This is a genomic window from Moraxella sp. VT-16-12, from assembly GCF_002224245.2.
Classification (GTDB): domain Bacteria; phylum Pseudomonadota; class Gammaproteobacteria; order Pseudomonadales; family Moraxellaceae; genus Moraxella.
Genome location: NZ_NKHK02000001.1, coordinates 346,029 through 395,153, shown reverse-complemented (window position 1 = coordinate 395,153; position 49,125 = coordinate 346,029). Strand labels below are relative to the sequence as shown.

Here is a 49,125-nt window from a genome sequence, read left to right as displayed (position 1 = left end):
TTTTTGGGCAGCTACTTCTTGTTTGAAGTGTTCTTTATCTCAGCTTGGGTGAAGGAGTTGGCGTTGGTGTGGGAGCCAAGTTGGGCGACGTGGTTGATTGAATGGGTCAGAGCCAATACCGATTTTGTGTCTGATGAAGGAGTTAATCATCAGTTATTTTCAGTTCGCATCAAACCCAAAGATGTGGCGTTATATCAGCTTTATACAAGTGAAAGAGAGTTTCTTGCTTCTGACTTTGGCGGAGCAACCGCTCTTTTTCAGGTATTTAGAAGTTTTGGTTTTCCTTTGATATTGGGTGCATTAGCAATCATTATGTGGCGACTTTTGGATTGGTTGGGCTTTGCTCGCATTGACCCTAGAAATATTTATTCTGTGGGTTCTTTTATTTTTTCTGGTTTTACGACATTAGTAGTAACATTATTGTTTTTATCAATCATTCTTTATTTCTTTTTCTTAGATATGAGTGCAATGCTGTTGTTTAATAAACAACATTGGATAGATGGTTTTTTTTGGAATTTTGCATTTGTATTTGCAGTTTTAGCTATAAAATCTATTTACGGTTGGTTTTTATTTTTTAGAAATTTATTTTTACACTAAATGAGGAGACGATGATGTCTAATACTGTTGAGCAACAAGGTGGCTTTTTTAGCTATCTTTGGAATACTATGGTAGCTTCTGTGGCTTCAAGAACGGTTGGCACAGGGGTGAATGATGGTCAAGTAACCACTGATGAAATTGCCGCCATATTTGCCAGCAACCTTTCTAAAATCACAACCACAGTTGTTGGTGAAGCAATGCTAAAAAATGCTCTTAAAAATGGCATTGGTCTTGAAAATTTCGCCAAACAATTGCCAAGCAACTATGCAGAATTGACCTATTTAGCAATGGATAAACATTCACAAACCAGTGCATTAAAAGTGCTAAGTGAATTAAATCCTATTACGGAAGATGGGAAAAAATTCATATTACAACTAAATGATATGCTTAACAACCAACTCGACCAAACTAATCAAAAAATTCAAAGTTTTGGTTTATCAGTCCATACAAGCCCAGAAGATATTCTCAATAAAATAGTTGGCAATACCAACTTCTCTAACGAAGTTTTTGATATTTTAGGTAAAGTATTTAATTTATCTGAAGCTGTTAGAATGGCTGTGCAGAAAGTAGATACAAGTGATACAGAAAGCATAAGTAATTATACAATGAACTGGATAACCTATTTTTCTCAACTACCTGTGCACAAAAGCATTACAGAAACCTATCCAAGATTAGCAAATGGTATTGCAGATGTGATTGATGGCAATGCCAAAAGCTGGTTTGATAAAATACCTGCTCTTAGTGGAAAAAACTTGGCAGCTGTTGCGGCTCGTGGTGTTATTTTGGGCATCGTTACTGATATGACTTATAAGATAAATTATGCTGGGGCTGAATTATTATTTAGTAGAGGCTTTGATAAATTATTTGGCAAAGAACTCTACGAAATGGACTGGTTTATTAACTTTGGCGATAGTGCCTACTCCACCATATTCCAACACCTTACAGGCGACAACCTAAACGCCGTCATCGCCTTTAACACCATGATTTTAGGCAATTTTATCAATCAATCAGGCAAATCGGTTGTTTATGATGATACCGCTGTGTTATTTAGTAGTAAAGAATATCAAGAGATGAGCTTTGAAAAAGCCTTAGATAATTATAAAACTTTATACAAAGCCATCACAGGTTCAGATAGTGCAGATGGTATAACAGACGCCCAAGCAATGATTAAACATATGCAAGAAAGCTATCCTATCTTTAAAGAACTTCGTGGTAAAACCATGATTATCGCACAAGATTTTAAGAGTGTTAAAGAGTATTATGACATTGCATTATCTGATGATAAAAATGCCATGGCTTATCGTTTTGCACTCAAACACCTATTACCGATGGTCATATTGGATGCAGATTATAGCCGGTACAATCAAAATGGTGAACTAAATCTCTATTCAAAAGACAATCCTAATGGCATAACACAAGAATATCTTGAAGCCAGAACTCAAATGCTAGGATATAAGCTACAATACACCAAGATGGACATTGATTATGATGAACGTTTACAAGTATCTGGCATTTTACCTTTACCTGTTGTTAAAGGCGACCATATTTACCAAGATTTAGACAGTCAATTAAAATTAGACATTGATGGCGTTAATCCAACAGATTTTGGTAGCCATCGTTATGTCTTTGGTGGTAGTGGCGATGATAAAGTTATTGGTGGCATATTGTCAGATAAATTGTTTGGTGGTATGGGTAATGATGTGCTAAATGGTATGTCAGGTGATGATTATTTAGAAGGCGGTATTGGTTTTGACACCTACCACATTACCGACCACGACACCATTTATGACAGTGATGGCGATGGCAGACTTATTTTTGGTGGCAAAAACCTACCAAGTGTTTTTATTGAGCAATCCACAGGTCTATGGCTTACCAAAGATGATAAAGATGACATCACTCATACCGCCACACAGTCAGGTGAAGACTTGATTATTGCCAGTAAAGACAACAAGCACACCGCCACCATCAAAAACTTCTTTGATGTTGCTACCAACAACCAAGGGGTTATCACCGCTTTATCCATCAATCTTGCTACCGAAGAAAACAAAGAACACGCCCAGAAAAACGCCACCACTTTTTTAGACATCAATTCAAACACATCAGCCGTTGTCTATGTGGGCAACCCAAAAACCAAATTGCACATCATGGGTAGTGATGACCATAGAGGAGATTTATACTTTGGTCATGGCTTTGCTCAAAAAATTACCCTTTATGCCAACGCAGGTAATGACACCATGTGGGGAGGTATACAAGGTGATGAGCTGTATGGAGGCGTAGGCAATGACATTATTTTCGGCACAAGCCCTGTTTATGACACCAACCCCACCAATGCTCCCACCAATGACCATGATACAATTGTAGGTGGAGAAGGTAGTGATTTGTTAAATGGAGGCGTGGGAGAAGATATCATCTACGCTGACGATAAAAACAGCCATAAAATAGTTGCTGATAGTAATGAAAAAGGCAACTGGGTATTAGGTGGCAGCGACAAAGACACCATTTATGGTGGTCAAGCTCGGGATTTATTACAAGGTGGCAAAGATGGCGATACTATTTATGGTGGTGGTGGCAATGACATCATCTTAGGAGATGCTCATATTCGTTTTGACCACAGGTCTAAGACCATTTATGGCACATCACCCAGTACAAACATCAATTATGGTTATGTTGGTGGCGGGATTCATCCATTAGTACCAGGCGTTATCAGCCCCAGTATTACCACCACACGAGGCAGTCATCTATCCACAGAATACGCCTTTAAAGATGGCAAATACACCACATCAAACCTAAATAGCATTAACATCAGAGACCCACGCACTTTTGAGTGGGACATGAACATTGACACTCAAACAGGGCATTACCAAATCACGCCCCACAAAGATATGTCTTTTGCAGAAGAGATTGTGGCAATAAATTCCGATAGTGCTACTGACATCATCTTTGGTGGTACAGGTAATGACCTTATCATTGGTCAATATGGTAACGACATACTTCACGGTGATGATGGCGATGATATTATTTGGGGTGATGACAATAAAGGCTCAAATATTATCGGCAATGACACTCTAAATGGTGGCAGTGGTAACGATTGGCTTATCGGTGGTGGAGGTAATGACATTTTGCGTGCAGGCACAGGCAAAGACACCCTAGATGGCGGAACAGGCTTTGATATTTATGACTTTAAACTGTCTGATTTATTATCTACCAATGATGTCAAAACCATCACAGACAGCGATGGCGAAGGTAATATTTGGATAGGTGGGGTGAATCTTGCCCAAAGCACTTGGACACAGGACACCCTTGCCAATCAGCTCTACCAAGACGGACAAGGCAACAGTCTCACCCAAGTATCCGACACCCAATACCTACTACAAAGCACTCACTTTGCAGGCACCATACATATCCATGCGAGCCCAAGTGCAGATGGCAAAGTGCTAGGTATGACTCTAAGTCAAGCTAACCAAGCTCCACAAATTTTAAATCAACAACAAGACCAAACCATTTTAGCGGGTCAAGCATTTAACATCAGCCTAAGCCAAGACCTATTTACCGACCCTGATGGCGATGCTTTAGAATATGTAGTTGTGCCAACCGTGGCTGTGGATAATTTTTACTTTGATAAAAATAAGCTAACTCTAACAGGTGTCGCCCCTGCCAGTGGCAAGCTAAGCTTTGATGTCATTGCTAGCGACCCCAAGGGACTTTCTGCCACGCAAGCCTTCACACTCACAGTCAATGAAGCTCCCATATTAACCAACCAAACCCCAAGCAAGATTAACCTTGCCCATGATGAAGACAAAGACATCTTATCCGCCAGCATGCTGTTTGATGACAATGATGGCGATGAGCTGCGTTACACCATCACCGCCCCTAATGGTATCGCCTTATCTGCCAATGGCACCATCCATGCCGATGCCAGCGTACTTGGCGTGGGCGAACACACCATCACTATTACTGCCACTGACCCCTATGGGCAAAGTGTCAATACACAAACCATCATCAGTGTAGCAGCCAAACCAACCCCCATAGAGCCTATCACTCCCATCTACCACGACCCCACCATCAAAGGCAAGACCATTCGTGGAGGCTGGGGTAGCGACCAACTAGAAGGCGATGAGCTTGCCAATGTGCTGATTGGTGGCTTTGGCAATGATACCCTATCAGGTGGCAAAGGCAATGATAGGCTAGAAGGCGGTTTTGGCAGAGATATCCTGATTGGTGGTCAAGATAATGACTACCTGATTGGCGGTTTTGGTAATGACACCTACATTTATACCAAAGGTGATGGCAAAGACCGTATCAAAGACATCGGTGGTAATGACACCCTTAAACTACACGGATTGACTTTGGCGGATTTGGGCTTTACCAAAAATCATGACAGCCTAGATATTTTTATCAAAGGCACAGATGATGGTATCAGCATTGATAATTACTTTAACTCAGGCAAAACGGGCAATGGTTTTATAGATGGCTTTATTACTGGCTCTAAAACCTTACAGAGTATTGCCAATAATATCGGCAAAATGGCAGGCACCAATATCATTGAAAATATCCATATTGACAATCAAGTGCTACATTATCAAGATGTGGTAAAGCTCATTGAAAACAACCAAGCAATCATTTAAAACATCAAAGCCACACACCCAATATCTTTTGATGTTGGGTGTATTTAGTATGCCTATACGACCCAAAAACATAAAAATCCAAGCCCAGCCACACCAAATCTACCAAACCACAAAATAATAGTTGTATAAAAGCCAAAATCTTGCCAAAATAGGCGTTTTGATGGTCAGATAATTTTTTGGATAATTTATGAGCACACAGCTACACCCTGCCTTTACCCTAAAACACACCCACTACATAGATGCCCTAGACATCAACGTTATCGTCAGCGAACATACCGCCACAGGAGCAATCCACTATCACCTAGCATCCGATCATGACGAAAACGCCCTAATGATAGGCTTTGCTACCCAGCCCATGACTTCTCGTGGTGAAGCCCACATCCTAGAACATGTGGTGCTGTGTGGTTCAGAAAAATACCCTGTCAGAGACCCCTTTTTTAGCATGATAAAACGGTCTTTGCAAACTTTTATGAATGCCATGACCGCCAGTGATTGGACGGTTTATCCCTTTGCCAGTCAAAACAAAAAGGATTTTTTTAATTTATTAAGTGTCTATTTGGACGCGGTATTTTTCCCTAACATTGATGAGCTAGATTTTGCCCAAGAAGGCATTCGCATTGAGCTTGATAAAGATGGCAAACCTGAATATCATGGCATTGTCTTTAACGAAATGAAAGGTAAAATGAGTGGTGAGATTGACCAACTATATTATGCCTTGATACCGCACTTATATCCAACCACTACCTATCATTACAACTCTGGGGGCGACCCAAAACACATCACCCAATTAACGCACGCTGATTTGGTTGAGTTTCATAAAACTCACTATCACCCCACCAATGCCATCATCATGAGCTTTGGCAATATTGCTGTGGCAGACATCCAAGCCAAAATCCACGATGATGCCCTAGCCCGCTTTGATAATAGCGACAAGCCTGCTCGTGGCAAAAAGTTTGCCTCCATGCATGAAGAGCGTCTTGGTCAGCCCATACAAGTCTATGACACTTATACCGCCGATGACAACGGCGAAAAAATGACCCATCATGTGCTGGCATGGCTACTGCCACCGATTACCGACCCAAGACAGCGACTTGCTTTACGCTTGGTGGAAGGCGTGCTGATAGAACACGCAGGCTCACCCCTGCGAGCCTATCTGGATAGTGCGACCTTTGGTACATCCACCAGTCCACTTTTGGGCTTAGATGACAGTCATTATGAAATGGCGTTTTATGCAGGCGTGCGTGGCTCGGAAATATCGCTTGCCAATGACGTGGAGCAAGGCATTTTAGCTTTGTTAAAATCGGTGGCAGACAACCCCATTGATGATGAGACCATCCAAACCATCTTGCACCAAATTGAGCTTGACCAACGCCACATCGGTGGTGATGGTATGCCCTACGGCTTGACATTACTACTAGAAGGGTTTAACACCGCCTTGCATGGGGGCGACCCAATGGATATTTGGCAAATTGATGAGCATTTGGCGTGGCTGAGAGAACAGGTTAAACAGCCCCATTGGCTACAAAATTTAATAAAAACCCATCTGATTGACAACCCCCACCGAGTACGGCTCACCCTAAGCCCTGATAAGGACAAAGCTCAACGCCTGATAGATGATGAAAAAGCAAGTCTTGACAAGCTGAATGACACCCTAACAGACACCGACAAAGCACGCATTCGCAAGCAGTCTGCCAAGCTTGCTGCTCATCAAGCCAGCATTGATGACATAGACATTTTGCCCAAAGTGGGACGTGATGACATACCTAGCCAGATTAAATTTAGTCATGCCATACGTCAGCCCATCATGATTGATGACACTAAGCGTACTTTGTATGAATACCACGCTGGCACCAATGGGCTGTATTATTATCAGCTCATCCTAGATTTAAATGATGATTTGGACATTTTGGATAATCCACTATTGCCGATTTATTTGGGTCTGTTGTCTGAGCTTGGCACGGATAAACATGATGCACGGGCTTTTCAGGCGGTACAAGCTGCCGTCTCATCAGGGGTAACCGCTCGCATTAGCCAGCGTACTGACCGTTTTGATAAAGACAAAATGACCAGCTACCTTGTGCTTGCCACGCGAGCCTTGCACCGCAAACCACAAGCCATACAGCTTATCAATGATGTGCTATATGACACCATTTTTAGTGAAACCGACCGCATGGGCGAGCTATTACAGCAAAAACAAGCATCTTGGCAATCACGCCTATCAGCAAACGGGCACGCTTACGCCATGCAAACTGCCAGTCGCACCATGAGCCGTCTGTCAAAACTAGAATACGCTTACTCAGGACTGCCTGCTTTGCGTGCGTTAAAAGCCTTTTTAAAGACAAGCGACACCAATCAAGGCCTTTGGGGCGTGTTATCATCACGACTTGCTGACCTTCATGCACGTATCGGACAACTGCCAAAAGATGTGATTTTGGTCTGTGAAGCAGACAAGGCAGATGAGCTAAAATCAACCATTACAGCAGCATTAAACACTCGCCCATCCACCAAACCGCTCACGCCCTTGTTAAGCACATCGCTGCCATTTGATGAGCTACATACCGCCAGCGACACAGACAAAGACATCGCTTGGTTGATTTCAACCAATGTCTATCACAACGCTGCCGCCTACCCTGCGGTTACATCAGGACATGAGGATGCACCTGCACTGATGCTTTTAGCACCATTTTTGCGTAACGGCTATCTGCATTCGGCAATCCGTGAAAAAGGTGGTGCTTATGGGGGCGGGGCAAGTTTTGACAGCAACACAAACAGTTTTCGCTTTTATAGTTACCGAGACCCCCATTGTCAAGCCACTTTTGAGCATTTTATCAAAAGCATTGATTGGCTTTTGGATAGCGAGCATGACCCCGAGCAATTAGAAGAAGCGGTGTTAGGCATCATTGGCGGTATGGACAAACCCGGCTCGCCAGCTGGTGAAGCGGTTAAATCTTGTTTTAGCGAGCTACATGGACGCACCAAAGCTGCCCAAGAAGAGTTGCGAGCCAAACTGCTGTCTGTCAGCATTGATGACTTAAAACGTGTTGCCAAAACTTACCTAAAAGACAAGCCCCACGTTAAAGCCAGCCTTGCTCCGCTGGAAAAAGAGCAACAAATGCACAAACTTGGATTTGACTGCCAAAAATTTTAATGCTCATAAAAAGCCCCTTAATCTGGGGCTTTGTTATGGATAAATCACACCACCACAAACACCTTTTGCACCAACACCATGTACAATAGCGTCCCCACCCCAATGGAGATGAACATGTTTTTAAACGCCCGATGTAACACCACCACCGCCACACCTGCCAAAATCTCTGACATGGCGTGATATTGCCCAAAAAAGTCTGCATTTTTATAACAATACACCACAAGCAGCCCAAACACCGCAGACGGCAAGGCTTTGCCAAGATACTGTACAAAATCAGGTATCGGCTTATGAGCAGGAAACGCCACAAATGCCACCCATCGGCATAACTGTAATGCCACAATGGCAGTTATAATGGTTAAAATTTGTTCATTAAAAGTCATACACTGTCCTGTGGTGCTTTGATTCGTCCCAATTTATCCTGCAAATGCTGACGGCGTATGGTCAGCCACACAAAAATCCCCACCATTGCTGGCACCAAAAAATGCGTTTTACCAAAAATCATCAGTGCCAATGCCGTCATACCTAGTCCGACCAAGGCACTTTCATGTGAACTTTGTCTTGACCATTGCTCCACAAAAATCACCAAAAACAAAGCCGTCATGGCAAATTCTGCCCCCGTCAAATCCACAGGTAATACCGCCCCAAGTAACGCCCCAAGTGCTGAACCTGCCACCCAATAAATGTGCAAAAACAGCGTAACTAACACCATAAACCACGCTTTATCTAGCCCATCAGTCTTGGCAGTATAATTAATGGCAAAACTTTCGTCCACCATGCCGGCAATCAGATAAACTCGCTTCCAACCTGTGATGTCTTTGAATTTATCCAGCATTGAGATGCCATAAAAAATCTGTCTGGCACTAATCATCACAATCAGCAAAAACACCGATGATGGATTAAACGCCATCACCAACAGTCCTGCCATGATAAACTCCACCGACCCTGCAAAAATAAATAATGCCATCAGCACAGGATACCACGCCCCAAACCCCAAAGAGTGCATATAAACGCCGTACGCCATGCCCAAAAACAAAAAGCCCGACAAAATCGGCAAACTTTCTTTAAAGGCGTGGCGACAGGTTTTTTTTAAACACATCAGATGCCATCACAAACCCATCAACCCATCTAAAAATAGCCCGATATTTTAAAGCAAAGCATATGAAAAATCACGTCAAACCCACAAAATCATGCTTTTTTATAAAAATTTTTAAAAAGTACTTGCAAACAACAAAAACTCGTGTATAATACGCACCACATTAGCGATAAGGGTCGTTAGCTCAGTTGGTAGAGCAGTTGACTTTTAATCAATTGGTCGCAGGTTCGAATCCTGCACGACCCACCATTATCCTAATTTGCTTAATATAAGCATCTGCCGTTTTGGTAAACGGGTCGTTAGCTCAGTTGGTAGAGCAGTTGACTTTTAATCAATTGGTCGCAGGTTCGAATCCTGCACGACCCACCACCATTCCCCAATAGCTCAGTCGGTAGAGCATCGGACTGTTAATCCGTGTGTCCCTGGTTCGAGCCCAGGTTGGGGAGCCATATTTAAAAAGCCTTTCTATTTCAGAAAGGCTTTTTTGTTGTCTTTAAAATTTTTTTTGGTATGTGGTTTTTTCTTTTTTGACAAGTTTTGTTATAATTAGCCAATTTAGGAGCTTATCATGACACAACCCAATCAAAATCCAACTGATGACCCACTCATCATCGCAAATCGCACTTTTTCATCACGTCTTTTGGTCGGCACAGGCAAATACAAAGACCTAACCGAGACCGCCGATGCCATTGGTGCAAGTGGCAGTCAAATCGTTACTGTTGCCATACGTCGCACCAATATTGGTCAAAATCAAAACGAGCCCAATCTTTTAGATGTCATTTCTCCTGAAAAATACACCATTTTACCAAACACCGCAGGCTGTTTTGATGCTGATAGTGCCATTCGCACCTGCCAATTAGCTCGTGAGCTATTAGATGGACATAACCTTGTCAAACTAGAAGTGCTTGGCGATGAAAAAACACTCTACCCCAACGTTACCGCCACTTTAAGATCCGCCCAAGTCTTGGTGGAAGATGGTTTTGATGTTATGGTTTATACTTCTGATGATCCCATTGTCGCCCAAGAGCTTGAAAGCATGGGCTGTGTGGCGATTATGCCTTTGGGGAGTTTGATTGGTTCAGGGCTTGGGCTACTCAACCGCCACACCCTAAGTCTTATCATTGAGCAGACCCGTGTTCCTGTGCTTGTGGATGCAGGTGTTGGTACTGCTTCTGATGCTGCCATCGCCATGGAGTTGGGCTGTGATGGAGTATTGATGAACTCCGCCATTGCTTATGCCAAAGACCCTGTACTGATGGCACACGCCATGAAAAATGCCGTCGTTGCAGGTCGTCAAGCCTTTTTGGCAGGTCGCATGCCCATGCGAAAAATGGCGGTAGCAAGTTCGCCACAAACAGGCTACTTTTTCCAATAAAGGCGACGTATGAAAACTTTGTCCGTCCTTGATTATTTATTTTTATTTTTGGAAAATAAAAAACAGCCCATGCACATCGCTGGGCTTTGCCTATTCGAATTACCGATAGGGGCAAGTGATGATTTTATCCCCAAGCTCATCAAAACGCTCACCAAACATCAACAAGCAGATTTCCCCTTTAACCACAAGCCACACCGATGGTTTTTTTGGCAACGTGATGAACAATTTAACCTAAGCCATCATTTTCACCACATCACACTCACCCCAAACAGCTCGCTTGATGATTTATTAAGCCATCTTTCAAAAAAACACAGTCAAATCATTCCCAAAGACAAGCCATTGTGGACACTTTATTTAATAGACAATATTTGCCCTGCTGATGGCTCAGACCGCCCAAGATTTGCCATTTGGATAAAAATACATCATTCTTTGGCTGATGGTGTGGCGGGCATGAGATTGATAAAAAAGTCTTTAAGTAGCGACCCAAATTGTAGGGAATTTTCGCCATTTTGGGCAACTTCTCCCAAAAACCGACAACAAATCAATGAGTTAATAGACACCACACAACCTGCCAAAACACTCATCAAACAGCAACTTGGTGCAATCTATCCTGTCATCAAAGCATTAACCTTGGGACTAAAAGAGCATTTTAACCCCTACTCGCCTTTTGTCAGCACCTTTGATGCTCCCAAATCCATTTTAAACCAGCGCATTACCAGCACTCGCCATTTATCGGTTGCAAGTTTTGATAAAAGCCGATTTTCTGATACCGCCAAAGCCCTATCCATCACCACCAATGACTTACTTTTGGCAGTATGTAGCGGAGCACTGCGTGCTTATCTGATGAGCCAAAACGCCCTACCTGCCAAGCCTTTAATCGCTTTTGTTCCCATCTCACTTCGCCGTGATGACAGCATTACTGGCAATCAGTTGTCTTTTTTGCTGACCAATCTTGGCACACATTTAGACACCGCCACCGCTCGGCTCTCTGCTATCAAAGACAGCATTGATGATGGCAAACAACGATTTGCACGACTTAGCCCAGCTCAGGTCATTTGTTATAGTGCCATTGCTTATGGCTGGGCAGGCATCAACCTTGCTACTGGTCTGCTGCCAACCAGACAAGCCTTTAATCTTATCATCTCAAATGTGCCATCTGATAGCACGCCTTTGTATTTGTATGGCGCGAAACTGGTAGGGATTTACCCTGCATCTGTCTTATTTGATGGGCAAGCAATGAACATCACTTTAACCAATCACCAAGACCAAATAGACTTTGGGATTACGGCGTGCAGTACAGCGTTGCCCAATATCGGACAGTTTTTGTCGTTGGTGGCAGATGAGCTTGGCGTATTTGAGCGTTTGGCAAAAACATCTTAATCAAACACCACCGTTTTGTTGTCATCTAAAATGATGCGGTCTTCTAGATGCCATTTGACCGCCCTTGCCAACACTTCACGCTCAATCTCACGCCCAAGCTCACGCAACTCTGACACATCAAAAGCATGACTAACACGCTTAACGCCCTGCTCAATGATAGGGCCTTCATCAAGCTCACCAGTTACATAATGAGCAGTCGCTCCGATGAGTTTAACCCCTTTATCAAAGGCTTGCTTATAAGGGTTCGCCCCCACAAACGCAGGCAAAAACGAATGATGAATGTTGATGATTTTGTTTGTCCATTGATTGACAAATTCAGGGCTTAAAATCTGCATATAACGAGCCAGCACCAGCAAATCATTGCCTTTCATTGCTTCATGGATTTTGGCATAGGCTTCATCTTTGTTGTCTTTGTGAACAGCGATACACTCAAATGGAATGCCAAAACTCTCCACATCGGCACGCAAATCTTCATGGTTGGATACCACTTTACTAATCTCACAGGGCAACGCCCCACGACTGTATCGCCACAAAAGTTCAAGCAACGCATGGTCTTCTTTGGAAACCAAAATCCCTACCTTTTTTAATTCAGCTTGACACACCAACTGCCATGTCATGTGATACTTTTGGGCGACATTTTGGGCAAAGGTATCTAGCAGGGTATGTTTTTTACTTGCCAAATCGTCCAAATGAAACTCCACCCGCATAAAATATTTACCGCCAAAAGCTTGGGTGGTGTGCTGGTCAAGTGAGACGATGTTTGCCCCATGATGATACAAAAAGCCAGAAACCGCCTGCACAATGCCTGATTGGTCTTGACAAGTAATCAGCAAACGTGCGATATTATTGTTTTTCATAAACACTCCCCATTTTACTTAAAAATCAACAAAAACAAAGGGCGAATCTTTTGCCCCCAAATGATGTCAGCCCAAAATCAAACTGTCATCAGCAACTTTTTCGCCACGAGTTTTTTCAAACATATCAAGCAAATCTTGTACCGTCATGCCACGACGTTCATCGCCTGACACATCAAGCACCACCTGCCCTTGATGAAGCATGACCGTGCGTGTGCCATGTGATAAAGCCTGTGCCATAGAGTGCGTTACCATCATGGTGGTCAGTTTGCCTGTATTAACAATCTCATCGGTCAGCTGCAAGACAAAATCAGCAGTCTTAGGGTCCAAGGCGGCCGTATGCTCATCAAGCAGTAGGATTTTAGATGGTTGCAAACTTGCCATCAAAAGGCTCACCGCTTGGCGTTGTCCACCTGATAACAATCCCATGCGGTCAGTTAGGCGGTTTTCTAAGCCCAATTTTAATACGGATAATTTTTCACGAAAAATCTCACGGTTTTTTGGGGTCAAAGCCGAGCCTAAGCCACGAATACCGCCCCGCTTATATGCCAACGCCATATTTTCTTCAATACTCAAAGCTTCACACGTGCCTGCCATTGGGTCTTGAAACACACGAGCCACCCAATGACTTCGCTTGTGGGTAGGCTTACGAGTTACGTCCGTGCCATTGATGACGATAGAACCACTGTCAGGACGCAACGCTCCGCTGACCGTGTTTAAAAAAGTGGATTTACCTGCACCATTTGTGCCGATGACAGTAACAAACTCACCATCATTAATGTGCAAAGACAGCCCACGCAAAGCTGGGTTTTCAATGGGCGTACCTGCATTAAAAGTCAAACGCAAATCGGTGGCGGTCATCATAATTTATTTTCCTTATTTGGCTGTAACAACTCTGTTGCACCTGATTTTTTTAGAGCGGATAATGCTTTTGAGCGAAATTTAGGCAACATCAATGCCCCAATCACCAGTATGACCGTTACCAAATTTAAATCCTGTGGACCAAATCCGATATTACGCAAGGTTTGGCTAGATAATGCCACTTGAATGAGCAATTTATAAATGGTCGCCCCAATGATGACCGATAGCGTAATCCAAAATATTTTTTTGGCAGTCAAAACCGTCTCACCAATGATGACTGCTGCCAAGCCCACCACAATCGTCCCAATACCAATAGAAATATCCGCACCACCTTGGGTTTGTACAAATAACGCCCCAGACAACGCAATCAATCCGTTACTAATTGCCATACCCAGTATAATCATCACAGGTGTATTAATGCCCTGTGCTTGTGCCATTTTTGGGTTTGAACCTGTTGCTCGCATGGCAAGTCCAGTTTGCGTACCAAAAAACCAATCTAATAGCAATTTTGCCGCCACAACCACCGCCCCAGCAATCAACACACGCACCCACACGCCATTATCGCCCGAAATAAAGGGGGTAAATACGGTCGGCTCACCAAGCAATGATAAGTTTGGTGCACCCATGATACGCAAGTTTACCGAATACAAGGCAGTCATCACCAAAATGCCTGCCAATAAGTGTAAAATCCCCATCTTGACATTGAGCCATGCCGTAACAATCCCTGCCACAGCTCCTGCCATCATGCCATAAACACACGCCAACCAAGGATTTACCCCAGCGACAATCGCCACACCTGCCACTGCTCCACCAAGCGGAAAACTGCCATCTGCGGTCAAATCAGGAAAATCTAAAATGCGAAAAGAAATCAGCACTCCAAGTGCCATGAGTGCATAGATAAAACCGCTCTCCAATGCCCCAAAAAATGCAATCCAAGACATAATGCCCCCTAATTGAAACAAAACACACGCCAAAAAGCGTGTATTTTTTAAAAACTTAGGGCATGAAAACATACCCTAAGATAACCGCAGTTTATTCTATGACTTTTTGTGCTTTATCTAAGATGGATTGTGGCACGGTTAAGCCTTGCTCGCTGGCATTTTTCTTATTTACAATCAAATCAAGCTCGCTAGCACTATATACAGGAATGTCGCCTGCTTTTTCACCTTTAAAGATACGAGCGGTAATCTTACCTGTCTCAACACCAAGCTGATGGTAATTCACACCAAGCACCACACTTGCTCCACGATCAATCACACCAGGGTCAGACGACACCAAAGGAATTTTGCCTTCTTTGGCAACTTTGGCAAGGGCTTCATACGCATTGACAACGTTGTTATCTGTTGATGTATAAATCATGTCCACTTTACCCACCAAACTCTGTGCCGCCATGGCAATATCGCTTGATTTTTGAGCAGGTGCTTCTACAATGGTTACGCCTTGTGTCTGAGCAACCGCTTTTAGGTTTTTTAATGTTACTGTGGAGTTTACTTCGCCGGGACTGTACACAAATCCGATATTTTTAACATTTGGCAAAAGCTCCTTGATAAGCACAACTTGTGGTTCAAGTGGCAAAACATCAGAAGCACCCGTTACGTTTGTGCCAGAGCCATCTAGTTTTGAGACAAGTTTGGCTTCCACAGGCTCAGTAACCGCAGAAAATACCACAGGAACAGTTGTGGTTGCTGATACGACTGCCTGAGCTGATGGGGTGGCAATGGCAATGATGGCATCAGGATTATCAGCAGCAAACTGCTTGGCGATTTGCCCTGCGGTTCCCATGTTGCCTTGGGCAGATTGGAAATTGACTGTTAAATTTTGTCCTTCTTTATAACCTTCTTGTGCCAAAGCTTCAATCGCCCCCTTACGAACAGCGTCCAAAGAAGGGTGCTCTACAATAGCAGTAATCGCCACCGTTTTTGCATCAGCAGTAGCAGCTGGTGTTTCGGTTTTTTGTTCGGTTGGGGCTTTATCACCACCACAACCAAAAAGTACAGCAGATAACAAACTCACACCAATAAGTTTAGCAAATGTAGGTTTTGAATGTAAAAAAGCAGTCATGAAATGTCCTTAATAAAAATGCACTAAAAATGCTTTGTCATTATGACATACTCGCTTAGCTAAAACAAGGTTTTTCACCGCCTGTGCCATCTTGGGGCATTAAAATAACTCAAACAAAAAACTCACACTGCCATCACAAAAATCCTTTTTATTGACGGTTTTAATACTAATTTTACTCATAAAATAAGCAATCACCACAGTCATAGGCATTTATTTAGATTAATATTTAATCAAATTATGATGTTTACATAAAATTTTTTAACTTTCATCAGAAAAGTCGTATTTATTATGTAAAAAAGCGTTATAATTTGCCAAAAGTGTGTTGAGCTTTTATAGTTGCCATTAAAAATACAAAATCCATCAAACAGAATTTGTGATTTTTAATATCAAGCACACTTTTGTTTTAAAGGACTTTTATCAATTAAACCGATTGCTATTAAGGCTCAACACACCATTATTTGTTTTTATGATAAACTTATATCAACTGCTTAACATACCGCCTACCGCCACAGATGAGCAGATTTTAGAAGCACTACATCACCAACCCTTAGAACCAAAACTTACCAAGGCAGTCCATGCGTGGTTATTAGACCCTGTTGTGCGAGAGCGTTATAATGCTCGTTTGTACACACAAGAGCCGGATTTTTTCGAGCAAATCACTCCACTGTGTCTGTATCGCCCTGACCACGCTTGCCTGCTTGGCGTGCTGTTTTTACCGATTGCCTGCTATTTGCACGCATTTAATTGGCAAGCCTTAGGCAATAAAGAAAAAGCCAAACAAAACCATTATGTCGCCATTGGATTTTTATTTTTTATTTTAATCACTTTGCTCATAAAAATATATCTGGGCATACAAATCCCCACCGCCTTTGGGCTAATTTGGGTATTTGTGTGGTATTATTTACTTGGTAAAGAGCAGGTTATCTTTATCAAAGATGAGCTTGACAGGCAATACCAACCAAAAAACATCTATCTGATGATTGCCATCACAATCGTGGCATTTATCCTTTGGCAAATTGGCAATTATATTGCCTAATTTAAAACAAATAAAAAACCACCAATTCAAGGTGGTTTTTTTATTACTTATCTAGCACGTTTTCCCATGTAGGGATAACAATTTGCATGAGTGGCTTTAACAGCTTGGCGTTACAAGCAAAAATAGACCCTGTGGTCATGGCATGATTTGACCCATGATGGTCGGTAACCACCGCACGAGCTTCGGTTGCAATCAACTCACCTGCACAAATGTCCCAAGGTTTGATACTCATCTCAAAATAGCCATCAAATCGCCCTGCTGCCACATAGCACAAATCAAGTGCTGCCGAACCTGTGCGGCGAACCTGTCCACCATGTTCACAAATGGCTTGTAAGGCGGCAAAATGCTGACGAGCAAAACTGGTGCGTGTCTCACCAATCATGCGTTCATAAGGATGTCCTGTGGTAAAAAATCCCCCAGCGATTGTCGTACGATTTGAAACTGACAGACGGCGTTGATTGAGTATTGCCCCATCACCACGACTGGCAGTAAACAGCTCACCCCTAACAGGGTCATAAACCACGCCATGCTGTGTTACACCCTTGTGCTGAATGCCAATAGACACACAAAAATGTGGCACACCATGCACAAAGTTTTGTGTGCCATCTAAGGGGTCAATGACAAAACACCAATCAGCGTCCGCTCCTTTGCCTTCTTGCAAACCAAACTCTTCACCCAAAAAAGAATGTCTAGGATAGCTTTCTTTTAGTAAAGAGATGGTCAGCTCTTCGGCATAGCGGTCAATCTTAGTTACCAAACCATCTAAGCCCTTAGACTGCACACCAAAATCAATACGATGACGGTTTTCATGAGCTTTTAAAATCTCATGACCGACTTTTTTTGCCACTTCGGAAGCAATCACCACCATAGGTTGCATAATTCACCTTACAAATATTAACCATTTAAATAATGCTCTTGTATTCATCATACAAAAAAGGGGCATTATACCCCAAAATCGCTTGATTTTCACGCCTTTTTAAGGCTTAATCATCCATCATCTGTAATTCTGCCAAAATCCCTGCCTTATCCAGTCCGCACTCTGACAGTTGCTCATCATGACTGCCATGAGCCACAAAAACATCATCAATGGCAATCTGACACAACCTTCCCTTAAAGCCCACATTTGCCAAATACTCACCCACTGCCGAACCTGCTCCGCCCATACGCTGATGTTCTTCTGTGGTGATGATGTGCGTAACGCCTTGCCCTATCAGTGTATCAATCAGCTCACCATCTAAGGGCTTGACCCAACGCATATCCACCACACAAATGGGCGTGTTGGTCTTTTGATAAAACGCTTGCCCAGCCAACAGACTGTCATGCAGTCGTGTCCCAAAAGCCAGTATGGCGATTTTTTTGCTGGCGTGTTTGTCAAACTGCGTGCTTTGCCATCTTATGTTGGCTTTACCAATGGCAAAATGTTCATCGGTGTCTTTTACAATCTCACGCCCCACACCCACACCCCTAGGATAACGCACCGCAGATGTGCCTTGATGGTCATAGCAGGTTTGTAAAAGCTGATAGCACTCATGTTCATCGCTTGGCACAGCAATCACCACATTTGGCACACATCGTAAATACGCCAAATCAAACACACCTGCGTGAGTCGCCCCATCTTCACCCACCAGACCTGCCCTATCTATGGCAAAAGTTACGTCCAGATTTTGCAAAGCGACATCATGAATAAGCTGGTCATAACCCCGTTGTAAAAAGGTAGAATAAATCGCCACCACAGGTTTTAGTCCGCCTGTTGCCATGCCACCTGCCAAAGTTACTGCGTGCTGCTCGGCAATCGCCACATCAAAAAACTTAGCAGGATAACGCTTGGCAAACTCCACCATGCCAGAGCCTTCGCACATGGCAGGCGTAATGGCAACCAAATTGGCACGCTCACCATTATCCACAAGCCACTTGCCAAATACGTCAGAGTATTTTTTTGCCATTTGGGGGGCTTTGTTTTTGGTGTCAGATTTGGGTAGTTTACCAATGGCGTGAAAACCCACAGGGTCAGCCTCGGCAGGCAAAAAGCCTTTGCCTTTGATGGTATGTACATGAATGAGTGCTGCCCCACTTAGGTGTTTGGCACGTTCAAACACTTGCAACAGCTTTGGCAAATCATGTCCATCAAAAGGTCCAAGATAAGTAAAACCAATCGCTTTAAACAGATTATCAGGAAAGACGTGGTCGGCGATTTTTTCGGCGATTTTATCAGGCAAGGGGGCAGGTGGTGCGTTTTTACCAAGCAAATTACCGATACTTTTACCAACATTGGCACTAAGTTTGGCAGGGATTTTTTCTAGGCTTTCTTTGGCATCTGTTGCCATGTGCAGATAATGACGGATACGGCGGTCATCGGTGCTGATTTGACGCTTGGTCATCAAAATATTGCCATGTTTATCAATATCAAAAGCCAGCCCACGTTGCCAAAGTTTTGCCAAATGTCGACTAAATCCACCGATGGCTTGTGAGATGGACATGTCATTGTCATTTAGCACCACCGTCAAATCAGCGTTTTGCTGAATGGCATCGTTCATCGCTTCAAAAGCCATGCCCCCTGTCATCGCCCCATCACCAATCACCGCCACCACTTTGCGATTTTCACCCAAAATACGACTTGCCAAACTCATGCCAAGTCCTGCTGATATGGACGTGGAGCTATGACCCACCCCAAAGGTGTCGTACTCACTTTCACCACGCTCAGGAAATGCCGTCAAACCCCCACGAGAACGAATGCCAGTTAGCTTATCACGGCGACCTGTTAAAACCTTGTGTGCATAGGCTTGGTGTCCTACGTCCCAAACCAGTTTGTCGTACGGCGTATTATAGATGGCGTGCAAAGCAACCGTCAGCTCCACCACGCCCAAATTTGCCCCAAAATGTCCGCCACTTTGCCCAACCGAATACAGCAAAAACTCTCGCACTTCATCGCCAAGCTGACACAGTTTATCTACCGACAGCACTTTTAAATCAGCAGGTGTATCAATACCATCTAATAAAGGCGTGTGTGGTCGTGTCAAAGGAATGTCGGTAAAGGTTTTTGGTGTGTGAACAGAAGTTGGCATTAGGCTGGTGTTCCTAGTTTTATTTCTTAAAAATCATCTTAAAAGTCGTGTGAAGTTATCACAGGTTTTGAGTTATAATAACGCATAACAACTTTGGCAAATGGCGTTATTTTACAAGATAGCCTTTTAATTTGCCATACTAACACCATTTAATTCACAAATTATCCACATTTTTCATCATTAAAACGCCTTGGGGAAGATTTTGTACCAATTTATCAGTGCTGCTCGCCTGCCGACCATTCACGGCGAATTTACCATTCATGCCTTTGAAAACGAACACGGTCAAGAACACACCTTACTTAGTGTGGGTTTGCCAAATAATGATGACAAAAAAATCCCACTCATTCGCCTGCATTCAGAGTGTCTGACAGGAGACGCATTTGGCTCATTAAAATGCGATTGTGGTGCACAGCTCAACACCGCCATGCAAATGATACAAACGCATGGTTGTGGGGCGATACTTTATCTACGTCAAGAAGGGCGTGGCATTGGCTTGGTCAATAAAATCCGTGCTTACGCCCTACAAGACCAAGGACATGATACCCTACAAGCCAATTTGTTGCTTGGTCTGCCGGCCGACGCTCGCACTTATGAGATGTGTGAAGTAATGCTAAAACACCTAGGCATCACACAAGCTCGCCTACTAACCAACAACCCCAACAAGCTGTCTTATCTGCAAGAGTTGGGGATTGATATTATTGAGCGAGTGCCACTGATTGTGGGGGTCAATGGTCATAATGCTGACTACCTGACCGTAAAAGGAGCAAAAATGGGGCATTTTATCCCTGCCAATGTGCCGTTTGTCTTAGAATCCATCAAATCTTGATAGTATGATTTATAATCATCTCTTGGGAGTGATGATGATTAATCCCACCCCATAAAAACATTTTTGCCCCACATTTAACATCAGATTACCATGTTTAAACTATTTCACCCCACCGAACCTGTACGCCCCCACAGCAGGCGTGCTGTCCGTCAAGCTCGCACCCAAAAAAAACGCATTCCACTTACTTATCCCATACTGGTGGCAATGCTGGCAGGTGTGATGTTTTGTTTTTCGCTTGCTCCTTATCGTTTGTGGCTACTTGCCATTTTGTCTCCCATGCTTTTATATGTATTGCTTGTGGATGAAGATTGTCCAAAACGGGGGTTTTGGATAGGGCAAGCCTATGGTTTTGGACTGTGGGCAATGGGTGCTTCTTGGCTATACACGTCTATTCATGAATACGGTGCAATCAGTGCTTGGCTGGCTGTGCTGATGATAGCAGGACTAGCATTTGTGATGGGGCTGTTTCATGGGGTAATGGCATGGGGATTTGTTCGTTATTTGGGTCGTCAGCCACTTGCTTTTGCGGCGATTTGGCTTATCCAAGAATGGGCAAAAACTTGGCTTTTAACTGGTTTTCCTTGGCTGTTTGTGGGCTATGCGTTTAGTGATATTTTATGGCTAAACAGCCTAGCTCCTGTGATTGGCGTGCTTGGCATGAGCTTTGTGGCGGTGCTGTTTGGCTCATCACTCATTGACATCATTCGCAAAAAATATGGCTATCTTATCATCAGCAATAGCTTTATCTTGACAGGGATTATGCTATCATTGATTAATCCTACTTGGACAGTGCCTACGGGTGATAAACTGTCGGTTTCACTCATACAAGGCAATATTCCCCAAGATTTAAAATGGCTCAATGAATACCGCCTTGAAACCTTAAAAATATATAGCGAACTGTCGGCAAGTGAATGGGGGCGTGATTTGGTGGTGTGGCCAGAATCATCTATTCCCATGACCCAAGATGAAGCGTGGGAGTTTATCTATGCCACCGCCGAACACGCCAAACAAAAAAACAGCTCTTGGGCGACAGGCATTCCCTATAAAGACGTGGAGAACTTTGACCCCAACCAAGGCGCTTATCCCTATTATAATGGCGTAATGGTACTGGGTGATGACAGTGGTGGGTTGTATAAAAAACAGCACCTTGTGCCTTTTGGTGAATACATTCCTTTTCATGGACTGCTAAATTTATTGCCAAACCTTGCCAATATGCAAGATGTGGTCAGTTTTAGTGCAGGCACTCACCATCAATCCCCCCTGATGGTCAAAAATCACCCCATGGGGTCAGCCATCTGCTATGAAGTCGCCTACCCTGACACCACCCGCCAAAACGCCAAAAACAGCGAGTTTTTATTAACCATCTCCAATGATGCGTGGTTTGGCTCATCACATGGCCCACATCAGCATTTACAAATGGTGCAACTGCGTAGTCTGGAAACAGGGCGTTGGTTCATACGAGCAACCAACACAGGCATTACCAGCTTTATTGATGAAAAAGGACGTATCATAGACCAAGCACCCCAGTTTGAACGTACTGTGCTTCGTGGCACTGTGCCAAGTTTTACAGGTCAAACACCCTTTATGGTGGTTGGTCATTACCCTGTATTGATTTTATCTTTACTGCTTATTCTGCTGAGTTTTATCGCCAAAAAACAAACTCATCATAACAGCCGCACTCAAAAAGTCTATACAGGCGAAGGGGTAAGAGATTAAAATTTAAGCAATTTTATCTTTATTAGGACAAATAATCCCCAATCCACCAAAGGAATTGTACAATAAAGATAAAATTTGGTATATAATACAACAGAGTGTGTTAGACTTTTTGACACATCTTATTGTTTGGTAATAATTTAGAAATAAACCCATCTACACGACAGGTGATTTATGGCACATGACGCTTCAAATAATAACCCCGTAAAAGAGATTATTCATTCTTTGCTTGGGATTTTACTTTTGCTTGTAATCATTTCAGGCATTGCAGTATCTGCTTGGCTACGCCCTGCTGGCAACCATGAGCCTGCCACCGAGCCTGCCACCCCAGCAGGTAAAGCTTTGGCAGAAAAAATCGCTGCCATAGAAAACCCTGCCCCCGAAAAAACCGCCGACACCGCACCAGCAGCAGAAGCCGCAAATTCAGCCACTGACCAAGCCCAAGAAGCTGACAAAGACAGCAGCACAGCAGTTGCAAGTACCGCAAGCGACACACCTGCTGATAAAGCCCAAGAGCCCACCAAAGCAGACAACGCCCAAGCCAAAACTGAGACTGCCGAGCCTAAGCCCGCTAACTAATCCCACCTAAAAGACAAAGTTCTTTTGCTTTGTCTTTTGTCATCTAAGTGGCGTAAAGTGTCGCAAAATCAAGACATTGGCATATTGATTTGCACAAAAGGTATGATAAGATAATGGGCTTGCTCTTCACCCTGATAGCCCGCCCTTTCATACCACGTCAAATCATGCTGATGATATAAAGTGGTGGTAAACCCCACAAACGACAATGACCATCTTGTCAGACTGCTTTTAAATGCTTTTGAAAACCGAGCAATCATTTGTCCCTGTGCAGAATATATGCCATGTTGATGAACAACAAACCCAGCACAAGGCATGCCATTTCTTCCCCAAATATTTTTGGCAAATGTATCCTGAATAAACTGCCTGCCTTCACCTACCACCAGCTCTGTTGGTGTTAATATCAGCTCATCTAATTTTAAAAACCTTTGATAACTTAGCTGTTGTGGTATGATGATTTTTGGTATGTCAATCAACTTACCGTATTTACAAAGTAGCTCATGCAAATGCTGATGGTGCTGACTGGCGTTTTGCAAGATGGTCAGTGAATGCTTGGCTCGGGTGAGTGCCACATACAAAGAACGGATGTTGCTACCATATGCCATGTTGTCATTTTTATCATTTAAGCGGTCATCAATCACATAAACATGGTCAAACTCTTTGCCTTTGGCACTATGATAAGTTATCAAAACCACTTCGCTGGCTTTGTGGTATTGGACAGTTTTTAAGGTGTTAAGTAATTTATCATAAGTGGCGTCTTTGACTTGGCTCAGTTTGTCAAAAATCACCTGCCAAGCCCTGTCCAATGGCTGAAAATTATGCTCATCTTGCCAATCTTGCAAAAATTTTTCAACATCATCAATATCAGTTAAACTGTTTTCGCTCAATGTGCGCATCAATGCTTGACCGACAACGCTATTGATGGGGATAATTTGCTCTTCATCTTCATTGTAACGCTGAGCATGAATGCCATTTTCTTGCAAATAGTGCTGTACTGCATCAAAATTATCCCACCTAGGAGCCAATACGGCAATGGTGGCTGTGTCTTTTGCCTGCCCAAAACGCTGCTTGATGTCTTGTGCCAGCCAATGTGCCATGTCCACCCCTTTTATTTGACAAAACTGACCAAAACGAATGGGCGTGTCTGACAAATTCTCATTTTTGGCAACGATTTGATGGCTGTCATCTTTTAATCGCTCATCACTTGGTAGTATCTTGATAAATTCATTGGCAAGATGAACGATATTACTGGCACTGCGATAGTTGTTTAGCAGATAAAATTTTTGCTGACTGTCCAGATGATAATTATCTTCAAAATCTTGAATGTATTTAATGCTTGCACCACGCCATGCGTACAGATTTTGGTCATCATCACCCACCACCATCAAATAGCCACGTTGCTCATACTCCTGATTGTGTTTGGTGGGGTCAGCATCATCAACATCATCTTCCTTGTGCAAATCCGCCAAAAGCCCAATCAGCTCATACTGATAAGCGTCCACGTCTTGAAATTCGTCCACCATGATGTACTGATAAAACTGCGGTGATTCTTTTAGGCTATTGATGGCAGTCTCAATGAGCCATTGATACCTTAAACTGTTATCTAAGGTTTTATTATTGGCATGACCTTCTTTTATCAATCTTTGTCTGATGACGGCGAGTTCATCTTGGGGAGCATCTTTTTCGGTCAATCCTGTGATTTGACGAGCCAATCCATGAAAAGTCTCAATGGTAACGCCTATTGCTTGATGACCAACCAGTGCAAACAAACGCTGTCGCAATTCATGCACCGCCAAGCGGTTGTATGCCAAAATCAACATCTTTTCAGGAGCGATATTTTGTTCAATGAGCAAATACGCCACCCGATGAACAACAATGGTGGTTTTGCCAGAGCCCGGTCCTGCCAGCACCATAGATGCTCGGCTTGCGTCTGTAACGATTTGTGTTTGCTGAGCACTAAATCGTTTTGGTAAAATTTGTTTTTGATAATCTGTCAAATAAGGTTTGGTGATGTCTGCTTTTTTATCAATGTCGTACGCTTTGACCACGTCCATCAGGGGTTTAGTAAAATAATCTTCCAGCATTTGTCGTTTGATACTCATGTCCGCTTTTAGCCAAGCGTTTAACACATGAATACGAACACAACGGTCATCATAATGCTCTTTAAGATATTTATAAGCAGATTCATGATAGCGGTTTTGATGCGATTTGCTGACAAAAAATATCACCCCATCATCTTCAAGATTGCTCACATCAATGATGTTTAACCTTTGTAGGTCATCAAAATATTTTAAAACATCATCTGGATTTTCATTGAGTGCATGAGCAATGTCTGTCAAATGCAAATTGATTGCCCTTGCGTTTTTTGGGTCGTCATTGGGCAGTTTTGTCAATAAAAACTCAAACACTCTCTCCAAAATCGCCAATCTTTGTACCGAAAGTTTCAGCCAGTCTTGCCAATGATGAGCAAGTGCTTGTTGCTTCAAAATATCCATGCCATCTTTGGTCAAGGAAACATACCAATAATTTGATACACCCCGTACAGAAAATAGTCCCAACGCCTTTAATGTCTTAAAAATGTCTTTTGTCTTGATGGCGTGGTGATGATTTTTTAAAAAAATATCCAACTGCCTTTCGTTGATGGTCAGATACTCTTCATGTGCCATCTCATCATAAACATGACTACCATCTAATAAGACGCACGTTTGTAATACATGAAGGCTTTGTTTTGCTTTATTAAATAGTTGTTTAAGATAAGCATGGCGATATTTTGCACGAATGCTAAGCACCACTTCCCACTGGGCAAAACCCAAATCCACCAATGCTTTGAGCTGTTTTAATAAAGATTTTACCGAATAACCCAATGCCATCGCCAGCTCGGGCAAATAATAACTGGTCGCTTGAGATGTTTGTTGATTGGTTTGATATAGCTGGGAATACAAAGCAAATAATGTTTGATTGTCGGATACTGATGGGGCTTTTAGTAGCTTAATGCTGACCCAAATGGGCTGCTGCTCCTTTTCTATGAGCAGTCCATGACGCTCCAAAGCCAATAATGCTACCCGAATTTGCGTATTTAACTCTTCGGTGTCATCCATGTCCAAAATCGGAGCAAGGCTACTATTAACAAACCATTGCTCTTCCACAGGTCGCTTTAATACAGGGCGTATCACTCCCCAACAGTCATTTAGGGTTTTTGAGTTGGGAATGCGTGATTTTTTCTCTTGGAAAAACTGCCGTTCAATGTCCTTATCAGACCATAGCATATAAGCATGGGCTGTTTCATGGGGCTTTCTAGCTCCCCGCCCAATCTCTTGAATGTAGGACTCTAAATTGTTGGGTACGCCACTATGAATGACGGTATGAATGCCTTCTTTATCAATCCCCATGCCAAAAGCATTGGTACAAACCACCACTTCCAATTCATGATTTTTAAATTGTTCTAATAACTGCTTTTTTTGTGTTTCATGTAATTTGCCATGATACGCAGCCGCCACCAACCCTTGCTCTTTTAGTTTATTTGCATACTCTTCACAACCCTTGCAACTACGCAAATACACCAATGCCACACCTTTTGTTGCTGATGTGGGTTGGTTTTGTTGATACCATTTTTTGCGTTCTGACAAAATCAAAAACGTTCGCTGTAAACGTTGTTCGCTGTCAATATTTTCAAAATGCAGTTTGATATTATCTCGCCACACCTTTAATGATGATGACTCTATGCCGTATTGTTTTAATGGCTTATTGGTGGTCAAGATGTTTAATTTTTCAATCAATTCTTGATTTAAATCATCTTTGACACGCTGTGATGCGGTGGCAGTTACCAATGCCACCCTTGGCGGATTAAATGCTTTGGCATCATTAGAAGCGGTCAAGCCATCTTTATAACACGCCAAAATATGCTCGGCAATCCGCAAAAAATCAGGGCGAAAATCCGTCCCCCATTGACTTAATGTGTGTGCTTCGTCCAGCACCCAAAAGGCTGGCTGACGGTGTTTGAGCAGTTGGCGAATGGATGATACTTTTAATCGCTCTGGGCTTAAATACAAAATATCAATGTCGCCTTGCCACACGCCATTGATGATGGCTTGCTGGGTTTGTGGCGTTTGACCCGATGTCAAATAAGCAATGCGACTGGTGTATTCAATGGGAATGCTACTACAAAGCCCCATCACTTGGTCCTCAATCAAGGCTTTAAGCGGTGAGATGATGATGGTCAAATCTCGGCGATATTTGCTCAAAATCAAAGCAGGTAACTGAAAAGATAAACTCTTGCCCCCGCCCGTTGGCAAAATTCCCAAAGGCAAATCTTGGTTTTTAAAAATTGCCCGAACGATGGACATTTGACCATCACGCAACGACGGATAATTAAAAAAGTACTCACAAGCGTGATTGATGTCCTTTTCATTAAAATCATCTAAGCACCAAAATAACGATTCCGCCTTTAAAAACGCCAATTTGTAAGTGATGTGCTTGGTTATCCAAACTGGTCGTCTGGCTTGTGGTTTATTAAAATACCTAAGCCAACTGATAAAACACGCCACACCCAAATTTTGCCAGCTTTGATGGTTTTGTTGCAGATGATTTTTTATCAAAGCCACCAAAGAGCTGTGATTGCCTTTTGGCAGATTATCCACCAAAGCTTGCCAATCTAACTCGCCCACCATTTGTAGTCCAAAATAATCAGCCTTACTCATCATATTTAGATGTGCCAATGGTGGCAATAATGCATAAAAGATGGCTTGCCACTGATGGGGCAGGTGTTGCCATGCTCTTAGACACAGCTTAAACACCATGCGACTTTCTAAACAATCAATCACAGGGTTGTTTTGATGGGCGTGTTTTTTATAAAGTTTGGTCAGGGCGTGGCTGGGTTGATGGGGAATCAATAAACAGCTTAATATCAGCGTATCGTAGGCTTTGTTTTGCCATTTTTTTAAAGTTTGGGCGTCCTTACCTTGCAGTCCTAATCCATTAAAAATATCCACCAATCTGGGCAGGTCAAATTCAATGATGTTATGACCACCCAAATGGTTGGCGGTGTCAATCAATGTATAAATATAAAACAATTCATCGTCAAATTTCCCTTTGTCAAATCGCCAATAATGACCATCTACTATCAACGCTCCATCAATCAGTTGATTGGTTTTTGGGTCAATCTCCAAATCTAGCCACAAAATTTGCTCATCATTGAGTTTTTGAGCAAGCTCTTGCACGCCATCAACGGCGATTAGCTCATCTTTATCGGCAATCAGCCCAGCTCTAAGATACTCTGACAATCCAAGTACTAATGCAGGTTTTTTGTGATAGGTTATGTCCAAAAAATCAGGAAACTGTGATTGTCTCACCACCAACACTCCAAAACATCTTAATTGTTATTATGAATAAGGATTATATTAACACATCTTTATGTTTTGCTTGGCAATTTTTTGACAAGTGCTTGAAACTCATCTGACACTTGCTTGGTGATGTTTTCATTGCCATAACGCCACCGCCGATAAGTGCTTTTTATTTTGTCAATCTCATCAGGCTGATTGATGGCGTGATTTATCCTATCTAGCCATGCCAAATATGGCTCACTCATACCCCTTGCTAGCGATGGGTCGTGTTTAGCAAAGCGTTTTGATAAGCTGATGAGTGGCAAATCTAGTACATGATGGCGTTTTTTGCGTTTTTGATACATAATAACCAAAAACAGCCCCACCAACACCAACACCAAACCTGACATCATAAAAAACTGCTGAGCTAAATTTTTGATATTAAACCATTTAAATAAGGCGTTTTGCTGTTTGTCTTGGTCATAGCCCACCACATCTCGTTGCCAATAGTAATTGATTTGGTCAGAATAACGTCTTAGTGTTTGTAGCAGTTTAAACTGCTGATAACTCCATTGCCCCGCAATGCCTTCACCAAACATACTTGCTCCACCAGTCTGTGCTACTGCACCCATGCCTTCATCAATTCGCTCAGATGACACAAAAGCAGTTGGGTCAATACGCACCCAGCCTTCGCCTGCCAGCCACACTTCTGTCCACGCATGAGCGTCCATTTGACGCACTTCCCAGCTTTGACCATCACGACCAAGCTCCCCACCTTGATAGCCTACGACCACCCGAGCAGGAATGCCCACCGCTCTCATCAAAAAAGCAAAACTAGACGCATAATGCTCACAAAAACCCGCCTTTGTGCCAAACAAAAACTCATCAATACGATGGTTTTGTAGCACGGGGGGCGATAAAGTATAGCTAAACCCTTGTGTGCTGATGTACGCTTTAACACTTTCAATATAACGCACAGGGTCTTGATTGCTTTGGGCAAATAGCTGCTCGGCAAAAGCACGGCTTTGGGAGTTGCCTTGATTTGGCAGACGCAGATTGATGTGTCTTTGCAATTCGTCCAAATTCAAATCCGTCCGACTTTGCTGATAATATGCCGATTCATAGTGCAGCTGTGTGGATACAGGAAAATAACTTCTTAATACAAACTCGCTTGTCAAACCTATGCCACGCTTTGGGCGAAGGGTTGGGTATTCTAAGGCAAATAACCAGTTTTGTTCGGTAGGCTCCAAGATGACTTTATAGGGCGTAAAATCGCCAATTTGTACACTTTTTATCCATTCAGGGGGATTGTTAATGTCCGATGATGACCAAAATCCTTGCGCCAGTTCACTTTGCGTCCATGTAACGCCATCAAAATCACTAAACACCAATCCCCGCCAATACATTTCTTGGCGACTTGGTGGCTGTCCATCAAACTCCACCCGAAACGCAAGCTCAGTAGATTGGCTTAGGTTTGAAAAATCCCCAGGCGACATAGAATCTGATACACCTGTGGTGGCAGTTTTGCCTGCCATCGGTAGCGACCACAGTGGGGGCAGGCGGGGGAAAAACATGAATAACACCAACAATAACGGCACAGCAGGCAGTGCCACCATCAATAAAGCACGCAGTCTCCCTTGACCTGTGTTGTTATTTTCATCGCTTAGGGCAATAAAGGTCATCATCACCGCCATGAGTGCTGGTAGTGCCAACAGCACCACTTTTAAGCCTTGGCTCATCAAAAATGCCGACCCCAAAACAAACAGCCCCAAATTTAGGCACACATAGGCATCTCGTTTTTGATAAAGCTCCCAAAATTTTGTACCAAAACACAGCACCAAAAAACTGACCGCCACATCAACGCCCAACAGCTTACCAAAATATAAATAAATGCCCCCCGCACCCACAAAAAACATGATGGCTTTGATGATTTGTTGGGTCTTTTTAAGGCGACCTTTGCCATGCCCATCTATGGCGGCTTTAATGGTGGGTTTTTGTAGAAGAATGCTGGCTGTTACCACAACAAACAACCAGACAGGCAAGGTGGTGATATGCACAAGCATGATAAGCAGTGCTGACAGCATCACCCAATGATAAGCAGGCAATGCCAAAATTTTGGCAAATCCGCTCCCAACAAACTGCGTGGAAGCAGTGCGTTTACCAAGGCTGTACTCTAAAAATGTGGTCATTTGTATTGGGGTTAAAATGTTGGGGTGTTATATGAACTGGCGTAACGGTGTTTATTTTTAAGGCTCTTTGGCAAGTGCCAGCAAACATGACTGAACGAACGCTTGTCCTGAGCCAAACTCACTTTTCCAGCTAGGCAATACCACAAAAAACCCAAGCTCACTGTCTTGTAGTGCTTTGATGGCAAACGCCATTTCGCTTAATTTTTGTTCATGATGAATGCTGGGCATTTGTTGATAGTCCACTTTTGTTTGTGTGCCCACAGGGTCAGCAAAATGCTTGGTCAGCATACCTGCTCCACGAGCCAAATGCCCCCATGACACTCGTGCCAAACTCTCGCCTGCTTGATACTCGTCCAGACGCTCAAACTCATCTTGACCGATTTTACCCACCAGACCCGTTTGCTCACCATCACCATGCATGGCATGCAAAGTGGTTTGCCAATCAAATTTTTGTGGTTTGGGATAAACATACACAGGGCTATCAAAATACGCATATGCCCATGCTTTTAATATGCCCAGTGGGTACACCGTATGTATGGTCAATCGTGGCAATGCCATACGACCACGCTGATGTGTTGGCACAGACAGTCTGACTGTCATTGTCTTATCTACATAAGGCACAATCACAGGCTCACCCCCATCAAAACCAAGCACTATCTGACGGCTAGATTTGCCACTTTTATTGGCAATCTGTACGCTTACCCAAGCGTCCTTTTGTGCTTCGGTCAAGCTGGTCTCTATTAATGTCAATTCAAGGGCAGACAATTGTACAAAAGTATAAAACACCCCCACAAGCCACATGCCAAATAAATAAAAGCATAAGCCCAAAACCAAGTTGTTGGCATAATTTATCCCCATCACAAAGGTAATGATGAGCAACAATCCAAATAATAACCCTTGGGCACTAAAAAAGACATAGATGTTTTTTAAGCTAAAAGAAATGTGGTCAGCTTTTGGGGTGCGTTTGAGTAAAAAGGCACGAACATATTTGCCAATGGGGGATAAAAGTGTCGGCGATGTCATCAATCCACAGCCACCTGTGCAATGATTTGCTCAGCAAGCGTGTGAGCTTTTGTACCCCCCAAATGATGAAATGGCACAAATCTTTGTCCCAAACGGTGGTCAGCCACCGCCGAGAACACCGCTTGCACGTCATCAATGGCGACGTTATTTTGACCACTCACATAAGCGTACGCCTGACACGCTCTTTTTAAGGCAAGCACACCACGGGGCGACAACCCATGATACTCCTGACTGGCACGGCTTTTTGCCACCAAACGCTGAATATAATCTAGCACCACAGGAGCAATATACATATTGCGGACTTCTTGCTGAGCAATAAGCACATCTTGGGCGGTCAAAATTGCGGTTAATCCTGACAACAGCTCTCGTCTGTCTTTGCCTTCTAACAGCTCTCGCTCGGCAGTTGGCGATGGATAACCAAGCGACACACACATCAAAAAACGGTCAAGTTGAGATTCAGGAAGTGGATACACGCCTGCTTGCTGAACAGGGTTTTGCGTGGCAATGACAAAAAAAGGCTTAGGGAGCAGATAAGTTTTACCATCTTGGGTAACTTGTCGCTCTTCCATAGCCTCTAATAATGCAGATTGCGTTTTTGGACTAGAACGGTTAATCTCATCGGCAAGCAGTAACTGAGTAAATACCGCCCCTTGACGAAAATAAAATTCCTGACGAGTTTGGTCATAAACCATCATGCCCAAAATATCGGCAGGGAGCATGTCATTGGTAAATTGTACACGATTAAAATCCATGCCAAACAACACCGCCAACGCATGAGCCAGCGTTGTCTTACCCATCCCCGGCAAATCTTGTAATAATAAATGACCATCAGCAAGTAAACATGACACCGCCAACTTAACAGCATATTGCTTATCTAAAACAATGTGATTGATGGTGTCTAATAAGCGGTTGATTTTTGGTTGTATTTGGCTCATGGTCATATTCTTTTATTATTAAATCGCCTATTCGGCAGGTGGGGCAAACACCATCTCTGAGGTGGCAGGTTGCAAATAATCTCCCTGCAAGAATCGTGCCCCAACTGACCACGCCAGCGACATGACGGACGCTTCTTCAATATAAGGCATGAGTGTTGCCACATGATGAGCATTGATGGTACTAATCAAGGATTGTAGGCTATTTAGATTGACTTCACGGTCCAAATCTTTGGTATAACTGCGAGCCAGTCTGACCATGTTTGGATTTAGATGGGTGAGCACGTCTTCGTATTTGGTGGTAGAACCAAAACTATACACCCCATAACGACAGCCAATGTTTGCCAATGCCATAAACTGACGTTTTGCTGCCACCATATAATCTAGCAAATCTTGCTCATTAAACTGCAAAATCAACGCCTGTGCATCACCGCCAATGGCACGAATCAGCTGAGTAATGCTGGCAATAAAATTATTTGCAAAACCGTTATTTTCCAAAGCAGACGATGACAAACCAATCAGTATTTTGGCACTTGGGTGGGTTTTTCTGATGTGAATTAGATGTTTGGTGGCATTAATCAGCACCCAACGGTCTAGCTTATCTAACAGATTGTTTTTGCGAGCAATGGGAATAATCTTCTCAAAAGTCAATGCCGAGCCGTCTGCCATTGGTAAGGTGACATAAACTTCAAACAAATCGCTACTGTCTGTCTCAATGTCATAAATTGCTTGATAACTCAGCTGCAACTGATTGTAAGCCAAAGCATTTTGTAGATATTCTGACAACACACTGTCATCTTCGCTGGCAAGCCTACTGATGTCAAACACACCAACTTTATCTGCAGAATCATCATCAATATCAAACTCATTCATCACAGCTATCGCACGTTCTAGCACGACCTGCGGTGTGGGAGCATTCATGTCCATCATCACCACGCCCACCGACAAGGTGGTGGTTACGGTACGGCTACCAACTTCTATTAATAAACTTGCTACTTTTTGAGTTACTAACTGAGCCGTTGTCAGTGCTTCATCCGTGCTAACATCAGACAAAATCACCACAAAATGCGTGTCGCTAAACCGAGCCACAAAGCCATCATTCATCTTGGTAAAAGACTCATCAAGCAAATATGCCACCTGTTTTACTGCCGTATCTAGCCCTGCAATCCCTACTGTGGAGTTGATTTTTGGGGCATTATCCATGCGTATGTACAGCACATGGGCTGATTTTAATGTGCCATTTGTCAGCTCATGATGTGTATTTTGCAAATACTCCATACAGGCAATGCGGTTAGCCAGCCCCGTCAAAGGGTCAAGGCGTTCAGCTTGGGCAAGTTTTTTGACAAGCTCAGCATCTGTGCTGTTGTTTTGCTGGATAATCATCTGCGTAACAGGCTCACCATCTAAGGTGGCGGCGGCTAATTGTAGCTTTGATGCAAAAGTGGTGCCATCGGTGCGTCTGCTTTCAAATTCAAACTCCACTTGCGAGCGGTCGCCTTTGTCAAATCTACGCAAAAATTGCTTAAAGCCCTTAACATTATCACCCCCTGCAATCAAATCCACCACTGGCACACCAATAATGTCTTGCATACCCTTATAACCAAACAGCTGCAAATATGGCTCATTTGCAAAAATATGCACACCTTGGTCAATATATGCCACCGCAGATTTTGAATTTTCTATCAAAATATTGGCACGTTGCTCAGATTCTTTTAAAATCATACGCAAGCCTTGTAGCTGTCTTTTGGTTTTGACATATTGCTTTTGCAAACAAATCGCCATCACCAACATACCATCTTCACCGACGGGTATAGATTTGACCATGTCGCCACAGACAATCTCTGGCAGACCAAATTGATTAAGCTCAGCAACTTGGGGGTTCTTGGCAAGGGCGATGATGGGTAATAAAATATCTTGGTCTTGAATGATGCCCACCACATCTGTCAAGGTCATGTCATAGGCTCGGTTAAATACCAACACGTCCCATTCATGACGTAAGATTTTTATCAGTTCAGCTTTTTCGTCCAAAAAGCCCAAATGCACTTCTTCATAATACACTGACAACAGTTTGACCAAATGTTCGGCATATAACTGCTCTTCATCTATGACCAATAAATTTAAACTTTGTTTCATATCATCACTTTTGCAAATAAAGTAGTTATTAAGCATACTCTAAATAAAGGCTGGCATTTGCTGGCAAAACTCAATTTAAAATATTTACTCGCTCATACGAACAATCTGGTATTGCTCTATCTCATCAGTAGAAAGCAAGTTTCTCTCCAAACGCAGTCGCAGCTCTTTGGTGTCAATCCGCATGAGTATCATGTCGCCTGATTTAAAATGATAACGTGGCACAATCAGCGTGCTTTGTTTGTTTAGCTCATCGCCATCTATTAATAAAGCATGGATAAACTCCTGAGAACGCCCATCATTTTTTAGCAGTCTTGCACCACAAGCAAGCAAAATCCGCCCCAAAATCCTACCATCTACTTCTATCTCATCGCCAAAACGATCCACCCAGTGAGCAATACCCAACCGCCACGGATTTTGATTTTTGCTGTTTTCTGATTTGATGGCAAACAGCCCAAACACTTGTAAAAAATGCTGGTCAATCACCACATCACGAGTATCGCCATCAAAATCATGCACTTTTTGTGTGTAATTAAACCGTGCCAAGGTCTCACTACTGCTGGTCAGCTTTACCCACTCTTTTGGTAAGGCAGGTTCTAGGGCTTGTTTGATGGTTCTAGGCTGCCGAGTGTCCATCAAAGCTTGCTGATTGATGACTTGTGCCAACTCTCGCCCACCAGAGATTTGCTGAAAAATCGCCGAAAATCCCGTTAAAAGCTCCGCTACTTGCTGTCCTAGACGATCTATACGGTCTTGGCGAGCGTACCGCTCAAAGGCGATAAGCACCATTCTGGCAAGCCTTGACTCAAAGACACTTTGGGCATCGTTGGTGATGAATTTGCCTGATTTGACTTCCACAAGATGTTGAACCAGCTTACTTTCATCAAAAAACAAGCATTGATATTCATCACTATACGGATTGACTGTTGCATATGGCGTGATGACTTCTGGGGGATAATTGCCCAAAAGATTGACAAAGATTTTTAATTCTGGTCGTGCTTCAAAGGTCGCTTCCACATAAGTCGCCCAAGTTGGCAACACCTTAAAAATATTCAAAATGTCCTGACGGCGATAAGCAAAAAAGTTCACAAAACTAGAAATGCATGCTTGCTCGTACTGGCGCTGAATGGTGTCATTAGGCAGGTATTTGGCAACTTTATGCACATCTTGATGCACCACCCCTTCTTGGGCGACACGCAAATACCAAAAATTTAGCTGTTGCCACACCACACGCGGGGCTCTTTGGTAAGTCATGGCGTACTCCATCAAAAGTCGCACATACAACCCCATCATTTGATACACCGCCACCACCACAATGTTTTTTTCGTCATTGTTTAATGTTTTAAATATTTTTTTTAACCAACCCTCTTCCATCTCATCATCTTGGTGTAGCTCCACATACGCCCGAGATGCGATATTTTTGTAATTTAAAATCAGCAAAAAGTACAAACTTCTAACTTCGGTGGTGCTTTGCTGTTGAATGGCAGATAAATTTTGATGTTCATAAATATAATCATTATGAAGCTGTCCCACCACCCGCTCAAAGGCTGGCATGAGTTTGGCCAGTATTTTTAGGCGTATCTTATCGTGCATCTGTACCACCAACAATTCAGTCAGCACAGATTGTATTTGAGCAAACTGCCCATGCTTATTCATGCCTGATAATGACAACACCCACTCTGGTATCAGCTCCCCTTCCATACCAATCGTCATACTTTGTAAGGATTGTTCTGGAATATTGGTCATCACCAGTCTTTCAAATTTGCTTAGTGTAATCATTTATCATCTAGTCCAGAAATTTTTAATAACGCACAATTATACTAAAAAAAACTTATAAACTCATTACGCTTTACAACCCAATACGCTAACTTTTATCTGCAACTTACTAAAATTAAACAAAAATAAACCAAAAATTGCTTCATCTTTATACTTAATTTTATTAGGGATTTTTTAATAAAATTCGCCCATTTTTAGAATAAAAAAGATTAAATTTTATTCAAATGCATATGATAAAAATCAATATCATCATGTATTAAATCCCAAAATAAACACGCCCCTTTTTGATGGTCAAAAAAGGGCGATTAAGCAAAACGCAAAGCTGTGATTTATCTTAAAAATGCCCGTGCATTTCTAAACAATCTTGCCCACGCCCCATCTTTATCCCATTCATTAGGTTTCCATGAATGATTGACCGCTCGCAGCGTTCGCTCTGGGTGTGGCATCATGAGCGTAACTCGCCCATCATTGCTACAAATGCCTGTGATACCGCCGATAGAACCGTTGGGGTTTAAAGGATAATGCTCGGTGGGACTGCCCGTGCTATCCACATAACGCAGGGCAATTTGACCGCTACTTTCTAACTCAAAACGCTGTCTGTCTGACAAACCAGCATAGCCTTCGCCATGAGCCACCGCAATCGGCAAGATACTGCCTTGCATGCCCTTTAATAGCACCGACTTGGTACGCTCCACACGCACATTGACACTGCGAGCTTCAAAACGGGCAGATTTATTGGCGGTAAAACGTGGGAAATGCTCTGCCCCCACCATCAGCTCTTTTAACTGACTCATCATCTGACAGCCATTACACACCCCCAGTGCAAAGGTTTCAGGGCGGTGGAAAAACTTGGCAAACATCATAGACAGCTTGTCATGATGTAACACGCTATTTGCCCAGCCAGAGCCTGCCCCCAACACATCGCCATAGCTAAATCCGCCACACGCCACCAAGCCTTCAAAGTCTCGCAAATCCACCTTGCCACGCATCAAATCGCTCATGTGGACATCAATGGCATCAAAGCCTGCCATCACAAAACCCGCCCCCATCTCAATATGACCATTTACGCCCTGTTCACGCAAGATGGCAACCTTGGGGCGAGTGGTACGGCTGTTTAGATAAGGAGCTTCTATCGCTTGATTTAGGTCATAATTTGCCTGTGCAATCAACCCTTGATGATTAGGGTCGCTAATGAGTGCAAATTCTTGGTCAGCACACTTAGGATTATCTCTTAGGCGAGCAATGGCGTGGCTAACCTTTGTCCATTCTTGTTGCAAATCAGCACGGTCAAACACAAGTGTCTCATTAGCGGTGCAAATGGTCAGCGTATCCATGTTGCCACCGCCTTGGGGTGTTTGCTTTACTTGCCCTATTTTAACAAGTCTGTCGCCCATACCCATGCTCTTTGCCTGTGCAATCAAAGCATCGTCATCTTGTGGCAATACTTGTACCACCGCCCCAAGCTCTTCTGCAAAAAGCTCGCCAAGTAGATTGTCATCAGTTAAATTTAGCTCAATCGCCACTCGTGCGGTAAACTGCATCTCAGCAACGCTTGCAATCAAGCCCCCATCAGAGATGTCATGATAGGCACGGATAAGCCCTTGGTCTTTGGCGGTTTTGATAAATTCAAAAAAATCAATCAAAGCCTTGGGGTCATCAACATCAGGACAATCATCACCCAGTTGGCTTAATGTCTGAGCAAAGACGGAACCGCCCAAGCGATAGTTTTGACCCACATTAACTCGGTAGAGCAAACTGTCTGCATTGACAAGCTCAGGTGTGATGGTGCGTGCGACATTTTGTACAGGGGCAAAGCCTGTGATAATCAGGCTCATCGGAGATACCACCGCCTTATCCGCCCCATCATCTTGCCAAGTGGCTCGCATAGATAAGCTGTCTTTACCCACAGGAATGGCGATACCCAGTGCAGGACAAAGCTCTTCACCCACCGCATGCACCGCATCAAACAGTGCCATGTCTTCTTTGTCTTCGCCACACGCTGCCATCCAGTTGGCAGATAAAGTAATGTCGCTCATACGAGCAATGTCGGCACTTATTAGGTTGGTGATGGCTTCACCCACCGCCAAACGAGCAGATGCCTTAGGATTGATAAGTGCCACAGGCGTACGCTCACCCATTGCCATTGCTTCGCCTGTGTCAGCAAAAATCGTGCTACTGGTTACCGCACAGTCTGCCACAGGCACTTGATAACGCCCCACATACTGCTCACGTGTTACCATGCCTGTGATAGAGCGGTCGCCAATGCTGATTAAAAAAGACTTACTGGCAACAGTGGGGTGGCGTAACACATCTTTGATACTGCTTGACAAATCCACGCCGTCAAGGTTTAAAGGTGATAGCTGTGGTGTTTGACGCTCAAAGCTGCGTTTCATTTTTGGCGTGCCACCAAGCAGTACCTGCATGGGCATATCCACAGGTTGCTCAGGCAACAGCTCATCATTGACCACCAGCTCACGCACATCGGTTGCCACGCCTAGCACCGCATAAGGGCAACGCTCCCTTGCACAAATCTCATCAAAACGAGCTTCATCATCAGGGCGAATGGCAAGTACATAGCGTTCTTGGGCTTCGTTTGACCAAATCGCCATCGGGCTCATGCCTCGTTCTAGCGATGGGATTTTACGTAATTCTAGCACCGCTCCTAGCTCATGGTCATTGACCAGCTCAGGCATGGCATTGGACAGACCGCCTGCCCCCACATCATGAATAGAAACGATGGGGTTTTTATCCGCCCCCATTGCCCAACAGGTATCAATCACTTCTTGGCAGCGGCGTTCCATCTCGGCATTATCTCGCTGTACACTGGCAAAATCCAAGCCTTCATCTAGTTCACCGCTGTCCACCGAACTGGCTGCTCCGCCGCCCAAACCAATTTGCATGGCAGGGCCACCAAGCACGATGAGCAAATCACCTGCCTTGATTGAATTTTTTTCTATCAAATCTCGTTTGATGTTACCATAACCGCCTGCAATCATAATCGGCTTATGATAACCCCGCATGGCACTGCCATCACCATCTTTGCTGGTGTCAAGCTGAAAACTTCTAAAATAACCTGTCAAATTTGGGCGACCAAATTCATTACTAAATGCCGATGAGCCAAGCGGTGCTTCGGTCATGATTTGTAAGGCAGATGCCATGCGTTCAGGTTTGCCGTATGCCAAAGTTTGTTTTTCCCATTTTTCGGGCATATCAGGCAGGTGCAAATGCGACACGTGAAACCCAGTCAAACCTGCCTTGGGTTTACCGCCACGCCCTGTCGCCCCTTCATCTCGTATCTCGCCACCTGAGCCTGTGCTTGCTCCTGAATAAGGAGCAATGGCGGTGGGGTGATTGTGGGTTTCTACCTTCATCAAAATATCTACCATCTCTTGATGAAAGTGGTATTGGTGCAGTCCGTCGGCATTTTTGGTGGGATAAAATCTATCTGTCATAAAACCTTCTATCACTGCTGCATTGTCTTTGTAGGCGGATAACACCCCATCAGGATTGCTTTCATAAGTATTTTTAATCATTTTAAACAGCGACTTTGGCTGCACTTCTTTATCCACCGTCCACTCGGCATTAAAAATCTTATGACGGCAATGCTCGCTGTTGGCTTGGGCAAACATCATCAGCTCCACATCAGTAGGATTACGCCCAAGCTGAGTAAAATTTTCCACCAAATACTCAATATCTTCACCAGATAAGGCAAAGCCAAACGCCTTATTTGCTTGTATTAGAGCATCTTTGCCCTGCCCCATAATATCAACATGATTAAGCGGTGCAGGCTCATGGTCATCAAACAGCCGTGCCACGTCTGACAGCTGATAGCTTAGACTTTGGGTCATGCGGTCATGTAGAATATTTTCGGCTTGTTTGGGTAAAGTGGCTGGCAAATCATCGCCTGTGAGTGTAAAGATGACCACTCGCTCAATACGACCAACATCAACACCACAATTATTAAAAATATCAGTTGCCTTAGATGACCACGGACTAATCGTACCAAAACGGGGCGAGACAATCACTTGCACCTGATTGTCCTTTGGTGCATGAAGTGGCAAGGATTGACCTTGATTTAACAAACTTAGGGCTTTTGTGGTGTCGCCATCGCTCAATACTTGCTCAAATACATAGACTTGTTGCGTGGTGATGTCAGAGATATTTAGGTGGCTTTGTAGTTCATTAAGAAGTTTTTGGCGTTGAAAATCGGTTAAAAATGGGTATCCAGCAATGGTCATCATGGCAAATTCCAAGTGAAATATAAATCGCCCTATTTTAGCAGATTTTCATGATTTTTGGAAAATCTTTACACAGGTTTGTGGCACTGGGGCATTTGTTGGTGGTTTAACTGCTGGTAAGATGGTGCTTATTTTATGTGCGTTTTATCATTTTATTTTAATATATCAACAATATAGATTATGTTAAATAAATTTATTTTAGTAAGTCCCAGTTTTTTATGTTACAATCCGCCCTTGGAGTTATCATGTTAGGTTTTATTATGCACGCAAAAGCACCTTTTGTCCCCACTGTACTCATCATTCTAGCTGGCATTAGTGCCTGCACCAGCACACCCACACCCACAGCGCCACCACCACAAACCGTCAGCCAACTTCGCCTTGATGACTACCTTGGTACATGGTATGAGATTGGGCGACTGCCCATGAGTTTTCAGGACAAATGTACGCATAATGTTACTGCCAATTATAGCTTAAAAGATAATGGCAAAATCCAAATTCTCAACACCTGCCAAACCAAAGACGGGCAAATATCAGCACATGGTGAAGCCCATGTTTTTGATAGTAGTAATGCCAAATTAAAGGTAAGTTTCTTGCCCGGCTTTCTAAAAAAATTCACCTTTGGTCAAGCAGATTATTTGGTGATTGCCACCACACAAAATCACCAAAACTACACCTCCGCCCTAGTTGGCACCTCCGACCGAAAATATCTGTGGATACTATCTCGCACACCCACCCTAGATGATGCCATCTACCAAAACTACCTTGCCATCGCTCGCCAAAATGGCTTTGATATCAGCAACTTTACCAGTACTCGCCAAGAATAGCTTTATTTTTGGTGATAAACTTCATCTTGGGAATGTTGTGGATAATGATGGGCAAATCCGTATGTGCCAAATCGCAGGACTGGCAAGCTTCACACGGTTTTCTTGGTGAATATCGGCGGTTTTGCCGCACATTTTATTAAAAAGGAATTCCATCTGACATGATAAATAATCAAAATGGCTTGCAAACACCCATCGTGATAACATTGTTAGCTTTTGCTTTATTTTATTAACAGAAAATGGGTAAATTGGTGGTGTCAGTGTTATTTTTTCTCATACAATTAACCACTAAAAACCAATTTAAAACACACCCCAATAAACATCGGAGTGTTTTTCAAGGTGCAAGTTTTAAATTAAATTATTTATATTGATGTAGAACGCTTTTGACAGTTGGGGTAATGCTTTGACAGTAGGCAGTCAGTTGAGTTTCGCTGTTTAAGTCTTCTAAGCCAGCAAAAAGCTGTGCACCCAAATCTTGCATGGCTTGGTCATCAGCATCTGCACAAGTCGTTGCAACTTGTGATTCTAAGCGGTCAAACGCCTTATCTTCTTCATCACCCCAGCCTAAGTCATCTGTACCTAAGCACATAAAAGCATACATACTCACTTGAATGATATTTGTAGCATGGTTTTGACAGTTTGCACTTAGTGGGGCAGTATGAGCATTCGCCATTAGTGAAAACATCACCAAACCCAACAACGTTGCCTTAAATTTATTCATAAAAATCCCCAAACATGAGTAATGTTCAAAGTATAACACCCTTTCATGGCGATTTTAGTAAACAAATGTAAATGTGTCATCAGCTTATTAAAAAACCCAAAACTCTTTGGTTTTGGGTTTTGTGGTTTATTTAAGCAGCAGTTTATTAATCCGCTTTAAATACCCTGCTGGGTCGTGTGGCTGCCCGCCATCTGCGATGAGTGCTTGGTCAAAAATCACCTGTGCCAAGTCATCAAACTCACTGCTATTTTCTAGCTTATTGATGAGTGGGTGGGTGGGGTTGATTTCAAGTGTGGGCTTAACGTCAGGCACAGGCTGCCCCATGGCTTTGAGCATTTGTGCCATTTGCGGGGTCAGCTCACCATCTCCCACCACCAAACACGCTGGGCTATCTACCAAACGACTGGTTACTCGCACGTCTTTGGCTTGCTCGCCCAGCACGCTTTTTAAACGCTCTACCACAGATTTTAGATTTTCTTCGGCTTTTTTGACTTCTTCTTTTTCAGCTTCATCGGTCAAATCACCCAAATCTACCGCCCCTTTGGCAATGTTTTGTAAGGGCGTACCATCAAACTCATGGATAAAGTTCATCGCCCATTCGTCCACACGAGCGGTCATCAGTAGCACTTCAATGCCTTTTTTGTTAAACAGCTCTAATTGTGGGCTATTTTTGGCGGCAACCAAGTTTTCGGCGGTCAGATAATAAATCGCTTTTTGACCTTCTTTCATGCGTGCCTTATAATCAGCAAAGCCTGTGCTTATTTCATCATTGGTGCTGGTGGCATAGCGAAGCAGTTTGGCGATACGCTCTTGGTTGGCTTGGTCTTCGCCCAAACCTTCTTTTAACACGTCGCCAAACTCTTTGTAAAAGTCAGCAAATTTTCCTTGTTTGGTCTCATTTTCACTGTTGGCAAGACTGGCAAGCAAGGTCAAGATACGGCGTGCGTTGCCTTCACGGATAGATTTGACATCACGAGACTCTTGCAATATCTCACGGCTGACGTTCAGTGGTAAATCACTGCTGTCAATCACCCCTTTAACAAAACGCAAGTACATGGGTAACAGCTGCTCAGCATCGTCCATGATGAACACTCGCTTCACATAAAGTTTTAGTCCACGTTGCTGTTCACGAGCATATAGGTCAAAGGGAGCTTTTTTGGGGATATAAAGCAGCTGAGTATACTGCACACGTCCTTCTACACGATTGTGCGTCCAAGTTAGTGGCTCATCAAAATCATAGCTGACAGTTTTATAAAACTCATTATACTCATCATCGCTAATCTCACTGGCTGAACGTGTCCACAAGGCAGATGCTTTGTTGATGGTCTCATATTCATCAGTCAAAATCATCTCACCATTTGGCACGGTCGCATCTTCGTCTTGCTCGGCATCTTCTTGCCAAACTTCTTTACGCATTTGGATAGGCAGGCTAATATGGTCAGAGTATTTAGAAACCAAAGACTTGATTTTGTAGCGGTCAAGATAGCCATATTCGCCATCTTCTCGTTGCACAAATTCATCTTTTAGATGAAGTGTGATGGACGTGCCACGATTTTCTTTGTTGATTGTTTCGGTAGTAAATGAGCCTGTGCCATCTGAGACCCAGCGTACGCCTTGGGTGCTTGGCTCGCCTGCTTTGCGACTTTCTACGGTAATTTTATCTGCCACAATAAAGCCAGAATAAAAACCCACACCAAACTGTCCGATAAGATTGCCATCTTTTTTATCAGCTTCGGATAATTTGTCCAAAAAGGCTTTTGTGCCTGATTTGGCAATCGTTCCCAAATGCTCAATGGCGTCCGCTTCATTCATGCCAATGCCGTTGTCGCTGATGGTGATGGTTTTTGCTTCCTTATCTAGGTCAATTTTGATGGCAAGCTCGCCGTCATTTTCGTACAAACTGTCATCGCTCGTTGCCAAGAATCTGAGCTTATCGCAAGCGTCTGACGCATTAGACACCAATTCACGGATAAAAATATCAGGGTTTGAATATAGCGAATGAGTAACAAGGTGCAAAAGCTGATTGACTTCTGTTTCAAAGCTATGAGTTTTTGGAGAGTTGGTTTGTTCGGTCATAAAATTATCCTGTTAAAAAAATAACAGGATAAAAATAGGGATGACAAAAAATTTTTCAAGAGATTATTTCACCTTTAACACACAGGTGTCGCCCATATTTTGCCAAATTTGATGGGTGGCGATGGCAAGTATGCCAATCTGACCATTTCGTTGCATGTCCGTTAGACTTGTCCATACTTTTTGGCGAGTGGTACTGTCTAACCCTGCAAATGGCTCATCTAATAACATGATAGATTTTGGGGCGAGCAGTAGCCGAGCAAGTGCCACACGCCTGCCTTGACCGCCTGAGATTGCCATGCCATACTCACCTAATGGCGTGTTTAACCCCTTAGGTTGAGATTTTGCCCAATCAGCCAAATTCACCTTATCAAGCACCGCCCACAGCTCATCATCGCTGGCAGATGGTTTACCAAGTCGCAGATTGTCCGCCAATGTTTGGTCAAAAATATCCACATTTTGCCCCAAAAATCCCAACGATGACCCAAAATCCACCTTATCAAAGGCAAGATCATTCACCAAAATTGCACCACCAACAAGGAGTATCTCACCTGCCAATGTCGCCAGCAAGGTAGATTTGCCTGCCCCTGATGCGCCGATGATGAGTGTGGGTTTATCATTGGTTAAAGTGGCATTAATATTATCCGCACCGATGATGGCAGATGGCATTTTGACTGAAACATTTTGTAATGATAAAGTATGTACATTGTCATTAAGCAATGTCTTTGGTGAAGGTGCGATGTGCGATACAATAAGCCCATTAAGACGCTCTTTTGCCATCACACTTCGCCCCAAGGCAAGTGGCTCTGACGTTAAAGCTGTGATAATCTCAATCAATCCAAACAGCCCAAGCACCAACGCCAACACATAAGCAGGGTTTAAATGAACATGACGGCTTAGGTTGTCAGCAGTAAAAACAGCCACCTGATTGTCCACCACAAAATAACGATGAGTCAGCCCAAGCACCAAACACACCGCCACAGCGATGATACATTGATTGATAAAACTTGTATTTCTTTTTAGGGCATGGATTTTTTGCGTGCGTGCGTGGTGCGTTTCATCTAAGTTTATCAGTTGCCCCACTTTATCTTGCCATCGCCCCCAAATCAATAACTGATGGGTGGCAGGCAATATGTCCAATAAAGCAGATTGGCGTTGTTCGGTGAGTGCGCTTTCTTGTTTGGCAAGGTTAATGCCTTGTTTTAAAGCAAAAAACGCCACCACAAAAGTCAGCACCAAAAGCACCACAACAAACCACGCAGAAGGCAAAGACATCAGTATCAACACGGACAACATGACTGTTGCCAATATCGCCACCACATAAGGCGACACCAAACGCAAAGGGAACTCATTAAGAACATCAATGTCTTTAACAAGGCGGTGCATGGTTTGGCTACTGCTTTCCATTTGGCGTTCTTGGGAAGTTAATTTTGCCCAACGAGCAAAGAATTTAACCCGCAACTCCTTTAATAAGCCAAAAATCGCATGGTGCGACACCATCAAATCCCCATAGCGAGCCAGTGTGCGTGTCAGGGCAAACAGGCGAATGATGGCAGATGGGATAAAATAATTAAACAGCACGCCAAGCACGCCTGCCACCGCCGTTATGGTGATGAACCACCCCGCCACCATCACCAAACCTAACACCGACACCACCGTGGCAAAACCAAGCAGCCAAGCGATGAGCCACAAAGATTTTTGGGTGCTTAATAATTGCGACAGCTTAAATTGTTCGTTATTTTTCATCAGCCTGCCCTTTTTTGTTTAAATCATGCACCACATCAAACGTCAAATCACCAAAATTCTCATCATGCGTTACCCAAATCACCGTCTTACCTGCTGACAATCGCCACAGTAGCGACTTAATTTCATCTGCCGTCTGTACGTCCAAATGTTCGGTTGGCTCATCAAGCAGCCAAACATTGCTGTCTTGAAGTAACAGCTGAGCAATACCAAGCCTTTGCCCCTGACCGCCTGACAGCCCACGCCCACGCTCACCAAGTGGCGTATCAAGCCCCATCGGCAGGGCACGAATGACCGCAGATAACCCAACATCATCAAGCACTGCCCACAACTCATCATCGCTGGCAGACGCTTTGGCAAGGCGTAAGTTTTCACCGATGCTCAAAGGCAACAATGGCACAGACTGCGACAAATACCCCATCTGCTGTCTTAGGTGAGCCACATCAATATCGCCGTAACGATAAGATACGCCATCGTCTATCAGTACATCACCTTCATAATCACCAAAACCCAGCAAAATATGCAAAATCGTGGATTTTCCCGCCCCACTTTCACCCATAAGTGCACTGCGTTTGCCTGCCATAAAATCCAGCGTGGTTGGCGACAGTCGCACTCGCCCATCATCACCAAAAGCGGTGATGTTTTTTAGGTGAAAACTTGGGGGAGTTTTTAGGGTGATTGGCACACCTTGGGTGTGTTTGCTTTTAAAATTTAGCATGGGAGCAATGGCTTTGGCACACGCCATCGCCTGACCTTTGACATGATACTCCGCCCCAAGCCGTCTTAGAGGGGCATAAAACTCAGGCACAAGCAACAAGATAAACAATGCCGTACTATATGTGGTCAATACTTGACCTTCTGCCCACGGCAAAATCCCCATCAGCCCAAAGCCCAGATACACCGCCACCAATGCAATGGATAACGCCGATAAAAATTCAAGCACCGCACTATTTAAAAAGGCAATTTTTAGGACACTCATCGTACGTTTGCGATAGTCTTCGCTACTTTTTTCAATGTCCACCACCGCAATGTCCACTGCCGACAATCGTGATAAGGTATTGATGCCCCTTATCCAATCCAAAAACCGCCCACCAAGCTGAGCCAAAGCGTCCATTTGTTCACGGCTTTTGCGAGCGGTGGCAATACCAATAAACGCCATAAAAATCGGCACAAGCGGTGCAGTTAATAACAAAATCACAGATGCCGTTACACTATAAAAACTGATACACCCTGCCAAAATAATGGGGGTGGTAACAGCGGTCATTTTTTGCACATCAAAACGAGCAAACCCTATCAAATGGTCAGGCTCACTGACAATCTTGGTTGCCAATGCCCCATCAGCCCCAAAATATCGCCGAGCCAACCCCAGCTCACCAAGCTTGTCAAACAAACGCTGTCGCACCGATTTAGCCACTGACAGACCAGCATTTGTCAATAGATAATCACGCACATAAGCCAAAACTGCCCGAGCCACCATGAGTAGCCCAACCACCACCGCCCACCACCAAATATTTGGTGCAACAAGTTCGCTTTTGCCCAAAAAATAATCAAGCCAAAATGAAAAAATTGCCACCAATACGGACGTTTGCCCCACCAAAAGCAGCACGCTCACCACGTCCAAAAACCATGCCATTATCATGGATTTTTTGACAGGTTTAAAAGTCGCCCTTAAAAAGGCATTTGCCATGATATCTTCTTGGGAGCGACGTGGTTTTTTGCGTTTGTTTTTGTTGTTTTTAGGTGAGTGTTGAGAGTGGCTCATGATGATGATTTTAGTCAAAAATACATATCATTATCGCTAAAATTAAAAATAATTTCAAGCTTGGTCAATAACAGTCCAATAACTAAAAAAATCTGTGCTTATCTTTTGTGCGTTTTATTACCCACAACACCACAATCACCAGCACATACAGCCCCTGAGTTATCATGCCCTGCACGGTTGGATAAAAGCCCAGCCATGTCATGGTGGGTACGTTTGGCACGATGGTATAAGGTAGCTGTCCTGTCAGTTGCAATGCTGAGATACTCACACCCAAAATCTTAAACCCAAGCCCATAAATCAGCCATGTCAATACCAAAAACAGCTTAGGAATGGGCAATTTCAGCGATGTTTTGACCATGATAAAAGCAACCACCGCCAAAATCAGCAGTGCCATAGCAACACCAAGCAAAAAATCAGCCGTGCTAATGTTGGGTAAAATCCCTGCATAAAACAAAATCGTCTCTGCCCCTTCACGAAACACCGACAAAAAGCTCAGCCCAAACAGCCCCACAAAGCTGCCTGTACTTAATGCCCGACCCATATAACTGTCAATATAGGCGTTCCATGCTTTAACTGATGATTTGCTGTGCAGCCATACGCCCACACCAAGCATCATCACCACCGCCACAATACCAACCACACCTTCTAAGGCTTCACGATTTGCTCCTGATGTCATGGCAGGAAACAGCTTTTGTAAAATTATCGCCCCTGCCACACTTGCCACAAGCCCCACGCCCACACCTGAATAGACCCATTTTTTGCCCTTAGGTTGGTTGGCAGCGGTCAATGCTGCCACCAATGCCATGATGATTAAGAGTGCTTCCAAACCTTCTCTTAACAAAATCAGCATGGAATCTATCGCCGTATAGCTACTGGTGGGGTTGATGGCAGACAGCTCATCAATGATGGTTTGCAAATCTTGCTGTGCTTTTTTATCGCCTGTCGCCATGATGATGGGGATTTGACTTTCTACCTTGCTGTACAAAGCAGGATTGCGTGTGCTGACTTGTCCTTCAAAAACCACCCACGCATCAATGAATGCACCAAGTTTTGCCGAAGCTGTGGCATGGTCATTATTTTTAAAAGCATCAAGCCCTGCTTGCAACAGCTCAATGCCATACGCCAAATCCACATCTTGAACGGTTTGAGTAATAGTTTCGCCACGATTGTAGCTGTCAATGGCAGTGCTTAA

The 49,125-nt window shown here is 43.6% G+C and carries 30 protein-coding genes and 3 tRNA genes (1 of these 33 cut by a window edge); 13 read left to right on the top strand and 20 right to left on the bottom strand.

The features are described 5' to 3' along the window. The first annotated feature begins 18 nt into the window (after window positions 1-18). The 3 genes from CEW93_RS01795 to CEW93_RS01785 all read left to right on the top strand — a co-directional run bounded on the left by CEW93_RS01795 (window position 19) and on the right by CEW93_RS01785 (window position 8,370). Window positions 19-597: a hypothetical protein gene (locus CEW93_RS01795; RefSeq protein WP_222432706.1), complete on the top strand. Its 579-nt coding sequence runs from the start codon at window positions 19-21 to the stop codon at window positions 595-597. Between the two features lie 14 nt (window positions 598-611). Further along, the gene (locus tag CEW93_RS11035) at window positions 612-5,222 is read left to right on the top strand and encodes a putative Ig domain-containing protein (protein WP_186727867.1); all 4,611 of its coding nucleotides are present in this window, start codon (window positions 612-614) and stop codon (window positions 5,220-5,222) included. A gap of 187 nt (window positions 5,223-5,409) precedes the next feature. Continuing rightward, the gene (locus CEW93_RS01785) at window positions 5,410-8,370 is read left to right on the top strand and encodes an insulinase family protein (RefSeq protein ID WP_089539741.1); all 2,961 of its coding nucleotides are present in this window, start codon (window positions 5,410-5,412) and stop codon (window positions 8,368-8,370) included. Window positions 8,371-8,414: 44 nt separating this feature from the next. On the opposite strand, the gene CEW93_RS01780 is transcribed toward CEW93_RS01785, so the two are convergent. Continuing rightward, a complete protein-coding gene (locus tag CEW93_RS01780) occupies window positions 8,415-8,750 on the bottom strand; it encodes a branched-chain amino acid transporter permease (protein ID WP_089539739.1) in 336 nt (111 codons plus the stop codon). After that, window positions 8,747-9,466, bottom strand: a complete 720-nt coding sequence (locus CEW93_RS01775; RefSeq protein WP_089539738.1) for an AzlC family ABC transporter permease — start codon at window positions 9,464-9,466, stop codon at window positions 8,747-8,749. The genes CEW93_RS01780 and CEW93_RS01775 overlap by 4 nt, the downstream gene beginning before the upstream one ends. A gap of 170 nt (window positions 9,467-9,636) precedes the next feature. On the opposite strand from CEW93_RS01775, the gene CEW93_RS01770 reads away from it, so the two are divergent. From CEW93_RS01770 to CEW93_RS01750, 5 genes are all read left to right on the top strand, one after another. After that, window positions 9,637-9,712 (top strand) — tRNA-Lys (locus CEW93_RS01770). 44 nt (window positions 9,713-9,756) lie between these two features. Beyond that, window positions 9,757-9,832, top strand: a tRNA-Lys gene (locus CEW93_RS01765). A 4-nt stretch (window positions 9,833-9,836) separates the two neighbouring features. Further along, window positions 9,837-9,912, top strand: a tRNA-Asn gene (locus CEW93_RS01760). Window positions 9,913-10,031: 119 nt separating this feature from the next. Then, window positions 10,032-10,838 (top strand): thiazole synthase, encoded by an 807-nt coding sequence (locus CEW93_RS01755; RefSeq protein WP_089539736.1) that lies wholly within the window; start codon window positions 10,032-10,034, stop codon window positions 10,836-10,838. 9 nt (window positions 10,839-10,847) lie between these two features. After that, the gene (locus tag CEW93_RS01750) at window positions 10,848-12,218 is read left to right on the top strand and encodes a wax ester/triacylglycerol synthase family O-acyltransferase (RefSeq protein ID WP_089539734.1); all 1,371 of its coding nucleotides are present in this window, start codon (window positions 10,848-10,850) and stop codon (window positions 12,216-12,218) included. On the opposite strand, the gene purU is transcribed toward CEW93_RS01750, so the two are convergent. The 4 genes from purU to CEW93_RS01730 form a co-directional block, all read right to left on the bottom strand. Beyond that, entirely contained in the window at window positions 12,215-13,075 is an 861-nt protein-coding gene (purU, locus tag CEW93_RS01745; RefSeq protein WP_089539733.1) for a formyltetrahydrofolate deformylase, read from the bottom strand. The two genes, CEW93_RS01750 and purU, sit on opposite strands and share 4 nt — an antisense overlap. A 66-nt stretch (window positions 13,076-13,141) precedes the next feature. Continuing rightward, the gene (locus CEW93_RS01740) at window positions 13,142-13,936 is read right to left on the bottom strand and encodes an ABC transporter ATP-binding protein (RefSeq protein ID WP_089539731.1); all 795 of its coding nucleotides are present in this window, start codon (window positions 13,934-13,936) and stop codon (window positions 13,142-13,144) included. Beyond that, the gene (locus CEW93_RS01735; RefSeq protein ID WP_089539729.1) at window positions 13,933-14,874 is read right to left on the bottom strand and encodes an ABC transporter permease; all 942 of its coding nucleotides are present in this window, start codon (window positions 14,872-14,874) and stop codon (window positions 13,933-13,935) included. The genes CEW93_RS01740 and CEW93_RS01735 overlap by 4 nt, the downstream gene beginning before the upstream one ends. A 91-nt stretch (window positions 14,875-14,965) precedes the next feature. Beyond that, window positions 14,966-15,994: an ABC transporter substrate-binding protein gene (locus CEW93_RS01730; RefSeq protein WP_089539727.1), complete on the bottom strand. Its 1,029-nt coding sequence runs from the start codon at window positions 15,992-15,994 to the stop codon at window positions 14,966-14,968. Between the two features lie 466 nt (window positions 15,995-16,460). Here CEW93_RS01730 and CEW93_RS01725 point away from each other — a divergent pair, with 466 nt between their 5' ends. Further along, window positions 16,461-17,030 (top strand): J domain-containing protein, encoded by a 570-nt coding sequence (locus CEW93_RS01725; RefSeq protein WP_143822773.1) that lies wholly within the window; start codon window positions 16,461-16,463, stop codon window positions 17,028-17,030. A gap of 43 nt (window positions 17,031-17,073) precedes the next feature. Here the strand turns inward: CEW93_RS01725 and CEW93_RS01720 are convergent, their stop codons facing one another. Further along, on the bottom strand, window positions 17,074-17,907 hold the full coding sequence (locus CEW93_RS01720) for an inositol monophosphatase family protein (RefSeq protein WP_089539724.1): 834 nt from the start codon (window positions 17,905-17,907) through the stop codon (window positions 17,074-17,076). A 106-nt stretch (window positions 17,908-18,013) separates the two neighbouring features. Then, complete coding sequence (locus CEW93_RS01715; RefSeq protein WP_089539722.1) at window positions 18,014-20,092, bottom strand: 1-deoxy-D-xylulose-5-phosphate synthase; 2,079 nt, start codon at window positions 20,090-20,092, stop codon at window positions 18,014-18,016. 202 nt (window positions 20,093-20,294) lie between these two features. On the opposite strand from CEW93_RS01715, the gene ribA reads away from it, so the two are divergent. The 3 genes from ribA to CEW93_RS01700 all read left to right on the top strand — a co-directional run bounded on the left by ribA (window position 20,295) and on the right by CEW93_RS01700 (window position 23,210). After that, entirely contained in the window at window positions 20,295-20,918 is a 624-nt protein-coding gene (gene ribA / locus CEW93_RS01710; protein ID WP_186727866.1) for a GTP cyclohydrolase II, read from the top strand. A 90-nt stretch (window positions 20,919-21,008) separates the two neighbouring features. After that, on the top strand, window positions 21,009-22,634 hold the full coding sequence (gene lnt / locus CEW93_RS01705) for an apolipoprotein N-acyltransferase (protein ID WP_089539720.1): 1,626 nt from the start codon (window positions 21,009-21,011) through the stop codon (window positions 22,632-22,634). Between the two features lie 171 nt (window positions 22,635-22,805). Beyond that, window positions 22,806-23,210, top strand: coding sequence for a hypothetical protein (locus tag CEW93_RS01700; RefSeq protein ID WP_089539719.1), 405 nt, complete (start codon window positions 22,806-22,808; stop codon window positions 23,208-23,210). A 68-nt stretch (window positions 23,211-23,278) separates the two neighbouring features. Here CEW93_RS01700 and CEW93_RS01695 read toward each other — a convergent pair whose 3' ends face one another. The 7 genes from CEW93_RS01695 to purL form a co-directional block, all read right to left on the bottom strand. After that, entirely contained in the window at window positions 23,279-28,555 is a 5,277-nt protein-coding gene (locus CEW93_RS01695; RefSeq protein WP_143822772.1) for a RecQ family ATP-dependent DNA helicase, read from the bottom strand. A 59-nt stretch (window positions 28,556-28,614) separates the two neighbouring features. Further along, a complete protein-coding gene (locus CEW93_RS01690) occupies window positions 28,615-30,714 on the bottom strand; it encodes a DUF3488 and transglutaminase-like domain-containing protein (RefSeq protein ID WP_089539716.1) in 2,100 nt (699 codons plus the stop codon). Window positions 30,715-30,771: 57 nt separating this feature from the next. Beyond that, the gene (locus CEW93_RS01685; RefSeq protein WP_089539714.1) at window positions 30,772-31,737 is read right to left on the bottom strand and encodes a DUF58 domain-containing protein; all 966 of its coding nucleotides are present in this window, start codon (window positions 31,735-31,737) and stop codon (window positions 30,772-30,774) included. Then, complete coding sequence (locus CEW93_RS01680) at window positions 31,737-32,672, bottom strand: MoxR family ATPase (RefSeq protein WP_255503898.1); 936 nt, start codon at window positions 32,670-32,672, stop codon at window positions 31,737-31,739. Before CEW93_RS01680 ends, CEW93_RS01685 begins: the two co-directional genes overlap by 1 nt. Before the next feature lie 27 nt (window positions 32,673-32,699). Further along, window positions 32,700-34,802 carry an EAL domain-containing protein gene (locus CEW93_RS01675; protein WP_089539711.1) on the bottom strand — a complete coding sequence of 701 codons (2,103 nt, stop codon included), beginning with the start codon at window positions 34,800-34,802 and terminating at the stop codon, window positions 32,700-32,702. An 84-nt stretch (window positions 34,803-34,886) separates the two neighbouring features. Beyond that, complete coding sequence (locus CEW93_RS01670) at window positions 34,887-36,545, bottom strand: hypothetical protein (RefSeq protein ID WP_186727865.1); 1,659 nt, start codon at window positions 36,543-36,545, stop codon at window positions 34,887-34,889. A gap of 359 nt (window positions 36,546-36,904) precedes the next feature. Continuing rightward, on the bottom strand, window positions 36,905-40,816 hold the full coding sequence (gene purL, locus CEW93_RS01665) for a phosphoribosylformylglycinamidine synthase (protein WP_089539706.1): 3,912 nt from the start codon (window positions 40,814-40,816) through the stop codon (window positions 36,905-36,907). Window positions 40,817-41,058: 242 nt separating this feature from the next. Between purL and CEW93_RS01660 the strand changes: the two genes are divergently transcribed. Beyond that, complete coding sequence (locus tag CEW93_RS01660; RefSeq protein ID WP_186727864.1) at window positions 41,059-41,637, top strand: lipocalin family protein; 579 nt, start codon at window positions 41,059-41,061, stop codon at window positions 41,635-41,637. Between the two features lie 355 nt (window positions 41,638-41,992). Here CEW93_RS01660 and CEW93_RS01655 read toward each other — a convergent pair whose 3' ends face one another. The 5 genes from CEW93_RS01655 to CEW93_RS01635 all read right to left on the bottom strand — a co-directional run. Beyond that, window positions 41,993-42,355: a hypothetical protein gene (locus tag CEW93_RS01655; RefSeq protein ID WP_089539703.1), complete on the bottom strand. Its 363-nt coding sequence runs from the start codon at window positions 42,353-42,355 to the stop codon at window positions 41,993-41,995. 126 nt (window positions 42,356-42,481) lie between these two features. Beyond that, window positions 42,482-44,431 (bottom strand): molecular chaperone HtpG, encoded by a 1,950-nt coding sequence (gene htpG, locus CEW93_RS01650; protein ID WP_089539700.1) that lies wholly within the window; start codon window positions 44,429-44,431, stop codon window positions 42,482-42,484. A gap of 63 nt (window positions 44,432-44,494) precedes the next feature. Further along, on the bottom strand, window positions 44,495-46,174 hold the full coding sequence (locus tag CEW93_RS01645; RefSeq protein ID WP_089539698.1) for an amino acid ABC transporter ATP-binding/permease protein: 1,680 nt from the start codon (window positions 46,172-46,174) through the stop codon (window positions 44,495-44,497). Beyond that, window positions 46,164-47,933, bottom strand: a complete 1,770-nt coding sequence (gene cydD / locus CEW93_RS01640) for a thiol reductant ABC exporter subunit CydD (RefSeq protein WP_089539696.1) — start codon at window positions 47,931-47,933, stop codon at window positions 46,164-46,166. The genes CEW93_RS01645 and cydD overlap by 11 nt, the downstream gene beginning before the upstream one ends. A gap of 82 nt (window positions 47,934-48,015) precedes the next feature. Further along, window positions 48,016-49,125, bottom strand: the 3' portion of a protein-coding gene (locus tag CEW93_RS01635) for an FTR1 family protein (RefSeq protein ID WP_089539694.1). 636 nt of this gene lie beyond the right edge of the window; only the last 1,110 of its 1,746 coding nucleotides appear in the window; its start codon lies off the right edge, out of view; its stop codon occupies window positions 48,016-48,018.

Coding starts and splice junctions, on each gene's coding strand:
- CEW93_RS01775 (WP_089539738.1), bottom strand. CDS start 9,466: ATGTGTTTAAAAAAAACCTGTCGCCACGCCTTTAAAGAAAGTTTGCCG.
- cydD (WP_089539696.1), bottom strand. CDS start 47,933: ATGAGCCACTCTCAACACTCACCTAAAAACAACAAAAACAAACGCAAA.
- purU (WP_089539733.1), bottom strand. CDS start 13,075: ATGAAAAACAATAATATCGCACGTTTGCTGATTACTTGTCAAGACCAA.
- CEW93_RS01785 (WP_089539741.1), top strand. CDS start 5,410: ATGAGCACACAGCTACACCCTGCCTTTACCCTAAAACACACCCACTAC.
- CEW93_RS01700 (WP_089539719.1), top strand. CDS start 22,806: ATGGCACATGACGCTTCAAATAATAACCCCGTAAAAGAGATTATTCAT.
- CEW93_RS01720 (WP_089539724.1), bottom strand. CDS start 17,907: ATGCAACCTATGGTGGTGATTGCTTCCGAAGTGGCAAAAAAAGTCGGT.
- CEW93_RS01655 (WP_089539703.1), bottom strand. CDS start 42,355: ATGAATAAATTTAAGGCAACGTTGTTGGGTTTGGTGATGTTTTCACTA.
- CEW93_RS01690 (WP_089539716.1), bottom strand. CDS start 30,714: ATGACCACATTTTTAGAGTACAGCCTTGGTAAACGCACTGCTTCCACG.
- CEW93_RS01750 (WP_089539734.1), top strand. CDS start 10,848: ATGAAAACTTTGTCCGTCCTTGATTATTTATTTTTATTTTTGGAAAAT.
- htpG (WP_089539700.1), bottom strand. CDS start 44,431: ATGACCGAACAAACCAACTCTCCAAAAACTCATAGCTTTGAAACAGAA.
- CEW93_RS01660 (WP_186727864.1), top strand. CDS start 41,059: ATGTTAGGTTTTATTATGCACGCAAAAGCACCTTTTGTCCCCACTGTA.
- CEW93_RS01735 (WP_089539729.1), bottom strand. CDS start 14,874: ATGTCTTGGATTGCATTTTTTGGGGCATTGGAGAGCGGTTTTATCTAT.
- CEW93_RS01680 (WP_255503898.1), bottom strand. CDS start 32,672: ATGAGCCAAATACAACCAAAAATCAACCGCTTATTAGACACCATCAAT.
- CEW93_RS01740 (WP_089539731.1), bottom strand. CDS start 13,936: ATGATGACCGCCACCGATTTGCGTTTGACTTTTAATGCAGGTACGCCC.
- CEW93_RS01725 (WP_143822773.1), top strand. CDS start 16,461: ATGATAAACTTATATCAACTGCTTAACATACCGCCTACCGCCACAGAT.
- CEW93_RS01780 (WP_089539739.1), bottom strand. CDS start 8,750: ATGACTTTTAATGAACAAATTTTAACCATTATAACTGCCATTGTGGCA.
- CEW93_RS01670 (WP_186727865.1), bottom strand. CDS start 36,545: ATGACCAATATTCCAGAACAATCCTTACAAAGTATGACGATTGGTATG.
- CEW93_RS01730 (WP_089539727.1), bottom strand. CDS start 15,994: ATGACTGCTTTTTTACATTCAAAACCTACATTTGCTAAACTTATTGGT.
- lnt (WP_089539720.1), top strand. CDS start 21,009: ATGTTTAAACTATTTCACCCCACCGAACCTGTACGCCCCCACAGCAGG.
- purL (WP_089539706.1), bottom strand. CDS start 40,816: ATGATGACCATTGCTGGATACCCATTTTTAACCGATTTTCAACGCCAA.
- CEW93_RS01755 (WP_089539736.1), top strand. CDS start 10,032: ATGACACAACCCAATCAAAATCCAACTGATGACCCACTCATCATCGCA.
- CEW93_RS01685 (WP_089539714.1), bottom strand. CDS start 31,737: ATGACATCGCCGACACTTTTATCCCCCATTGGCAAATATGTTCGTGCC.
- CEW93_RS11035 (WP_186727867.1), top strand. CDS start 612: ATGTCTAATACTGTTGAGCAACAAGGTGGCTTTTTTAGCTATCTTTGG.
- CEW93_RS01675 (WP_089539711.1), bottom strand. CDS start 34,802: ATGAAACAAAGTTTAAATTTATTGGTCATAGATGAAGAGCAGTTATAT.
- CEW93_RS01645 (WP_089539698.1), bottom strand. CDS start 46,174: ATGAAAAATAACGAACAATTTAAGCTGTCGCAATTATTAAGCACCCAA.
- CEW93_RS01715 (WP_089539722.1), bottom strand. CDS start 20,092: ATGCCAACTTCTGTTCACACACCAAAAACCTTTACCGACATTCCTTTG.